The organism is Achromobacter sp. 1012554356 (assembly GCF_059760815.1).
This window is the reverse complement of sequence record NZ_JCBANC010000001.1, coordinates 169,450-227,120: the sequence shown is the minus strand read 5'-3', so window position 1 is coordinate 227,120 and position 57,671 is coordinate 169,450. Positions and strand designations below refer to the sequence as shown.

Annotated in this window: 41 protein-coding genes (2 of these 41 only partly in view); 21 read left to right on the top strand and 20 right to left on the bottom strand. The window is 67.3% G+C overall.

All coding sequences use genetic code 11. The features are described from left to right. From AC6LJW_RS00995 to AC6LJW_RS00945, 11 genes are all read left to right on the top strand, one after another. On the top strand, positions 1-645 hold the 3' portion of the coding sequence (locus AC6LJW_RS00995; protein ID WP_498086216.1) for a tetratricopeptide repeat protein. Its footprint begins 321 nt before the window's first position; the window shows 645 of its 966 coding nt (coding positions 322-966); its start codon lies off the left edge, out of view; the stop codon is at positions 643-645. Then, complete coding sequence (locus AC6LJW_RS00990) at positions 638-1,162, top strand: TadE/TadG family type IV pilus assembly protein (RefSeq protein WP_056565331.1); 525 nt, start codon at positions 638-640, stop codon at positions 1,160-1,162. The genes AC6LJW_RS00995 and AC6LJW_RS00990 overlap by 8 nt, the downstream gene beginning before the upstream one ends. Next, entirely contained in the window at positions 1,159-1,776 is a 618-nt protein-coding gene (locus tag AC6LJW_RS00985; RefSeq protein ID WP_498086215.1) for a hypothetical protein, read from the top strand. Before AC6LJW_RS00990 ends, AC6LJW_RS00985 begins: the two co-directional genes overlap by 4 nt. After that, the gene (locus tag AC6LJW_RS00980) at positions 1,773-3,323 is read left to right on the top strand and encodes a hypothetical protein (protein WP_427986651.1); all 1,551 of its coding nucleotides are present in this window, start codon (positions 1,773-1,775) and stop codon (positions 3,321-3,323) included. Before AC6LJW_RS00985 ends, AC6LJW_RS00980 begins: the two co-directional genes overlap by 4 nt. 38 nt (positions 3,324-3,361) lie before the next feature. Next, positions 3,362-13,492 carry a putative Ig domain-containing protein gene (locus AC6LJW_RS00975; RefSeq protein ID WP_498086214.1) on the top strand — a complete coding sequence of 3,377 codons (10,131 nt, stop codon included), beginning with the start codon at positions 3,362-3,364 and terminating at the stop codon, positions 13,490-13,492. An 8-nt stretch (positions 13,493-13,500) separates the two neighbouring features. Next, positions 13,501-15,228, top strand: coding sequence for a TolC family protein (locus AC6LJW_RS00970; protein ID WP_498086213.1), 1,728 nt, complete (start codon positions 13,501-13,503; stop codon positions 15,226-15,228). A gap of 1 nt (position 15,229) precedes the next feature. Beyond that, positions 15,230-16,036 carry an efflux RND transporter periplasmic adaptor subunit gene (locus tag AC6LJW_RS00965; RefSeq protein ID WP_056565344.1) on the top strand — a complete coding sequence of 269 codons (807 nt, stop codon included), beginning with the start codon at positions 15,230-15,232 and terminating at the stop codon, positions 16,034-16,036. After that, positions 16,033-17,391 (top strand): efflux RND transporter periplasmic adaptor subunit, encoded by a 1,359-nt coding sequence (locus AC6LJW_RS00960; protein ID WP_498086212.1) that lies wholly within the window; start codon positions 16,033-16,035, stop codon positions 17,389-17,391. The genes AC6LJW_RS00965 and AC6LJW_RS00960 overlap by 4 nt, the downstream gene beginning before the upstream one ends. Then, complete coding sequence (locus AC6LJW_RS00955) at positions 17,376-19,550, top strand: efflux RND transporter periplasmic adaptor subunit (RefSeq protein WP_498086211.1); 2,175 nt, start codon at positions 17,376-17,378, stop codon at positions 19,548-19,550. The genes AC6LJW_RS00960 and AC6LJW_RS00955 overlap by 16 nt, the downstream gene beginning before the upstream one ends. Before the next feature lie 114 nt (positions 19,551-19,664). Next, positions 19,665-20,258 carry a biliverdin-producing heme oxygenase gene (locus AC6LJW_RS00950; protein WP_056565353.1) on the top strand — a complete coding sequence of 198 codons (594 nt, stop codon included), beginning with the start codon at positions 19,665-19,667 and terminating at the stop codon, positions 20,256-20,258. After that, positions 20,255-20,704 (top strand): YbaN family protein, encoded by a 450-nt coding sequence (locus tag AC6LJW_RS00945; RefSeq protein WP_498086210.1) that lies wholly within the window; start codon positions 20,255-20,257, stop codon positions 20,702-20,704. The genes AC6LJW_RS00950 and AC6LJW_RS00945 overlap by 4 nt, the downstream gene beginning before the upstream one ends. Here AC6LJW_RS00945 and AC6LJW_RS00940 read toward each other — a convergent pair. From AC6LJW_RS00940 to AC6LJW_RS00910, 7 genes are read right to left on the bottom strand one after another with little or no spacing between them, the layout of a single operon-like run. Then, a complete protein-coding gene (locus AC6LJW_RS00940; RefSeq protein WP_498086209.1) occupies positions 20,629-22,191 on the bottom strand; it encodes a 3-hydroxyacyl-CoA dehydrogenase in 1,563 nt (520 codons plus the stop codon). The two genes, AC6LJW_RS00945 and AC6LJW_RS00940, sit on opposite strands and share 76 nt — an antisense overlap. Before the next feature lie 5 nt (positions 22,192-22,196). After that, the gene (locus AC6LJW_RS00935; protein ID WP_427986645.1) at positions 22,197-23,177 is read right to left on the bottom strand and encodes a Bug family tripartite tricarboxylate transporter substrate binding protein; all 981 of its coding nucleotides are present in this window, start codon (positions 23,175-23,177) and stop codon (positions 22,197-22,199) included. 39 nt (positions 23,178-23,216) lie between these two features. After that, the gene (locus AC6LJW_RS00930) at positions 23,217-23,888 is read right to left on the bottom strand and encodes a 3-oxoacid CoA-transferase subunit B (RefSeq protein ID WP_498086208.1); all 672 of its coding nucleotides are present in this window, start codon (positions 23,886-23,888) and stop codon (positions 23,217-23,219) included. Then, complete coding sequence (locus AC6LJW_RS00925; protein WP_175123831.1) at positions 23,878-24,555, bottom strand: 3-oxoacid CoA-transferase subunit A; 678 nt, start codon at positions 24,553-24,555, stop codon at positions 23,878-23,880. Before AC6LJW_RS00925 ends, AC6LJW_RS00930 begins: the two co-directional genes overlap by 11 nt. 55 nt (positions 24,556-24,610) lie before the next feature. Continuing rightward, positions 24,611-25,780 (bottom strand): thiolase family protein, encoded by a 1,170-nt coding sequence (locus AC6LJW_RS00920; RefSeq protein ID WP_427986643.1) that lies wholly within the window; start codon positions 25,778-25,780, stop codon positions 24,611-24,613. Further along, the gene (locus AC6LJW_RS00915) at positions 25,777-26,175 is read right to left on the bottom strand and encodes a Zn-ribbon domain-containing OB-fold protein (RefSeq protein WP_427986642.1); all 399 of its coding nucleotides are present in this window, start codon (positions 26,173-26,175) and stop codon (positions 25,777-25,779) included. Before AC6LJW_RS00915 ends, AC6LJW_RS00920 begins: the two co-directional genes overlap by 4 nt. After that, positions 26,172-27,569: a class-II fumarase/aspartase family protein gene (locus AC6LJW_RS00910; RefSeq protein WP_498086207.1), complete on the bottom strand. Its 1,398-nt coding sequence runs from the start codon at positions 27,567-27,569 to the stop codon at positions 26,172-26,174. The genes AC6LJW_RS00915 and AC6LJW_RS00910 overlap by 4 nt, the downstream gene beginning before the upstream one ends. Before the next feature lie 124 nt (positions 27,570-27,693). On the opposite strand from AC6LJW_RS00910, the gene AC6LJW_RS00905 reads away from it, so the two are divergent. Next, a complete protein-coding gene (locus AC6LJW_RS00905; RefSeq protein WP_498086206.1) occupies positions 27,694-28,425 on the top strand; it encodes a GntR family transcriptional regulator in 732 nt (243 codons plus the stop codon). 106 nt (positions 28,426-28,531) lie between these two features. On the opposite strand, the gene AC6LJW_RS00900 is transcribed toward AC6LJW_RS00905, so the two are convergent. Then, positions 28,532-28,987 (bottom strand): fasciclin domain-containing protein, encoded by a 456-nt coding sequence (locus tag AC6LJW_RS00900; RefSeq protein WP_056565359.1) that lies wholly within the window; start codon positions 28,985-28,987, stop codon positions 28,532-28,534. Between AC6LJW_RS00900 and AC6LJW_RS00895 the strand changes: the two genes are divergently transcribed. Both AC6LJW_RS00895 and AC6LJW_RS00890 read left to right on the top strand, forming a co-directional pair. After that, positions 28,986-29,111 (top strand): hypothetical protein, encoded by a 126-nt coding sequence (locus AC6LJW_RS00895; protein ID WP_498086205.1) that lies wholly within the window; start codon positions 28,986-28,988, stop codon positions 29,109-29,111. The two genes, AC6LJW_RS00900 and AC6LJW_RS00895, sit on opposite strands and share 2 nt — an antisense overlap. A 48-nt stretch (positions 29,112-29,159) precedes the next feature. After that, positions 29,160-30,140, top strand: a complete 981-nt coding sequence (locus AC6LJW_RS00890; RefSeq protein WP_498086204.1) for a MerR family transcriptional regulator — start codon at positions 29,160-29,162, stop codon at positions 30,138-30,140. A gap of 109 nt (positions 30,141-30,249) precedes the next feature. Here AC6LJW_RS00890 and AC6LJW_RS00885 read toward each other — a convergent pair whose 3' ends face one another. From AC6LJW_RS00885 to AC6LJW_RS00860, 6 genes are all read right to left on the bottom strand, one after another. Further along, positions 30,250-33,234: an autotransporter family protein gene (locus AC6LJW_RS00885; protein ID WP_498086203.1), complete on the bottom strand. Its 2,985-nt coding sequence runs from the start codon at positions 33,232-33,234 to the stop codon at positions 30,250-30,252. A 702-nt stretch (positions 33,235-33,936) separates the two neighbouring features. Then, positions 33,937-34,173 (bottom strand): hypothetical protein, encoded by a 237-nt coding sequence (locus AC6LJW_RS00880; RefSeq protein WP_056565367.1) that lies wholly within the window; start codon positions 34,171-34,173, stop codon positions 33,937-33,939. Positions 34,174-34,186: 13 nt separating this feature from the next. After that, entirely contained in the window at positions 34,187-35,545 is a 1,359-nt protein-coding gene (locus AC6LJW_RS00875; protein ID WP_162253559.1) for a sensor histidine kinase, read from the bottom strand. A 20-nt stretch (positions 35,546-35,565) separates the two neighbouring features. Further along, positions 35,566-36,231, bottom strand: coding sequence for a response regulator transcription factor (locus AC6LJW_RS00870; protein ID WP_498086202.1), 666 nt, complete (start codon positions 36,229-36,231; stop codon positions 35,566-35,568). Positions 36,232-36,321: 90 nt separating this feature from the next. Continuing rightward, positions 36,322-37,944, bottom strand: coding sequence for a methyl-accepting chemotaxis protein (locus tag AC6LJW_RS00865; protein ID WP_498086201.1), 1,623 nt, complete (start codon positions 37,942-37,944; stop codon positions 36,322-36,324). Positions 37,945-38,099: 155 nt separating this feature from the next. Next, entirely contained in the window at positions 38,100-39,209 is a 1,110-nt protein-coding gene (locus AC6LJW_RS00860; RefSeq protein ID WP_498086200.1) for a porin, read from the bottom strand. Positions 39,210-39,552: 343 nt separating this feature from the next. Between AC6LJW_RS00860 and AC6LJW_RS00855 the strand changes: the two genes are divergently transcribed. From AC6LJW_RS00855 to AC6LJW_RS00830, 6 genes are all read left to right on the top strand, one after another. Next, positions 39,553-41,442 carry an amidohydrolase gene (locus tag AC6LJW_RS00855; RefSeq protein ID WP_498086222.1) on the top strand — a complete coding sequence of 630 codons (1,890 nt, stop codon included), beginning with the start codon at positions 39,553-39,555 and terminating at the stop codon, positions 41,440-41,442. Positions 41,443-41,454: 12 nt separating this feature from the next. Then, on the top strand, positions 41,455-41,883 hold the full coding sequence (locus AC6LJW_RS00850; protein WP_056565380.1) for a DoxX family protein: 429 nt from the start codon (positions 41,455-41,457) through the stop codon (positions 41,881-41,883). 79 nt (positions 41,884-41,962) lie between these two features. Beyond that, positions 41,963-42,646: a YoaK family protein gene (locus AC6LJW_RS00845; RefSeq protein ID WP_498086199.1), complete on the top strand. Its 684-nt coding sequence runs from the start codon at positions 41,963-41,965 to the stop codon at positions 42,644-42,646. A 115-nt stretch (positions 42,647-42,761) separates the two neighbouring features. Beyond that, complete coding sequence (locus AC6LJW_RS00840; protein ID WP_056566956.1) at positions 42,762-43,460, top strand: hydrolase; 699 nt, start codon at positions 42,762-42,764, stop codon at positions 43,458-43,460. A 72-nt stretch (positions 43,461-43,532) separates the two neighbouring features. After that, complete coding sequence (locus AC6LJW_RS00835; protein ID WP_498086198.1) at positions 43,533-45,137, top strand: MFS transporter; 1,605 nt, start codon at positions 43,533-43,535, stop codon at positions 45,135-45,137. 126 nt (positions 45,138-45,263) lie between these two features. Further along, positions 45,264-50,723, top strand: coding sequence for an AAA family ATPase (locus AC6LJW_RS00830; RefSeq protein WP_498086197.1), 5,460 nt, complete (start codon positions 45,264-45,266; stop codon positions 50,721-50,723). A 1-nt stretch (position 50,724) separates the two neighbouring features. On the opposite strand, the gene AC6LJW_RS00825 is transcribed toward AC6LJW_RS00830, so the two are convergent. The 4 genes from AC6LJW_RS00825 to AC6LJW_RS00810 form a co-directional block, all read right to left on the bottom strand. Further along, the gene (locus AC6LJW_RS00825; protein WP_498086196.1) at positions 50,725-51,417 is read right to left on the bottom strand and encodes a response regulator transcription factor; all 693 of its coding nucleotides are present in this window, start codon (positions 51,415-51,417) and stop codon (positions 50,725-50,727) included. A gap of 113 nt (positions 51,418-51,530) precedes the next feature. Further along, the gene (locus tag AC6LJW_RS00820) at positions 51,531-53,171 is read right to left on the bottom strand and encodes a gamma-glutamyltransferase family protein (RefSeq protein ID WP_056565386.1); all 1,641 of its coding nucleotides are present in this window, start codon (positions 53,169-53,171) and stop codon (positions 51,531-51,533) included. Beyond that, positions 53,168-54,358 carry a serine hydrolase domain-containing protein gene (locus AC6LJW_RS00815; protein ID WP_056565389.1) on the bottom strand — a complete coding sequence of 397 codons (1,191 nt, stop codon included), beginning with the start codon at positions 54,356-54,358 and terminating at the stop codon, positions 53,168-53,170. Before AC6LJW_RS00815 ends, AC6LJW_RS00820 begins: the two co-directional genes overlap by 4 nt. Before the next feature lie 41 nt (positions 54,359-54,399). Further along, positions 54,400-55,416, bottom strand: a complete 1,017-nt coding sequence (locus tag AC6LJW_RS00810; RefSeq protein ID WP_498086195.1) for a Bug family tripartite tricarboxylate transporter substrate binding protein — start codon at positions 55,414-55,416, stop codon at positions 54,400-54,402. Between the two features lie 123 nt (positions 55,417-55,539). Between AC6LJW_RS00810 and AC6LJW_RS00805 the strand changes: the two genes are divergently transcribed. Beyond that, positions 55,540-56,463 (top strand): LysR family transcriptional regulator, encoded by a 924-nt coding sequence (locus AC6LJW_RS00805; RefSeq protein ID WP_056565391.1) that lies wholly within the window; start codon positions 55,540-55,542, stop codon positions 56,461-56,463. Here the strand turns inward: AC6LJW_RS00805 and AC6LJW_RS00800 are convergent, their stop codons facing one another. Continuing rightward, complete coding sequence (locus tag AC6LJW_RS00800; protein ID WP_498086194.1) at positions 56,464-56,721, bottom strand: hypothetical protein; 258 nt, start codon at positions 56,719-56,721, stop codon at positions 56,464-56,466. 92 nt (positions 56,722-56,813) lie between these two features. Further along, positions 56,814-57,671: the 3' portion of a LysR family transcriptional regulator gene (locus AC6LJW_RS00795; RefSeq protein WP_498086193.1), read on the bottom strand. The gene runs 63 nt beyond the window's last position; the window shows 858 of its 921 coding nt (coding positions 64-921); its start codon lies off the right edge, out of view — the gene reads right to left on this strand; the stop codon is at positions 56,814-56,816.

Sequence of the window (57,671 nt, the reverse complement as noted above, 5' to 3'; positions counted from 1 at the left end):
GAATACGCCAGCGTGGCCGCGCCCACCCAATCGCCGCGCGACAACCTGGCGTTGTTCGGCCGTGCGCGCCGCGCCCTGAACGAAGCCGGCACGACGCTCACCCCCGCCGCGACGGTCACCCTGTGCAACGGCCTGGGCCGCGCCCGCATGGCGCTGGGCCAGCGCGACGCCGCCCTGCAGGACTTCGACTGCACGCTGGCCGCGGACCCCAACAACGTCGCTGCGCTGAACGCCAAGGGCGTGCTGCTGGACGCCAGCGGCGACCACGCGCAGGCCCGCAAGCTGCTGGCGCACGCATGGGAACTGGATCCCTCGGACTTCCGTGTCCTGAACAACCTGGCGCTGTCGCACCTGGCCAGCGGCGACGCGCAGGAGGCGATCCGCCTGCTGACGCAGGCCGACGCGGTCCAGCTGCCGACGCTCAAGCTGAACCTTGCCTTCGCGCAGGTGCTGCAAGGCGACGAAGGCGCGGCCCGCAAGACGCTCGAAGGCATCATGGCGCCCGCGCTGGTGCCGCAGGCGCTTGCCGACTTCACGCAGCGCCGCCAGCGCATCCGCGACGGCGCGGCGGTGGGCAACGAACTGATGGCCGCCAGCCGCCACATGCTGCTGCTGCGCGAGAAGGAGGCAAACGGCAATGGTTGATCACGCTTCCGGCGCGCGCCGGTTCCTGCGCGGCCAACGCGGCTCGCTGTCGGTCGAGGCCGCCTACGTCCTGCCCGTCGTCATCGCCGCCGCGATGATGTTCATGGAGCTGGCCAACATTGGGCTGACCATCAACATGGGCGCCAGCGCGCTGGAACGCGCCGTGCAGCAGTTCCGCCAGGACGGCGCGGCGGGCATGCAGGACGGCGGCGCCATCGAGTCGCTGGTGCGCACGCGCATGGTGGCGGCTTCGCACAACTACCTGGACGACGAGAACATCGCCACCGTCGAGGTCGAACGCTTTGCCTCGCTGGACGCGATGGGCGGCGGCGCCGAGGACGAGACGCAGGCCGCGGCCCTGACCAACGTGCCCGCGTGGCGCATCGAGGTCGACGTGCGCAAGGACTTCATCACGCCCCTGCCGCGTCTGCTGGGCGTGGACAGCGGCGCCTTCCGCTACCGCTATCAGCAGGTGCTGGCCTACCTGCCGCAACGCAACCAGGAATCGCAGCCATGACCGCCGCCCCGCGTCCGCCTCGCCACGCAGCGGCGCCGCGCCGCCGCCAGCGTGGCGCGCTGGCCGTGGAAGCGGCGCTTGCCCTGCCCATCCTGCTGGGCGTCGGCATGATCGGCGCCGACATGCAGCGCATCCACAGCGAACGCATCCGTGTGGAGAACGCCGCGGGCGCCATGGCCCTGAACATCGCAGCGCAACCCGTCCTGACCGCCGCCGGCGTCGACGTGCTGGCGCAGCTTGCCATGCAGGGCCGCGAAGACATGCAGCAGCTCATCATCCTGAACGTGCTGGAGTCCGGCCGGATCGCCTGGGCGCTGCAACGCGGCGGCGCGAGCGGCCTGTGCGACGCGCCGGCCTCCGGCGGCCAATACACCGGCGTACTGCCGCAAGACCGTCCCGACACCGGCGAAAGCAACGTCGACAACAGCACCATGTCGATGATCGTGGTGAAGGCCTGCCGCGACACCGCCGACATTTCCATCTGGGCCGGCATGCCGCTGCCCGACCTGCTGCAGACGGCCGCCGTCTTCCGCGCCACTTCCCGAACCATCACGCTGGATGAAACGCTGCGCGCGGAGAGCGTCGCTTCCGGCCTGGCCTACGCGCAACCATGAAGCAACGTCCCGACCGCGTCCTCTCGCTGGCCCGCCAACGCGGCGCGTCCGCCGTATTCCTGCTGCTGTTGATCGGTGCGGTCGCCGCCCTGGCTGCCTATGCCTCGGACGGCACGCGCATGACTGCCGACGCCGCGCAGCTCAAGCGCGCCACCGATGCGGCGGCGCTCGCGTCCGCCGCGGCCTATGCCAAATCCCGCGACGCCGACATCCAGGAGATCGCCGAACGCTACGTGGCGGTCAACCTGGGCATGGACCGCTCGCAACTGGGCCGCGCGCTGTCGGTCCGGGCCGAGACCATCACCAAGAACGACATGCCCGGCACGCGCGTCACGGCGACATTCGAAGCCGCAAGCATGCTGTCGCAGACGCCGGACCAGGCCGTCACGGTCGCGTCGGCCGCCGTGTCGCGCCAGCGCTCGCTGGAAGTGGCGCTGGCGCTGCCCAACTCGCTGGGCGAAGACGCGAACAATCTGGCCGCGCTGCGCCGGCTGGGCAAGTCGTTTGCCGCGCGCCTGCTGGAAGACGCCGACAGCGCCTGGCTTGCACTGGTGCCCTATAGCCAGGCGGTCAGCGTCTACGATCCCGCGCAGTCCAACCGCATCCGCAACTGGAGCAAGCCGGGCGCGCTCAACCCCGTCGAACTCACGTCGTTGTTCCGCTCGGGTTACGCGGGCCTGGCCGACCGCCGCATTCCCGACCGGCGCGCCAACCTGCTGTGCATGTACCGCGGCCTGAACCGCGGCGACAACTACTTCTGGACCGAACCGCCCTCCGGGCAATTCGGCGTGTACTACCGCCACGACCTGCCCGAGAACGGCAGCCCGGGCGCCCCGCCCATCCGCTGGATCGGCCCCAATCCTTTCTTTGGCCAGGCCAACGGCGTGAACGACACGCGCTGGATGGTCGCCGACCGCGGCTGCCCCCACGCGGCGCTGCTGCCGCTGACCAACGACCAAGGCAAGATCGGCGAACGGCTCGACGAAATGAGCACGCGCTTCAACACCAACCATGCGATCGCGATGGGCTGGGCCGCCATGGCGCTCGCGCCGGCGTTTCGCGGCGGCGCCGGTTGGGGATTGGAGGACGATCTGCCCCGGGACTTCGACGACGGCACGGGCGATCGCGTCAAGGCCATCGTGTTCCTGGCCAATTCCACGGGCCAGCGCTGGTTCGACACGGACTCCTACAACGCCTACGTCGGCCAGAAGATCGATGGCGATTCGGACAACGGCGGCGGCGAGGACAACGTCGTGACCGAACGCTTTTCCCGGCTGTGCAGCAGCTTCCGCGCCCGCGGCCTGAAGTTCTACCTGATCGTCACTGGCAATGACGAAGAGACGGACGAAGACGGCCAGATCCGCAGCGCGTCGGACTTCCGGCGCATCGCAGGCCCCGGCCTGGCCGTCTGCGCCGAAAAGGGCTCGGACCAGATCTATCTGTCCGGCAAGGACTTCACGGTCTCCGAAGGCCGCATCCAGAGCCGGCTCGACGACATCGTCGACGAGCTGCGCCAGCTCGCAGCACTGACCACGCTCGTCGAATAAGCCTATCCACGCCTCCTCACATTCGTTCCAGGACTTCCATGACTTCCCGCCGAATCCCCACGCTCCGCCGCCAGGCACTGGCCCTGGAACCCCGCTTCCTGCTCGACGCAGCCGCCGTGACGACGGCCGTGGACGTGGCCGCGCAAGCCGTGCCGCCGACCGAGACGGCGCCTGGCGTCGAGGCGACGCCGACCGAAGCCATCGTCGTCGTCACGGACAGCAGCGACACCTTTGCGCCGGTCGACCTGTTCAGCGGCGTCGACGTTCACGCCCAGACGAACGGCGCGGACGAACTGACGCAACTGGTCGTCACGGTGGATCGCAGCGGCGCCAACCAGGCGCTGGTGATCGACGGCAAGACCATCGCCCTGGAAGGCGGCAGCGGCACGACCCGCGCCGACGGCGGCTACGTCTACACCGTCGCCGTAAACGGCAACACCACCACGATCACCCTGCAGCTCGACGCATTCGCGCCGGAGCCTGCCAGCGTCAAGGCGCTGATTGACGGCATGGCCTACAAGATCCTGGACAAGTCGGTCGAGGGCGGCAAGGTGTCCGTCTCGCTGAAGAGCCTGTCCGACGCCGGCGGCGAAACGACGGACCTGTCCGCCCTCACGGCGACGATCGACATCGACAGCCGCATCAACGTGGCGCCCGCGGTGAAGGGCGACCTGCTGCAGGAAGCGGATCACTTCGGCACGGGCAGCCTGGCCGGCGCCACCGAAGTCGCCTATTCGGCCGACGGCAAGTTCGTCTACGCGGCGGGCAGCAACAATACCCTGTCCATCTTTGCCGTGGATGCGGCTACGGGCTTACTCAGCAAGACGCAGGAACTGGCGCTGGCGGACCTCGGAACGGTCAATCACCTGGTGGTCAGCGGCGACGGTAAGTCGGTCTACACGATCTCCAGCAACGGCAACCTGATTCAGTTCAGTGTGGATGCGGCCGGCAAGTTGAGCCATGCGGCCACGCAGTCGGTGGGCGGCGGGTCCACCGGCGGATTGGCGATCTCGGAAGACGGCACGCAGGTCTACGTGGACGCGTCGAACAACTTTGGCCGCGAGGCGCGCGTCTACAGCCGCGACACCGAAACCGGCGCGCTCACGCAGATCCAGCGTCTGGACGCCGTGCGCAACGCCAGTCTTGCCACGGCCGGCGGCTACGTCACCCTCATTCACAGCGGCGCATTGAGCGGCGCCAACCACACGCTCAAGATCTATCATCGCGGCGCCGACGGCACGCTGATCCATGTCGATAGCATCCTGCTGGACAGGACCGGGCAGGATGCCGTCGACTACGCGATCAGCATGTCCGCCGACGGCAAGCTGCTATTCGTGGGCGAACCGGGCGCCAAGAACATCTCGGTCTTCCGGCTTGGCGCCGACAACCTGCTGACGCGGGTGGGCACGGTAGCGAGCGACAACATCGGCAGCCTGGCGCTGAACGCGGACGGCACGCTGCTGTATGCCGCCACCACCGGCGGCACCGTCAACGTCTACGCCGTGTCCAGCGACGGCGGCCTGACGCTCGCCGGCAGCGCGGCGGGCAAGACCAACGGTGCGGATATCTCGCTGTCCAAGGACGGCATGTCGCTGGTGGTGGCCGGCAACGGCCTTACCCGCTACACGACGCTCCAATCGCTGACGCTGGGCCAGGACACCGTTTTGGGTGACCGCGTCAGCCTGTCCGACCGCAACTACGATCTGCTCGATGGCGGCGCCGGCAACTACAGCGGCGCCAGCGTGACCATCAAAGCTTCCGTGGCGGGCGGCGTCTTCGGCTTCGAGGGCGGCAACGGGCTGTCCATGGCAAACGGCGTGATCTCGCGCGGCGGCGAGCCGATTGCCACCTACACCGTCAATGGCGACACCTTGACCCTGCGCTTCACCGGCGACGCCACGACCGTAATCGCGAACCAGGTGCTGCAACAGGTCAGCTACGGCAATTCGGCCGTGGCGGCGGGCACGTTCATCACGTTGACCGTGCAGGCCAATGACGGCGCGCTGAACAGCGATGTTCTGACGATCACGCTGCGCACCAACACGGGACCGCAGATCGACACCGGCGCCACCGGCTATACGCCGGAAACGATCACCACGGAGAAGGACTACCACCTCGTCCTCCCCGAGAATCTGTTCCGCGACGCGGACGGCGACCGGATGATCTGGCGCGTCACGGGGCTGCCCGCCGGAATCAGCTTCGATCCCGAAACCCGCACCCTGTCCGGCACCGCCCTCGCTGCCGGCACCTATCCCATCAGCATCACCGTCACCGATGCGTACGGCGCCAGCGTGACGCTGAATCTGAACCTGGAAGTGGCCCAGATCGACAACCGCGCGCCGGTGGTGAACGGCAGCGCGCCGGCGTCATTCGGGCAGGCCACCGTGGGAGAGGGTGGTTTCAGCGCTGCACTGCGCGCGGACATGTTCTCGGACATGGACAGCCGCTACGGCGACACCCTTGCCTGGAGCATCGTCGAGACGCTGCCGGCTGGCCTGGTGTTCGACGCGGCCACGCGCACGTTGAGCGGCACGCCCACCACGCCCGGCGACTACATCCTGACCGTGCGCGTCACCGACAAGGACGGCCTGACGGCGGACCACAAGATGACGCTGCGCGTCGTCTCGGCCGCCGAAGCCGCCAACAGCGCGCCCGCGTTCGACATCGACGGCAGCGACCTCACGTATACCTCGGACGGCCGGATCAACGGTTTCGACCAGTACGTCTATAGCGTCGAGGTGTCCGACGACGGCTACACCGTCATCGTGCTCGGCAACGGGACGAACAACCATACGGTCTCGCCAGCGGGCAACAGCACGCTCAGCGTCTTCACGCGCAATCCGAACACGGGTGAACTGACGCTCGTGCAGCGCTTCGTGCAGGGCGCCGTGAACGACGGCAACGACGCAAACGGCATCGAGATCCAGGGCCTGCTCAGCGCCGCCTCGGCCGTGTATTCCGCCGACGGCAAGCACGTCTATCTGGTGGGCCAGAAGGCCGCTGGCGGCAACTATTTCCTGACGGGCTTCAACGTCAACGCGGATGGCACGCTGACCGCCAGCAGCCAAAGCGTCGAGCTTGGCAGCGTGCAGATCAAGCAGCTCGTGACATCGCAGGACGGCCACCTGTACGGTATCGCCGGCAACACGCTGTACGCCTACGGCATCGGCGTCAACGGCGAACTGACGGTGTCGGGCGTGTACGACAACCAGCCCTTCAGCACCGCGTCCGCCATCGAGGTCGACGCGCTGGGCCGCGTGTTCGTCGCGGGCACCAACACCCTGACGATCTACGCCGCCAATCCGGACGGCAGCCTCACGCAACTGGTGACCCGGACGGGCGACGTCGGCAACTTCGCGCGCAGCATCGCGGTGTCGGGCGACTACATCTACGTGTCGGCGGGAAGCAATGGCATCCTGACGCTGCGTTTCGATCCGATCGCGAAGACGGTCACGAAGGTTTCTTCTGTGGGCTCGCAGATGTGGGGCTTGGAACTGTCGGCGGACGGCAAGACCCTCTACGCCGGCGGCCTGACCGGCGCCCTGAACGTCTACAGCATCGGCGCCGACGGCGCGCCCACGCTGGTCAAGACCATCGCCCACGAAGGGGCCTCGGGCAACTATCGCGCCTTCCGCTTCGGCATTTCCCCGGACGGATCTTCCATGTATGTCGGCGGCTTCTACAATGCCGCCGGCCTGGGGCACATCAATATCGAAAAGGCGCTTACGGGCGCCTACACCGAAGGCCAGACGGTAAAGCCAGCTGCAGGGCTGACGTTCGGAGACGCCGACTACGACGCGCTGGAGAACGGCGCGGGCGACTACAACGGCGCCACCATCACGATCGTGCGCGACGACGGCGCCAATGCCAATGACCGCTTCGGCTTCGACAACGCCAACGGCCTCACGCTGGTCGGCACCGAAATCCGCCTGAACGACGTCAAGATCGCCGACTTCACCAGCGCGGGTGGCGTACTCACCATCGCCTTCACCGGCCAGGTCAGCACCGCCACCGCCAACGCGGTGCTGCGGCAGGTCACCTACACGAACGACAGCAAGGATCCCGGCGCCGCGATTCGCCTGGAGGTGCAGGTGCGCGACCAGTTCGCCAGCGGCGTCGATAGTGTCCTGCTGGCGCTGACGGTCGCGCAGGTCAATGACGCCCCGGTCGTCGTATCCACGCCCGCCGACACGAAGTACAGCCCTGGCAGCGCGGCCGTCGGCCTGTTCGACGGCACCACGATCTCGACGGTCGAGAGCGGCCAGACGATCGCCGGTCTGACCTTCACCGTGTCGCCCGCGGCCGATGGCCCCAACGAGACACTGACCGTGGACGGCACCGCCATCGCGCTGGTCGCCGGCAACGGCACGACCGCCTCCGGCCACGCCTACACCGTCACCATCGCGAACGGCGTGGCCACGGTCACGATCACGCCCGCTGCCGGCATGACGGGCGACCAGGCCGCCGCGCTGATCGACGGCGTGGCCTATGCCAACCAGGCCGCTGCCCCGACGACGGGCGAGCGCAGCATCACGCTGACCGCCGTGCGCGACAGCGGCGGCACCGACAACGGCGGCAAGGACACCGCCGAACCGGACGTCGTCGCCAAAGTGACCGTGCAGTTCGAAGCGCCGGTTCTGACCACGCCCGCCGATTCGGTGGGTTTGAATGAACTGATCAGCCAGCTTGCCGACGGCGCGCCGTCCACGGCACTGGAAGGCGTGCTTGATGTCTTCGAGGTGGACGGCAAGTTCTACCTGCTGCGCACCACCACGGAATGGAACATCGACGCGATGGCCGACCTGGAGGTCAACACGCTGTACGTGCTTGAGCGCGGCGCGGACGGCACGCTGCACATCGTGCAGGCGATCGGCAACAGCGATCTTGGCGCGCTGGCCGGCGCCGCGGACCTGCGTGTCTCGGCCGACGGCAAATCGCTTTACGTGATTGCCAACCAGGGCGTCGTGCTGTTCACCCGCGATACGGCGACGGGAACGCTCACCGCGCACGGCGCCTTTGGCGCCGACGTCCTGACCGAGTACGGCATGATCCGCGACATACTCGCCACCGGCGGCCTCGTGTACGCGACGGCCGGCGACAATCTGCTGGTCTTCCAGCAGGACGGCGACACGCTGACGCTGATCCATACCTATACCGACAACGACAACACCGGCCTGCAGCTTGACGGCGCCAACGCGCTGACGCTGTCCGCCGACGGCCGCTTCCTGTTCGTGGGCACGTCGGGCGGCGGCACCCTGGCCAGCGTCTTCTCGCTGGACCCCAGCGGCGTCCCGACATTCGTCATGGCCGCGCAGGGCAAGGACCCGGCCGCGACGGACCAGTTCTACTACACGCAGACGCTGACGGTTTCGCCGGACGGCAAGACGCTCTACGTGGTCGACTTCGACAACAACCAGCATCGCCTGCACACCCTTGCCATCGGCAGTGACGGCCGGCTCACCGCGCTGGCCACGACCCTGCCCGCCGGCGAGGTCAAGCAGATCGTCGTGTCGCCGGACGGCTCCGCCGTGTTCGTGATCGGCGCCGACCGGATCGGCGTGTACAGCCGCGGCGCGGACGGCGTGCCCGTGCGCGTCGGCGAGATCTCGGGCTACGGCGACCCGTTCGTGGACGGCCTGAGCTTTGGCGAGATCCGCAGCGCCACGCTCAGCGAAGACGGCACGAAACTCTATCTGACCGGCCAGTTCTCGTTCGACGACGGCGTGCTGGTGCTGGACCTGAAGCCCGCCGCCGCGCACTACACGGAAGGGTCGACCCCCGTGGCCATCCTGCCGTCGGCCACGCTGTCCGATCCGCAGCTCGATGCGCTGAACAACGGGCAGGGCGATTACAAGGGCGCCAGCATTGCGGTGGAACGCGCCGGTGGCGCGCACGCCGATGACCAATTCGGCTTCATCGGCGACGCCAATCTGCGCCTGGACACCGCCAGCGGCCAGATCCTGTTGAACAACGTCGCCATCGCGACCTTTTCACAGGCGAACGGCGTGCTGACGCTGACGTTCATCGGCCCCGTCAGCCAGGCCGATGCGCAGAACGTGCTGCGCCGCATCGCGTACAGCAACGCCAGCAACGATCCCACCCGCGACGGCGCGACCATCACCCTGCGCACCACGCTGCACGATGGCGACGGCCATCAGGACGAACTGCTGACCGAGATCGAACTGGAAGGCGTCAACAATGCGCCGATCATCGACACCACGCCGCGCAATCCCACGTTCCCGGCTGAAGGCGAACCGGTCAAGCTGTTCGAAGGCACCACGGTCGACACGGTGGAATCCGGCCAGAACGTGGCCCGCGTCATCGTCACCATCAGCCCTGCCAACGCGCAGGACATCCTGGGCGTGGACGGCGGCAAGATCCGGCTGGACAAGGACTCCAACGGCCCGCAGACCACGGCCTCCGGCTTGCAGTACATGGTGACCATCGCCGACGGCGTCGCCACCGTGACCCTTTACCTGAACTCGTCGGGCGAACGCGCCGCGCAGGTCATCGACAGCCTGACCTACGCCAACACCGGCAGCCCGCTGACCGGCACGCGCACGATCAGTCTGACCGTGCAGGAGTGGGACACCGTCAATGGCTCGACGGATGCGGATGACGCGGCAACGGTCACTTTGGCCGGCCCGGCCAGCCCCAACACGCCGCCCACCGTCACCGGCGGCGACGACGTTTCCTACACCGAACGCGCCGATGCCGTCCCGATCGCATCCGATGGCGTGATTGCCGATGCGCAGATGGACGCCTTCAACGGCGGCGCGGGCAACTACGACGGCGCCGTCCTGACGATCACGCTGGGTGCGGGCAAGAGCGCCGCCGACGCGCTGGGCTTTGAGCCGGGTCACGGCCTGACGCTGGAGAACGGCGTCCTGAAAAAGGACGGCGTAGCCATCGGGACCGTCTCGCAGGCCGACGGCGTGCTGACGATCCGGTTCAGCGACGCGGCCGGGTCCACGCCGACGCAGGCCGACGTGCAGAATACGCTGCGCCAGATCACCTACGCGAACAGCAGCCACGCGCCCGCGGACAGCGTGGCCATCAGCGTGACGCTGACCGACCAGCGCGGCCTCGCCTCGGCCGCAATGGACTTTTCCATCGACATTACGGCCATCAACGATGCGCCGGTCGTCGATGCCGATCCGGTGCTGTCGCTGGGCGACCTGACGCACGTGCAGGATCTGACCACGATTCCCGGCTTGGACAAGCCCACCGCCAGCGCCGTGTCGCCCGACGGCACGCGTGTCTACGTAGCCGACGGCAAGGGCGCCATTGCGGTGTTCAGCCGCGACGGCGACACCGGCTCGCTGACCTATGTGCGCACGTTCGCAGCCGCCGGCAATCTTGCGGGCATCAAGGAGTTGGTGACCTCTGCCGACGGCAAGAGCCTGTACGCCCTGCGCGCCGACGGCAACGCCATTGGCGTGTTCGGTGTTGCCGCCGACGGCACGCTGATCCACCAGGCCACCATCACCAGCAACTACGAGCTGGATGGCGGCAGCCTGAACGACATGAAGGGCATTGCGCTGTCCGAAGACGGCAAGAACCTGTACCTGATCAACAGCTACGGGATCGCCTACTTCAACCGCGACGCGCAGTCCGGCGCGCTCACGTATGTCAGCGCCATCAGCGGCGATATGAACGCGGAGCCGTTCCTGTGGCAGCCCACTGACATCGCGGTACGCGGCGATCTGCTCTTCGTGGTGACCAACGCAAGCTCGGGTTCGACGCTGATCGTCTACCGCCGCGACGGCAGCGGCGCCTTGTCGGTCCTGACGCACATCCAGGGCGGCGGCACGGACGCGGCCGGGCAGACCGTCTCGTTCTCCAACCTGCAGCACATCGCGGTCAGCGCCGACGGCAGCACGATCTTCGTGTCCAACAGCCGCACGTCCTCGTTCAACGGCTGGACCGGCGAATATGAAGTCCAGGAGAACCCCCAGGCCATCGACGCCTTCCGCCTGAACGCGGCGACCGGCGCACTGACGCATCTGGGCACGCTAGCCGGCAGCCAGACGGTGGAGAGCATCGCGTTGTCCGCGGATGGCAAGGCGCTGTTCGTGACCCTGGCCGACGGCACGCTCAACTATTACGCCACCGCCAGCCTCAGCCTGATCGCCTCGCAGGGCGGGCTGGACGGCGCCGGCCAGATTGCGGTGTCGGCCGACGGCGGCGTGATCGTGGTGGGCAACGGGCTGGACGTCCTGAATGCCCCGTCCGCCGCGCAGCCGGTCTACGTCACCGAGGGCGATCCGGTCCCATTGGCGCCCACGCTTGCGCTCAGCGACGCCGAACTGGATGCGGCGGACAGCTACCGTGACGCCAGCGTGACGTTCAGCGGTCAAACCGGCGATGTTTTTGGCTTTTTGGCAGGCGACGGCTACACGATTGCCGGCGACGTCATCTCGTTCAACGGCCAGCCCATCGCCACGCTGACGCAGACCGGCGCCGCCGCCACGTTGCGCTTCACCGGCGCCGTCGACCGCGCCCAGGCCAATGCGCTGCTGCACCGCGTGACCTACGCCAGCACGGACGCCACGCCTGGCACGCGCAGCGTCACGATCACGCTCAATGACGGCGACATCGCCAGCGCGGGCTATGACGTGGACGTGACCGTTCGCCTGGCCAACCAGGCGCCCGTCGCGGGCACCGATCCGTACATGCCCGACACGGTGCTGGCCGGACGCAATTACTCCGTGACCCTGCCGGAAACGCTGTTCAGCGATCCGGAGGGCGGCAGGCTGACATGGAGCGTCAGCGGCCTGCCCGCGGGGCTGACCTTCGATCCCGCCACCCGCACGATCTCCGGTGTGCTTGCCGCGCCGGGACAATTCACGGTGGTTATTACCGTGACGGACCCGGAAGGCGCCTCGGTGTCGCGCGAGGTCGTCTTTGAGGCCATCGAGCCGCCGAACACCGCGCCGGTCGACAGCGGCATGGCGGTGTCGCCGGGCGTCGTCCGTGTGGGCGAGCCCTACGCGTACACGTTCCCCGCCGGTCTTTTCACGGACGCTGACGGCGATGCGCTCACGTGGCAGATCACGGGTCTGCCGGAAGGTCTGACCTTCGATCCGGCGACGCTGACGATACGCGGGACGGCGACGGCCGCGGGCAGCCTTGCCGTGGTCGTGAGCGCCACCGATGCGTCGGGCGCCAGCGTCTCGCGCATCATCACGCTGACGGTCGCCACCGCGCAGACGGAGCCGAATCCGGGCACGGGTCCTGGCACGAGTCCTGGCACGCCCCCGGGCACCAATCCGGGAACGCAGCCCGATCCCAACGCCAACCCGAACCCCGGCACGCCTGCCGACGTGCCGCCGCCGGATCTGAGCGCGTGGCAGCGCGAGCCAGTGTTTGTATCCAGCACGGATGCCGGGGCCTCGGACGACACCCCAGACGACGCGTTCCGATCGCTGCGCCAGGCGCTCGGCGGCATTCCCGCCGCATCGGGCGACGCGTTCAGCGTCCCCTTCCGCGACGGATTGACCCCGCCGCCGCAGTGGACGTCGACGGCGCTGCTCGATGCCCTGCTGGCCGATTCGCTCGAACGCCGCGACGCCGACGCCGTGCGCCCGTTCACGATGGACGCGGCAAACGGCGTCCGCTCGCCGCTCGTGGTCCTGGCCAGCCCCGACGCACCTGGACTCTCGTTCTCCAGCGCCGCGCTCACGGGCCTCTGGCGCGCCGACGTGGCAGGCAACCGGCAGACCTACGCCTTGCCGGCCGGCCTGATCCGCAGCAGCGGTGCCATCGTCTCGCTGGCGTTGCGCATGGCGGACGGCTCCGAGCTGCCGCCGGGTGTGCGGCTGGACGCCGCGCGCGGCCTCATCGTGGCGCCCGGCCTGGCCGACGCCCAGACGCTCTCGCTGCAACTGGTGGTCCGCACGGTCAGCGGTGAAGCCCGCGCCATCCCGATCACCGTGTCCGCGCAACGCGTGGGCGCCTGGCACGGCGCCGATGCCATCGCCGCACGCGACGACGTCCCCGCCGCCGACAAGCCCGCACTGACCCGGCAACTGCGCCACAGCGCAGCGCACGACGTGCTGGATGCGGCACGGCAGTTTCTCGCTTCCCTGGACGACAGCGCCGCGGGCGGCGCCTCCGACACGGCCGCCGGCGCCCGGCAGGCCATCACCATCAATGCAGCAAGCTGATTCCAGATATGACTCTTACCTTTGATTCCGCCAAGCCCATGCAACATCGTGCCCGCCGCTTCGCCCTGACCGTGCTCGCCACGGCCGTTCTGGCCGGTTGCGCCGTCGCGCCGCCCGAGAAGCTGAGCACGCAGGACCTGCTGCAGCTCGATCAGGCCGACCGCGGCGCCATGTTCGCGCAGCAAGAGCCGGTGACGGGTCCGATCACGCTGGACGAGGCCATCGCCCGCGCCGTCAAGTACAACCTGCAGCAGCGCCTGGCCCTCATGGAGCGCGCGCTGGAAGACGACCTGACCGACGTGCAGAAGCAGGGCATGCTGCCCAAGCTGACCGCCCGCGCCGGCATGCGCGCCCGCAACAACGATTACGGGTCGTCCAGCGAATCGCTGTCCACCGGCACCCAATCGCTCGTGCCGTCCACCAGCCAGGAGCGCGACACGCACACGGCCGACCTGCAACTGACGTGGAACGTGCTGGACTTCGGCCTGAGCTACTTCGGCGCCAAGGCCCAGGGCAACAAGGCGCTGGCCGCCGAGGAGCGCCGCCGCCGCGTCGTGGCCGACATCATCCGGCAGACGCGCACGGCGTACTGGAACGCCGTGACCGCAGAACGCCTGAAGGACCGCGTGTCCTCGACGCTGGCCGAAGCGCGCCAGACGCTGGAATACGCGCGCCAGACCGAGCAGAAGCGCCTGGTCGCGCCCATCCTGGCGCTGCGCTATCAGCGCGATCTGCTGAACATGGTGCGCCAGACCGAGGCGCTGGACAACGAACTGGCGCAGGCCAAGGCGCGGCTCGCGACGCTGATGAACCTGCCGCCCAGCGCGGACTTCCAACTTGCCGCGCCGGACGCCGCCACCATGGCGCCGCCCGTGCTCGCCTACGAACTGCAGGACCTTGAAGCCCTGGCGATGGTGCGCCGCCCCGAACTGCGCGAAGAAAGCTACCTGGCGCGCAACGCCGTGCTGGAAACGCGCATGTCGCTGCTGCGCCTCTTGCCCAACGCGTCGCTCTTTGGCGGGCTGAACTACGACAGCAACAAGTACCTGGTCAACAACAGCTGGGCGGACGCCGGCATGCAGGTGAGCTGGAATCTCCTGAGCGTGCTGTCGTGGTCCTCGATCACCCGCGCCGGCGAGTCGCGCGAACAGGTCGCCGAACTGCGCCGCCAGGCCTTGCGCATGACGGTGCTGAGCCAGGTCCATATCGCCTGGCTGGAACGCCAGCGCGCCGAGACCGCTTTCCGCCGCGCCAACGAACTGAGCCGCCTGCAGGACGCGATTCAGGTGCAGACCGAGAACGCCGCGCGCAGCAGCGCCGAAACGCATCTGGAAGTGGTCCGCGCGAAGGTCGAGACCCTGCTCGCCACGCGCGCCCGCGACCTGAGCTACGCCGAACTCGTCAACGCCCAGAACACGATCTACCAGGCCGCCGGGATCGATCCCCTGCCCGAACGCATCTCCGATGAAAGCCTGGCTGGTTTGGCGCACGACATCGCCGAGACCAACCGGCAGATCGAGCGCGGCCACGTCGACATTCCGCGCCTGGCCGTGGCCCCGCAAGCCATCGACACGAACGGACAGGCCATCGCCACGCCGGTGATCGACCCCGTTGCGTCCGTGACCGAACCCGCCGCGCCGCCCGCGCTGCGCACCGTGACCGGCAATCTGTGGAGCAGCGTCGGTTCCGTCGCCAGCGCCGGCAGCGCGGACAACCAATCGGTGAAAGCGCGCTGACATGCCGATTCTGCAAGCCTCCGTATCGCGGCGCGGCGCGCGTCTGCTGCTGGCCGCGGGTCTGGCCGTGTCGGCCGGCGCCGCCGCGCAAACCCCGCCGCCCGCACCCATGACGGCCCCGGCGGCCGATACCGCCCGCGCCCAGCTGGTGGCCGCGCGGCGCGCGGTGATTTCCAGCAGCCTGTCCGGCAAGATCGAAACCCTGCCGTTCCGGGAAGGCGACCGGTTCAAGAAGGGCGACGTGCTCGTCGCCTACGACTGCGCCCTGAACCGCGCCCGGCTGGAACGCGCCGTGCTGGCCGAATCGGCCGCGCGCAAGAAGCAGGCGGTCGCCGAACAACTGGAGGCGCTGCGCTCCATCAGCCGTTCCGACGTCGAGCAGGCACGCGCGGCCGTCGCCGTGGCCCGCGCCGAGAGCAGCGCCGAAAGGGTGCTCGTGGACCGCTGCGCCATTGCCGCGCCGTTCGCCGGCCGGGTCGGCGAAACCTATGCGCGCGCCGCGGAAAGCGTGGCCGAAGGCGAGAAGCTCGTCAGCATCTACGACGACTCCGCCTTCGAACTGGAAGCCATCGTGCCGTCGCGCTGGCTGGCCTGGCTCAAGCCCGGTTCGCCGCTGCGCGTGACCGTCGATGAAACGGGCCGCACGTACGAAGCCTCGGTCTCGCACATCGCGGGCGCTGTGGACCCGGTCAGCCAGTCGGTCAAGATCATCGGCCGCCTCGCTGACGCGCAGAACACCGCCGCCGAACTGCTGCCCGGCATGAGCGGCAGCGTCCGCGTCGACCTTCCCGCCTCGGGAACACCGTGACGGACACCGCTACACGAGAGAACCTGCTGGCCGCGCTGCTCCAGCTGGAAAAGCACGCGCGCGCCTGCGCGGACACGCAGGCGCTGGCGTTCCTGATGGTCAACGACACGCATGCGCTGGCGCCATACCGGCAGGCGGCGCTGTGGCTGCCGGGCGCCGGTGGCGACGGGGTCATTTCCGCGCTGTCGGGCCTGGCGGTGCCGGACCCCAACGCACCCTATACCGTGTGGCTGGCCGGCCTGCTGGCCAGCCGCGCGCGCGAGGGCGCAAGCGGTCCCTTTGCCCCGACGCCCGACGAGCACCCGATGTGGGCGGAGCATCTGCCAGGCCACGGCCTGTTGCTGCGCCTGCCCCAGGGCGACGCAAAGCGAGGCGACGGCCTGCTTGCCTTATGGCGCGATACGCCGTGGACGGGTGCGCAGATCGCCGTGCTGGGTCTGCTGGCGGACGCCTACGCCCACGCCTGGCGCGCGCTGGCGCCCACGCAGCGCACGGGCCGCGCGGCCACCTGGTGGGGCCGCCTGCGCCATGGCGACCGCCGCACGCGCTGGTGGCTGGCGCTGGGCGCGGCGGTCATCGGGCTGATGTTCATGCCGGTTCGCCAATCGGTGCTAGCCCCGGCCGAAGTCGTGGCGCGAGCGCCCATGGCCGTGCGCGCGCCGCTGCAGGGCGTGGTCGACCAGATCGCCGTCACACCCAACCAGCCTGTCGAGAAAGGACAACTGCTGGCCGCGCTGGACGTGCGCGATCTGGAAGGGCGTCTGGAGAGCGCACGCCAGGCGCTGGCAGTCGCGGACGCCGAACTGCGGCAGAACCAGCAGCAGGCGCTGGTCGATGACCGCAGCAAGGCCACGCTGGCGCTCGCACAAGGCAAGCGCGCACAGGCCGCGAGCGACCTGGACTTCTATGCCAAGGCGGTGGCGCGCACACAGCTACGCGCCGAGCGTGACGGCATCGTGCTGTTCGATGACCCGGCCGACTGGATCGGCAAGCCCGTGGCGCTGGGCGAACGCATCATGATGGTGGCCGACCCCGCGGACGTCGAACTGGAAATCCACCTGCCCGTGGGCGACGCGATTGCGCTGCCGGCCGAGGCGCCGATCCGGCTCTTTCTGAACACCGCGCCGGCCGATCCCTTGTCCGCCACGCTGTTGCGGGTGGGCTACCGCGCCGCGCCCACCGCCGAAGGCGCCATGGCTTATCGCGTGCGCGCCCGCCTGGACGACGAGGCACTCGCCACGCAGCCGCGCGTCGGCCTGAAAGGCACCGCCAAGCTGTACGGCGAATCCACGCCGCTCTACGGCTACCTGCTGCGCAAACCCCTGGCGACGCTGCGCGTATGGCTGGGACTGTAAGCGGCGCGCTGCCCGCGCTGCGCGAAGAGCTGCTGCTGCATCGCGCGCCGCCCAACCACGACGGCTCGCCGGCGTGGACGCTGGAGGACCCGGGCCGTGGCTTGTTCTTCCAGATCGGCTGGGCGGAAGCCGAGATGCTGGCGCGCTGGCGCCTGGGCAGCGCCGACGCAATCGCAAATGCGGCGGCCGGCGAAACCACGCTGGACCTTAGCGCGGACGACGTCGAGGACTTTGCCAAGTTCCTGCAGGCCAACAGCCTCGTGCAACTGCGCGGCCCGGACGCCATCGCCCGCTACGCCAAGGAGGCCAACGCGCGCCGCAGCAGCCACTGGCTCAAAAGCCTGATGCACCAGTACCTGTTCTTTCGCATTCCGCTGGTGCGGCCCGACGCGTTCCTGACGCGCACGCTGCCCGCCGTGCGGCGCCTGTTTCTGTCGCGCGCCTTCCTGCGGCTGACGGTGGCTGCGGGCGTGCTTGGACTTTTTCTCGCGGCGCGCCAGTGGGACCAGTTTCTCCACACGTTCCTGCATTTCTTCACGCTGGAAGGCGCGCTGGCCGCCGCCGTCACGCTGGGCGCGGCCAAGGTGCTGCATGAACTTGGCCACGCGTACGCGGCCAAGCATCACGGCTGCCGGGTCGCCACCATGGGCGTGGCGTTCATGGTGATGTGGCCGGTGCTGTACACCGACAGTTCGGGCGCGTGGCGGCTGTCCAGCCGCCGCAAACGCATGTCCATCGGCGCCGCGGGCATGCTGGCCGAAACCGCGCTGGCCGCGTGGGCCACGCTGGCCTGGAGCTTCCTGCCCGATGGCGTGCTGCGCAGCGCGGCGTTCACGCTGGCCACGACCACCTGGCTGCTGACGCTGGCCGTCAACCTCAATCCGCTGATGCGCTTTGACGGGTACTTTCTCCTGACCGACGCCCTGAACGTGCCCAACCTGCAGAACCGATCCTTCGCGCTGGCGCGATGGAAATTGCGCGAGTGGCTGTTCGGGCTGGGCGATGCGCGGCCCGAAGTCTTCGCGCCGTGGCGCGAGCGCACGCTTATCACCTACGCCTTCTGTGTCTGGATCTACCGCTTCTTTCTGTTCCTGGGCATCGCCCTGCTGGTGTATCACATGGCTTTCAAAATATTGGGCATCGTGCTGTTCGCCATCGAGATCGTGGCGTTCGTGCTGAAGCCCATCTACACCGAACTTCGCGCCTGGCGCGAGCGCCTGACAAGCCGACCTGGCGGCGGCTGGAACCGGCGCAGCCGCATCACCGCGGGCATAGCGCTCATCGGCGTGCTGGCCGCCGTCGTGCCGTGGCGCACGCGCATCGAGGCCCCCGCCCTGATGCACGCCGCGCAGCAGGCCCGCATCGTCGCACCCGCCGGCGCCCGCATTCAGCGCATCGACGTACACGCTGGACAGGCGGTCAGCGCCGGCGCGACGCTGTTCGTGCTGGACGCGCCCGACATGACCCACGAGATCGCTTCGCTGACGCGCCGCATCCAGGTGCTGCAATGGCAGCAGTCATTCCAGGCCATGACCCGCGACACCGCCGCCGCCGTGCCCGTTGCCGCCGGTGAACTGCTGGCGGCACGCGAACGCCTCGAAGTGCTGTCGCGCCAACGCCAGCAGCTCACGATCCGCGCGCCGTTCGACGGCATCGTCGCGGAACTGGCCGAGCCTCTCGCGGCAGGAGAATGGATCGCCGAAGGCGAATGGCTGGCGTCGCTGGCCGACCCGTCAGAGGCGGTCGTGCAAGCCTATGCGTCCGAAGAGGATCTGCACCGGCTGCGGACCGGCGGGCACGCGCGCTTTCTGTCCGAAGATCCCGGCGAGGCCGCCGTCGCGCTGGTCGTGTCCGACATCGCCGCCACCGCCACGCGGCGTCTGGCCGCCGCGCCCGAACTCAGCTCCACGCATGGCGGCGCCGTGCCCGCCATGCAGGCGCCGCGCGGCGAGGCCCGGCCCGACCCCGAGTCGCAGGGCCTCGTGCCGGAACGCGCGGTGTATCGCGTGATCCTGCGGCCTGCGGATGCGTCCAACGCCGCCATGCCGCGCCTGCAAGCCATGCGCGGCACGGCCGTCATTGAAGGCGATGCCGAAAGCCTGCTGCTGCGCGCATGGCGGCGCGGCGCGGCGTTGCTGGTGCGCGAAACCGGCTTTTGAAGCGGCACATTTCTTAAGCATCTTTAACGTGTCATTCGGCAAGCCCCGGGGAATAATAAGACTCATCATCATCCATCACCGATGGATCGCCTTCACCCATCACCCACACCGACGATGACCACCGAAACCCTCGAACGTCCCTCGCTGTCGCAGCGCCTGAAGCACGAAACCGCGGCGCAGCACGAACGCATGCACCGGCTCATGGAGCGCGGCGCACCGTTCGCCAGCCGCGACGCCTATGCCCGCTTCGTCGCCGCGCAATACCTCTTCCAGCGCGACGTCGAATTCCTGTTCCAGGACGACGCCGTCAAGCAGGCGGTGCCTGACCTGGAAGCACGCGGCCGCGAAGACGCCTCGCTCGCCGACCTGCGCGACCTGGGCGCAGCCGCCCCCGAAGACGGCATCGCCAGCATTGGCGTGACCATGCCCGAAGCACTGGGCTGGCTGTACGTGTCCGAAGGCTCGACCCTGGGCGCCGCCTTCCTGTTCAAGCAGGCGCAATCCGACCTGGGTCTGTCGGCCGACTTCGGCGCGCGCAACCTTGCCGCCTACCCCGATGGCCGCGCCACCGTGTGGCGCCGCTTTGTGGCCTCGCTGGACAGCGACACGCTCGACCCCGCGACGCACGACGCCGTCATCGCAGGCGCCAACGCGGCCTATGACCGTTTCGGCGCATTGCTCGAACGGCACTTCGAACTCGGCGCATGACGCCTCGCAAACCGTGGGTGCGGGCGCTGTATCTGGCGCTCGCCGTCATCAGCATCGCGCTTGCCGTCGCCGGCGTCTTCATCCCCGGCCTGCCCAGCACCGAGTTCGTCCTGCTGGCCTCCTGGGCCGCCGCACGCAGCTCGCCGCGTTTGCATCGCTGGCTGCATGAGCACCGCTGGTTCGGCCCGATGCTGCACAACTGGCACAACGGCCGCATGGTCACGCGCCGCGCCAAGGTCATGGCCACGGTGTCGATGACGGTCTGTATGGTCGTGATGACACGCACCATTCCCCATCCGTGGGTCGTCTGGCCGTTGTGCCTGACGATGGTGGCGGTGCTGGTGTGGATATGGCAACGGCCCGAGCCGACTCAGCGCGCGCTCGCCACCAAGCCCAACGGCAACCCAAGCGCCGCCCGGCGCGACAACCACGCGCTGGGGCGATAGCGCGGTTCCTGATAGCGCGCGTTCAGCCGATCGAGGATCCGCAGAATGGTGCCCGCCCCCAGCGCGTCACCTAACGCGAATGGCCCTTGCGGATAGCCCAGCGCCAACGTCACCGTCTGGTCGATGTCCTGCGGCGTGGCAATCCCTTGCTGCGCCATGGCGCAGGCATTGTTGACGATGGTCGCCGCAATGCGCTGCGCGATGAAACCCGGGCTGTCCTGAATGCATGTCACCGCCGCGCCGTCCTCTTGCAGGATCGCGCGCGCCTGGTCCCGCATGGTGGCGGACGTCACGGGCGTCAGCATGATCGTGCAGCGCGTGCGGGTGAACAGCGGGTCGACGGCAACCACGCGGCGCGCGTCCAGGTCCAGGCGCACGCACGCTGCGGTGGCGTCATCGCCCACGGGCAGAACCAGACAAAGCGCCGCGTCGGACGGCATTCCCGCGGTCTCCAGCGTGGCGCCGCCCGCTACCACACGCGCCGCCAGCGTGGCGCGGAAAGGAAGCTCGGACGGCGCGATCCACACGGGAATGCGCCGGTCCACCGCCACGGCCGCGCCGCCGCCGTCCTCCGGCTCCACGCGTTTTCCGTCTTCGTCGTACCGGTAAAACCCCTGACCCGTCTTGCGTCCCAGCACGCCGCCCGCCAGGCGCTGCCGCGTGATGATCGACGGCTGATGCCGCGCCTCGTCGAACCACTGGCGATAGATCGATTCACCGGCCGGATGCGACACATCCAGTCCGGTCAGGTCGAACAGTTCAAACGGCCCCATGCGAAAGCCGCACGCATCGCGCAGGATCGCGTCGATGCCGGCGAAATCGCAGATCTGCTCGCCCGCAATGCGCAAGGCCTCGGGCTGATAGCCACGGCTGGCATGGTTGGCAATGAAGCCCGGCGTATCGCGCGCCACCACCGGCGTGTGGCCGAGGCGGCGCGTGAACGCCGTCAGCGCATCCGCCAGACCGGGTGCGCTGCGCAAGCCCGGTATGACCTCGGCCAGTTTCATGCGCGGCACGGGGCTGAAAAAGTGCAGGCCGCCCACCCGCTCGGGCACCGCGCATCCGCTGGCCACCTCGGTGACCAGCAGCGACGACGTATTGGTGGCCAGCACGCACTGCGGCCCGACGACCGCTTCCAGCTCGCGGAACAGCGCCTGCTTGGCAGGCAGCGACTCGACAATGGCCTCGATCACCAGCTCGCAGTCGCGCAGATCCTGCAGCGCATCCGCGGCGATCAGACGCGCATCGGCGCCTTCCGCCTGCTCCCGGGGAATCTTGCCGCGCGCGGCCAGCGTCGCCAGCGACGCCAGGATGTCCTGCCGCGCCTGACTGGCGGCGCCGGCGCGCGTGTCGTGCAGGCGCACCACGTATCCCGCCTGCGCCGCCACTTGCGCAATGCCGCGGCCCATCAGGCCCGCGCCCACCACACCGACCATCACGCCTGGCCGGTCCAGGTCGGGAAGACCCGTCGTCGATTCGCTACCCATATGCCTCAGTCCAGTTTGATGTTTGCGTCTTGAATGACCTTCTTCCAGCGTGCCGTCTCGTCGGCCACGAAGGTGCCGAATTCGGCCGGCGTGGAGGGAGTGACGATGTAGCCCAGCGGTTCAACCGTCTTGGGAAAATCGGCGCCCTTGAGCACGTCGTTCAGCGCGCTGTTCAGCTTGTCGATCACGGGCTGGGGCGTGCCGGCTGGCGCCACCAGGCCGTACCAGCCGGACACCTGGAAGCCGGGCAGGCCAGCCTCGGAGATGGTCGGCACCTCCGGCGCCAGCGACAGGCGGTCCTTGCTGGCAAAGCCCAGCACGCGCACGCGGCCGCTCTGCACCATGTTGAGCGAATGCGGGCCATCGAAGAGCCCGGAGACTTCACCGCCCAGCGCGGCGGTCTGGGCCGGGCCGCCCCCCTTGTAGGGCACGTGCAGCAGGTCGATGCCGGCGCTGGTCGCAAAGAGCTCGATGGCCAGATGCGTGGTGTTGCCGTTGCCCGAGGAAGCCAGGGTCACCTTGCCCGGATTGGCCTTCGCGTAGGCAATCAGCTCGCCCACCGTCTTGGCCGGAAACTGCGAATTGACGTAGAGCGCCATCGGCAGGTCGGCGATCTTGCCGACCGGCGCGAAATCCTTCGCGGTGTTGTACGGCAGGCTCTTGTACAGGCTGGGATTGATGGCATGCGCCGCCAGCACCAGCCCGACGGTGTAGCCGTCCGGATTGGCGCGCGCCACGGCCTGCGTGCCGATGCTGGAACCGGCGCCGGGGCGGTTCTCCACCACGACCGGCACGCCCAGCTTCTTGCCCAGCATGACGGAAAGCGGACGCGCGACGACGTCTGCCGACCCGCCGGGCGGATAGCCCACGATGAGCTGGATGGGACGCTCGGGGTACTCGGCGTGCGCCGTGGCCGATACGGCGGCCAAACCCAACGTCATCGCGGCAAGAACGCCGCCCGTCTTGAACTTGTGCAACAGGGTCATGATGTCTCCTTCACTCGTTTTTATTGCGCGCGATGCGCGTCAGGGTTCGATAAACGTCACTTCGTCGGCGTAGGCCAGCGGCGCGCCGGTGGCCGCCTGCAGCGCTTCGCGCGTCAAGCCGCGCAACATGCGGCGCACGACGAAGCCGCGCGCCGGATCGATGTCGATGACCGCCAGGTCCGTGTAGATCACATCGGCCACGCCGGGGCCTGTCAGCGGCAGCGTGCACGCGCTGACCAGCTTGGAATTGCCGTCGCGGTCGCAGTGCTGCATGGCGACCGCGACGCGGCGCGCGCCGGCCACCAGATCCATCGCGCCGCCGATGCCGGGCACGTCGCCGGGCAGCCCAAGCGACCAGCTCGCCAGATCGCCGTTGGGCGCCACCTGAAAGCCGCCGAGAATAGTGAGGTCCAGATGTCCCCCGCGCATCATGGCGAACGACGTGGCCTGGTCGCAGATCGAGGAGCCCGGCAGCAGTTGCACGGATACCTTGCTGGCGTTGATCAGGTCCGGGTCGGGCGTCTCGCCTTCGCGCAGGCCGCGCAGGCCGAGGATGCCGTTCTCGCTGTGCAGAATGATCTCTTTATCCGGCGCGATGCAGCCCGCCACCAGCGTCGGGATGCCGATGCCGACATTGACATAGCTGCCGTCGGGAATGTCGTCCGCGACAATTTGCGCCACGCGCTGGCGGGAGAGGGGTTTAACCGTCATGGCGTGCCTCCAGGCGTACGACGCTTTGAACGAAGATGCCGGGCGTATGCACGGCGTCGGCGGCGAGTGCGCCCAGCGGCACGATCTCGTTGACCTCGGCAATGGTGTGACGCGCGGCCATCGCCATGACCGGCCCGAAACCGCGCGCGGCCAGGCGATAGGTCAGGTTGCCCCAGCGGTCCGCCTGATCGCCCTTGAGCAGCGCGAAGTCGGCGGGCAACGGGTTCTCCAGCACGTATCCCACGCCTTCGTAGATGCGCTGCTCCTTGCCGTCGGCCACGGGAGTGCCGTAGGACGTGGGCGTGAAGAACGGACCCAGCCCGGCGCCCGCCGCCCGCATGCGTTCCAGCAGCGTGCCCTGCGGCACGACTTCCAGTTCGATCTTGCCCGCGCGGTACAGCGCGGTGAACACGTCCGATCCCGACGACTTCGGATACGAGCAGATCACCTTGCGCACGAGGCCCGCGGACAGCAGCGCCGCCAGCCCGTAGTCGCCCGTGCCGGCGTTGTTACTCACGATGGTCAGGTTGCGCGGCCCCGCGTCCTTCAACGCGTGCAGCAGCGCGCAAGGCAGACCCGAGTCGCCGAAGCCGGCCACCATCACGGTGGCCCCGTCGCCGATCACACTGACCGCCTCTTGCAGCGAGGGAGATATCTTGTCGATCATGAACTCAGCCCGCGGCGCGCGACACGCCGCAGGACTCCAGGTTGGATGAATGGAATCAGAGCGCGGCCGCGGTGCCCAGCACGGCGGTGGACTGGCTGGACAAGGTGGCGCCGTTGCCGTGGACCAGCGCGATGTCGGCGGACCGCTGACGCGCCCCGGCCTGGCCGCGCAACTGCGCCACCGCCTCCAGCACCAGGAACACTCCGTACATGCCAGGATGGCCGAACGACAGCCCGCCCCCGTTGGTGTTGACCGGCAGCGAGCCGCCCGGACCGATGCGGCCGCCTTCGACGAACCGGCCGCCTTCGCCCTTGGGGCAGAACCCCAGGTCTTCCAGGAACAGCAGGACATTGATGGTGAACGCGTCGTACAGGCAGACGAGATCGACGTCCGGCACCTGCACGCCGGCCTGCGCCAGCGCCCGCGGTCCCGAGCGCGAGGCCGCCGTGACGGTCAGGTCCTGCATCGAGGAGATCTGGCGGTGCCAGACTTCGGTGGCGTTGCCCAATACGTAGACGGGCGGCTGCGCCAGATCGCGCGCGCGGTCCGACCGCACCAGCACGAACGCCCCCGCGCCATCGGTCAGCAGGCAGCAGTCGCGCACCGTCAGCGGATCGCACACCGGCCTTGCGGCCAGCACCTGATCCAGACTGAGCGGGTCGCGCGACCAGGCATCGGGATTGAGCTGCGCCCACTCGCGCGCCGACACGGCCACCTGCGCCAGCTGTTCGCGCGTCGTGCCGTATTCGTGCATGTGGCGCGCGGCGGCCAGCGCGTAGGCGGTGATGGGCTGCAGCGGCTCATAGGGCGCCTCGAAAGGCTGCGGATCGAGTGCCGCGCGCATCTTGCCAACGGCAGCGCGATTCATCGAGCCCGAACGCTGCGTGCTGCCATAGCAGACCAGCACCGCGTTGCACTCGCCGGAAATCAGCGCGTGGACCGCGGGCGCCAGATGCGCGATGAAGCTCGAGCCGCCCAGCATGGTGCTGTCGATGAACGTGGGCTTGATGCCCAGATACTCGGCCACCGGCATCGCCCACATCGTCGCCGACGCGCTGCACGTGCAGAGGCCGTCGATATCGCTCATGCGCAGCCCGGCGTCCGCCACGGCGCGCGCGCTCGCCTGCGCCAGGATTTCCATCTCGGTGTAGCCGGCGGCATTGCCCAGGCCCGCGTGGCCGATGCCGGCGATCGCGGCCGCGCCGCGAAATGCGTTGTCTTTCATGCTTGCTCGTCCAGGCTGAACACGACGCGGTTGGCGTCGCCATGGGCGCGCACCACGGCGCGCACGGCGTCGCCGATGCGGGGCCGGGTGGCAGGTGCGTCTTCGACGCGGCTCATCATGCGAAAGCCTTCTTCCAGATCGACGAGGCACACGTTGTAGTCGCCGCCCGCCTCGGGCGAACGCCGGACCGTGGTGGTCGAGTAAATGACACCCCGGCCGCTCGGCTCGAACCAGTCGAAGTCCGCGCCGCCGCACTGCGGGCAGATCTGGCGCGGATAGAAAACCGCCCCGCCGCAACCGCCACAGCGCGGCACGCGCCACACGCCCTGCGCCAGCGAATTGAAGTACGTCTGCTCCACGCCGCCCGGCGCGTCCGTCTTGTCCACGGTGCTCATGCGCGGGCCTCCTGATGGGGATAGCCCAGCGCGCGCGAGCGGGCGCATGCCTGGTCGGCCAGCGCGGGCGCCTGGCCCAGATAGTTGGCGGGGTCGGTGATGCGCGCCAGCGCCTCGCGGTCGAAATGCTTGCAGACCTCGGGCGAATCCAGCAACGCTTCGGCCAAGCTGCATCCGCGTCCCAGCGCCGCGCGGCAGGCGTCGTAGACGATGTGATGCGCGTTATGCCGGCCCAGCGCGGGCGCCAGTTCCATCATGACGGCCTCGGCCACGATCAGGCCGTGCGTCAGGCCCAGGTTGGCGCCCATGCGTTCCACGTCCACGCTCAGCCCGCCCAGCGCGAATCTGGCCTGGTGCAGCGCGCCAGCCGTCAGGATGAAACTTTGCGGGATGGCAATCCATTCCGCATGCCACGGCCCCGTCGCGCGCTCGAAGTCCTGCACCGCGGCATCCAGCATCAGGCCGGCGTGCTGACGCACGGCCTTGGCGGCGGCGAGCATGAGTTCGCTGGAGATGGGATTGCACTTCTGCGGCATCGTGCTGCTGGCGCCGCGGCCCTTCACGAAGGGTTCGCGCAGCTCGCCGAATTCCGTGGACGCCATGATCATCACGTCGGTGGCCACCTTGCCCAACGAACTGGCGATCAGCGCCAGCAGGTTCACCACCTCGGCCAGCGCGTCGCGCGCAACGTGCCAGGTCGTGGCCGGAACGCCCAGGCCCAGTTCCTTGGCCAGCTCACGCTGCACCGCCAGGCCATGTTCGCCCATGGAAGCCAGGGTGCCCGCCGCCCCTGCAAGCTGCACGCACAGCACGCGCTCGCGCAGTTGCGACAAGCGTTCCTGATGCCGGTCGAACATCGACAGCCAGACGCCCGCCTTGTAGCCGAACGTGATGGGCAGGGCATGCTGCAGGTGCGTGCGCCCGGCCATCGGCGTGGCGCGGTGACGCTCGGCCAGCCCCGCCAGCACTTCGCGCACCTCGGACAGGTCACGTTCGATCACGTCCAGGCCGGCGCGCACCTGCAGCACGATGCCGGTATCCATGATGTCTTGCGTGGTCGCGCCCCAGTGCAGATATCCGCCCGCCTCGCCGCATTGCGTGGCAAGCTGCTCGACCAGCGGGAGGATGGGGTAGCCGACGATGTCGGTCTGCTGACCGAGTGAAAGCAGGTCCAGGTCAGCCGGCTTGACGCGGGCGGCGATCTGTTCGGCCGCCTCGGCGGGAATCAGCCCGAGCCGGGCCTGGGCGCGAGCCAAGGCGACCTCGACCTCGACATAGCGCGCAAGCGTCGCCTGATCGGAGAAAATCTCGCGGGCTTCGGCGGTGCCGAACGCGTCGCGAAAGAGAACGGAGTCCAAAACGGTGGTGGCCCCGCCCAGCAAAGAAACTGGCATGCTAACCTCGCTGAAACCACGAACATATCAATATGTTCGAACATATTGGAAGTCTAGGGATGCTTGGCGGACCGGGATATCGGGGTATACCCGCAGGTGCTTTGGAAAAGATTAGGAGCAATCCATGACACGGATGACAGCGGCGCGCCTGACGGCGGCGCTCAGCGAGGCGATCGTCGCGGGCCATCACAAGGTCGGCGACCTGCTGCCCACTGAGCTGGAATTGGCGGCGCAGTACGACACCAGCCGGCACACCGTGCGGCTGGCGCTGCAGGAACTGCAGCAACTGGGTTTGGTATCGCGCCGCAAGAACGTCGGCACGCGCGTCGAGTCGGCTCGTCCCGCGGCCAACTACAAGCAGGCGCTGACCTCAATAGAAGGCGTGGTGCAGTTCGGCAAGGCGCACATGCGCGAGGTCATCGACGTCGCCGACGAGGTGGCCGACCTGACGCTGGCGCAGACGCTGGGCTGTGCGGGCGGCACGCGCTGGCTGCGCATCTCCAGCCTGCGCCGCAACCGCGACGATGTGGCAAATCCGATTGGCTGGACGGATGCGTACCTGGACCCGGCCTATCGCGAGATTGTTCCGCGCGTGCGTGACAACCCGCAGGAACTGATCAGCAGCCTGATCGAGGCGAACTACGGCGTGAACATTGTGCAGATCCGCCAGGACATCGAGGCAGTGGCACTGCCGGCGCGCGTGGCCGGCCCCTTGAACGCCGAGGCGGGCTCGCCCGCGCTACGCATCCTGCGCAGCTACATCGACACGACGCGGCAAACCATCGAGATCAGCGTGACGTATCACCCCGCCAGCCGTTTCCGGCTGACGATGTCGCTGGACCGGCATACGGACTGAAGCAAAAAAGGTAGGCCACGCACCGTCACGGTGGCCTACCAAGGCCGACATCGTTGCAGCCTGCTCATTGCAGGCCACTCATTGCAGCCCTCTCGTTGCAGCCTGCTTACTTCGGCATCAGCACGGTGTCGATGACGTGGATGACGCCGTTGTCCGCCACCACGTCGGTCTTCACGACCTTCGCGTTATCCACCATGACCGTCCCGCCGTTGACCGTCACCGTCAGCGGGCTGCCTTGAACGGTTTTGACCTGGCCCGCCTTCACGTCCTTGGCCATCACCTTGCCCGGCACGACGTGATAGGTCAGGACCTTGGTCAGCGCCGCCTTGTCCTTCAGCAACGCATCGAGCTTGTCCTTCGGCACCTTGGCAAAGGCCTCATCGGTCGGCGCAAAGACGGTGAACGGACCGGGGCCCTTCAGCGTATCCACCAAGCCGGCGGCCTGCACGGCGGTCACCAGGGTGTTGAACGACCCCGCGGATTTGGCGGTGTCGACGATGTCGGCGGCCTGCGCGGTGCCCAGCGCCAGGGTGAGCGAAATTCCTGCCAGAAGACGTTTCATGATTGACTCCTTGTCCCGTGAATATCCGCAAGAAGCGGGGTTTGCACAAAGCGGCGTTGACACGGAAAGTGAACCGCTTGAGGTGAAAATTTACGCATCAGATGGCTTCTCGTCCACGTTTTGAACCGCTATTATCAAAACATATCGGTTCAATCTCGGGTCATTGAAAACCATGGAATCCAAGCAATCGGACGACGGCCGCGTCACCTACCGCAGCGGCGTCGCAGCGCGTCTGGCGGGGCTCTCGCCCGAGACCCTGCGCGTCTGGGAACGCCGCTACGACCTGTCGGGCGCCGAACGCTCCGCGCGCGGCCAGCGGTTGTATTCCGCCGAACAGGTCCGCCGGCTCAGCCTGCTCAAGCAACTGGTCGATCAGGGCCACGCCATCGGCGTGCTCGCGCCCATGTCCGTGGATCAGCTGCAGGAACTGGCCGGCGCCGCCGCGCGCCAGCCCAAGGCGCAGGGGCCGCTAAGACTGGGCGTGGTCGGCGCCAACCTGGCGCGGCGCATCGCCGGCAGCGGGCGCGATGGACTGGACGTGATCGTCCAGCACAGCTGGCCCCACCTCGAACAGGTCGCACTCGCACCGCAGGATGCCCGCGTCGAGGTGCTGGTAATCGAACAGTCCGAGCTGCACGAGAGCGCCTTGCCGCTGATCGTGGCCGCCGCGCAGGCATGCGGCGAAGCCGCCGTCGTGGTGCTTTACCGGTTCTGCGCCAGCGCGACGATCCGCGCGTTGCGTGCGCACGGCTGCCTGGCGGCACGCGTTCCGGCGGACACCGGCGAGCTGCTGCAGTTGTGCCGTTCGGCGCTGGCGGGCGAGCGGCTGCCCACCGCGCCGCAGCCGCCGACGCTGGAGCTGCGCTTTGACGAGCCGGCGCTCTTGACCATCATGGCGTCCGGCAGCGGCCTAGCCTGCGAATGCCCGAAGCACCTGGCCGACCTGTTGCTGATGGTGGGAAGCTTTGAACGCTACAGCGTCCAGTGCGCGTCCCGCAACGAAGACGACGCGCAACTGCACAGCGACCTGGGCCGCGCCGCGGGACAGGCGCGCGCCATTCTGGAAGTCGCGATGGAACGGCTGGCCAGAGCGGAAGGGCTGCCGTTGCCGGCCGGTATGCCGAAGACGGAAGCCCAAAAGAAAACGCGCTGAGGGCGGCCGCAAGACCCTGCCCTCAGCGCGTGGCGTATTCAAAGGACAAGCCGGATTCATGCCCGTTGCCGTTCTGGCATCGGCATGAACCGGCCCCGCACCATGCGGCTTAGAAGCGCGTCATCAGTTTGAACATGCCCGACTGCTGACGGTTGCCGCCGCCAAACTGCGCGTCGTACGCCACACCAGCCGTCGTGTTGCGCGTGATCGCCACTTCGGCGCCCAAGCCCAGCACGGCCGCATTCTGCGCGATCGGCACGCCCGACACCGTGAACGTGCTGCCGCCCTCGAAAGCCAGCTTTTGCGTGGGTTTGACATCGCCCATCGCATGGCGCCAGCCCACCGTGGCCGTCAGGCGGCCCGGCGCGCTGTCGGTGCCGATCAGCATGGCGCCGCGCAGGCCCAGCGTGGTGCTCGTCACGTCGTCGTTGCTGCCTTCGCCACGCAGGGCCGCACTGCCGCCCGTCTCCTGGAAGTCGCGCGTGCGGACCTGGTTCCATGCCACGCCGGCAAAGGGTTCGATGGCGTAGGCGTCGCCCAGCGGCAGCTTGTAGCCCAGTTCCGTGAACACCTGCGTCGAGGACGCGTTATAGGACGACTCGAGGCGCTGGTTCAGGCTGCCCGCCGCCACGTTGCGCTTGGAATCGATCTCGTGCCAGGTGTAGGCCGCGCCCACCATGAAGCGCACATGTCCCGGACCGGCTTCGAAGTTCTTGCCGCCGAAGACCGTTGCCGTGTAGCTGTCCACGCTCATGCGCGACGACACGTCGGAGATCGAGTTGTGGCTGCCGGTGTAACCGACCGCGCCGCCCAGGCGCCAACCGCCGCCCACGTCGCCGTCACCGCCGACAAAGAGACCGCCCGCGGACTGATGCACGGTGGACGCATTGCCGTCGCCGCCGAAGGTGCTCCAGTTGCCGAAGGCCTGCGCCCAGATCGGCGACGCGCCGCTTTGCGGCAGCGCGTCGGACGACGAAGCGCCCAATTGCGCGGTCGGCCGGCCAGCGCGCATCGGCGCATCCAGATTGCCGCGCAGATGCGACAGCGGCAACGAGGTCACCGCGTCACCCTGGCCTTGCAACACGCTGCCGGTGCTGGCGTACGCTTCGCCGGACAGTTGCTTCAAGGCCGCGCGCGCCTGCTCGGGCGACATGGCCAGCACAGCCGCCGTCACCTGGCTCGCGCCCGTCGTCTTGCCTGCGCCGTTGCCGCTGGCGATCAGCGACGAGTCGGCGCCGGGCGCGGCGGGTTGCGTGACGACCGGCGCGGATTCGCTGCCGGTGCCGGCCGTTGCCGAACCATTGCCCGTCGTTGCGGAACCGTTGTCCGTCGATGCCGAGCCTTCGCCCGCCGGTGCGGAACCATTGCCGGCAGATGCCGAACCATTACCCGCCGAGGCGGAGCCATTGCCTGCGGAAGCCGAACCGTTGCCCGTGGAGCCCGATCCATTGCCCGCGGGCGCCGAACCATTACCGCTCGCAGGCGGCGCTTCCTGATCCAGCGCACCGCCCACGTTCGTTTCGTTCTCCGAACCGCCCACGCTGCCGATCGGCACGTCATTGCGCGAGAGCGTCATGAACGCGTTCTTCGCGTCATAGCTGAGCGACGGGGTCAGGAACGCGTAGTTGCTCGACACGCCCGTGAAACGACCTTGAATGCCGCCGTCCGCCGTCAGGATGTTGTACGTCGTGCGCGGCGCGTAGTTGCCATTGGGACCCACGTGCGCGACCGTGCCGTCCAGCGTTGCCACGCCGGTCACGTGGATGCGGTCGCTCAGCGTGCTGGTCGGATCGGCGTGCACGCGATAGATCGTGTCCTGGCCGAAGTTGAGGTTGCCGTTCACCGTCAGCGTGCCCATCGGCGTGCCGTCGTTACCCGGCGAAATCACCGCCGTGGGGTACAGGGTCGTGCTGCCCACCTGGCCGATACCTGCCAGCACCACCTCGCGGCCGATATCCATCGGGCCGTTCAGCTTGCCGTTGATCTCCAGTGCGCCATCGGCGATGAAGATGGGACCGGTCAGGTTGCTGCTGTCGCCGTTCAGGATGATGGAGCCGACGCCGGTCTTCACAAAACCTTCCGTGCCTTGCAGCGGGTTGTCGATGATGTCGACGAACCTGCCGGCCGCATACGTGCCGTCGCCCACGACGATCACGGGCGGGTTGCCGCCGGTGCCCGCCAGCGTGATCGGCGCGCCTTGCAGGCGATACCGGTCCGTGGCGAACTGCAGGCCCGACACGCGCACCGGACCGGCGCTGCCGTCCACGGTGACCGTACCCGCCGCGCCCGTGAAGATCGCGTAGCCGCCGCTGGGCAGGGCGCCGGTGGCGTTGGTCGGGCTGCTCCAGTTGCCGCTCGCCGCGGTCCACGTGCCGCTGCCGCCACCCGCGTTGGCCGCCGAGGCCACGCCGTTGCCGTTCCACAGGTTGGTCGTGCTGGGGCCCAGGACCAGGTTGATGTGCTTGTCGCCGGTCAGCGTCTGGATCGTCGCGGCCGGCACCGAGTCGCCGGAGACCGTGCCCAGTGTCAGGCCGCTGCCGCTCAACGTGCCGCCGTACGACATGATGCGGTAAAAGCCCGCGTTGACCCCGTGCGTGCTGACCTTCACGTTCAACGTCGCGTTGTTCAGGGCAACGTTGCCGCCCACGGTGATGTTGTCGCCCGTGCCGGGTTGCGTGATGGGCAGTCCGGCATAGCCGGTTTCAAAATCAAAGACGCCGTTGTTGATCGACAGGTTGCCATTCACCACGAGATTGCCGTTGGAAACGCCGGTGGGCGTGTCCACCCAATAACCCGGCGCAACGCGAGAATTTCCCGTCACGTTCAAATCGCCACCGATCGACCCGAAACCCGCCACCGTGCCGTTCGACATGGCATTGACGTTGCCGCCGATCGCCACGCCCGCACCGCCGCCATTACCGCCGATAACCGCCGTGCCGCCGTTGACATCAATGCCGCCGGGAAAGTTGGCCGACCCGTCAAACACCTGCGTATTGCCCGACCCGATGGTCAAGTCCGCAGCGGTGACGTTCCCCACATAGGTCGCGCTCAAGGCGAGCGTCGCCGTCAGCCACTTTTTTGTGCCGTATGCCAAAACTTCAATCCTCCGGATTAATCGAGCTTCCTTTCACACATTACCGATATGTTTAAAAAGTATCGGCAAGTAATAATGCAGCCGGCGTGAATTTAGGGTCAGCTCTCGAAAAAAGGAGGCACTGTATAACGGTTCTTTTTACGTCCCCGTTAATAAACGGGGTTATATCCCGTTAATTATCAAAATAGGTCTACGGCATACGACCGATATTCGTAGGCGAGTGTGCACACGGGTTATCCGAAGTATTTATTTTTTGATTGCGGATACCATCTCAAAGCCCTATCAGGGGGCTTTTGGATACCATCCCTCGCCCGGCAAACGTGGTTTGGCGGCGCGCAATTTGCACGGAAACGGGTCACAAAATGACACGACTGATGCAGCAGCCATCAACTTCGTGATTAATTGAACGGACGGCGCGCGCCCTCAGGCCAGCAGGCGTTTCACCCGGCTGATTAACACCGCGAATGCGGAAGCCTCATGGATCTTCAACGCTTTCGCACCGCAACGCGGACACTGCGTGGCAATGTCGCGCCCCGCTATCAGCACGTCACTGACCGGCGCGGACGTCTTGGACCAATTGCATTGAGGACAGGCCTGAGTAAACGGCTTGGTGCGGACGGGCATATGCGGTATTCAAAAATTTGATGGAGCAGGCATTTCGAAAAAGTCGGCTTAGCGTTAACGGCAGGACTGCGACATCTCTTAAGACGTTGCGCCGCGTGAATCCCGCAGCACAAGCTTCCACCACGTCTGATCCGGCACTTTGCCCGCCGCGCCTCGCGCCGTCGCCAGCCGCTCCACCGACCGCTTCAATCCGCCATTGCGCTGTGCAAGCTGGCGTATCCGCTGCAACTCGTCCCGGCTTTGGGCCGCCAGCAGGTAGGCGCGCAACGCGTCAAACGGTGGCTTGGTTTTCCCGCCGGAATCTGGCGTGTCCATGCTCTTTCCCCCCTCAGGCGGGCGAGGCGCCGGCCATCGCCCCAGGCAGCGGAAACGTCACGTTCAGGCACACGCCACGTCCGTCGGCGCCATCCGCCACGGTGACGCGCGCATGGTGCGAGCGGGCGATTCTTGCCACCAGGGCCAACCCGAGCCCGCTGCCGTGGCTTGGCGCGCCCGGACCGCGGTAGAACGGGTCAAAGATCCGCTCGCGCAGCAGCGGAGTGATTCCGGGGCCGTTGTCCGATACCACCAACGTAACGCTGTCCGCCGCCCACTGCAACGCCACCCTGATCTCGCTGCCGTCGCCGCTGTACCGGCCGGCGTTGTCCAGCAGATTGCGCACCAGGATGCCCAGCGCATCGACCTGACCCAGGATCTGGCCCGGAACGGCATCCACGGTGAGCTGCTGGCCGCGATGGACGAACGAGCCCTGCATGTCCCGCAGGACGAAGCCCACCACCGCAGCAAGGTTCACCGGCTCAAGCAGGATGTCGTTCCTGTCGGTGCGCGCCAGGTCCAGCAACTGCTCAACGATCCGCGCGCTGCGGCGCGTCGTCTCGGCGATCTTCTGCATCAGCATCTTCGCCTTCACGGGATCGTTGACGCGATACGCCGTGTCCGCGTAGACGGCCAGCACCGCCAGCGGCGTGCGCAGCTCGTGGGCAGCGTCGCCGATGAATCGCCGCTCGTTCTCGATAAGCGTCACCACCCGCCGCTGGCGCTCGTTGATGGCCCGTATCAAGGGCCCCACTTCGGCGGGCACGGTCAGCTCGTCAACGGTCACGCCGTCGGTCACGCTGGCCTGCGCAATGTCCTTGCCCGCACGGCCCAGCTTGCGCGTCGAGCGGCAGACCACGAACATCGTGACGCTGCCGATCCCAGCAAACATCAGCAGCGTGATGATCGAGCCCAACTCAAACCGGTCGGCCAGCCCCGCATAGAACGCGCGTGTCGGCGTCGCGGCAACGATCTCGAAGCGGGCCGTCTCGTCCAGTCCCGCATAGACGCGCCAGGTGTCGCCGCCAAAGTCGACGCACGAGAACCCGATGGAATTGGCCTGCGCCATCCGCGTCCGGGGCGCGTCCGTCGACGCCAGCACCAGCCGATTCGTCACGCGGTCCCACACCTGGATCTCGGTCTTGCCGATGGACTGGCGCAACAGGAAGGCGGGCACCGGCAGGTCCCGGCGGATGTCCTGCGTCACCGGCACCATCGCCAGAAAGAACGCGACGCTGTCGACCACCGCGTTCAGCTCGTGATCGCGCGCCCCGGACTCGGTCCGCGTCAGGCTGTTCCAATACAGGCCAAACTGCACCAGCCACGACACCAGCAGCGCGCTGAAGATGCCCAGCAGAATCTGCGCGCGCATCGAATTCGTGACCCGCCGCATCAGCCGCCATCCCGGGCCAGGCGATAGCCTTGGCCGTGCACGTTTTCGATGGCGTCCTTGCCCAGCTTTCGCCGCAGGGCGTGGATGAACACGGCGATCGTATTGCTCTCGCCGGGGCGGCCGGCGCCGTAAAGATGCGCGCGCAGCTCTTCCGTGGACACGAGCCGGTCTGGGTGCCTCACCAGCATCTCCAGCGTGCGGAACTCCTGCTCCGACAGTCGGGTCGGCACATCGTCGACGAAGGCCTCGCGGCGCCCCGGGTCCAGCTTCACGTGACGCCAGGCCAGCACCTTGTCGCCCGACGCGCCGCTGCGCCGGAGCAACGCGCGCATGCGTGCAAAGAGTTCCGTGGGCTCAAACGGCTTGATGACGTAATCGTCAGCGCCCAGATCCAGTCCCTTGATACGGTCGCTCAAGGCATCCCGCGCGGTGATCAGGATCACCGGCACCGCGTCACCGCGCCGGCGCACAAAGCGCAGCACGTCCAGGCCCGACCCGCGATGCAGGCCGATATCGAGCAGCACGATCGTGAAGGCATGTTCCAGGAGCAGCACCTTGGCGGCGTCGGCTTCCGGCACCAGCGTCACCGCAAAGTCCAGTTCCTCCAGGGCCAGCGTCAATGCGTCCGCGAACATCGCGTCGTCCTCAACCAACAGCACCCGCATATCCGTGATCCCCTCTGTGGGCCTTGGCAGCCTCTGCGCGGCGCGGCGTGCTTGCCGCGCGTGCCGCATCATAAAAGGTCAGCCGCCGGCTCAAGCGTGGGCAGGCGCGGCCAGCGCCAGCGGCTCGTAGCGCGCACCCGGATGCGCCGCCACGGAGCGCCGCTCCGTCTTGAAGCGCGCCACCGCCTGCAGCAGCTCCTTCGCCTGCGTGGCCATCGCCCCAGCCGCCGCCGCCGATTCCTCGACCAGCGCCGCGTTCTGCTGCGTCATCGTGTCCATCTGCGACACCGCCACGTTCACCTGTTCGATGCCGCTGGTCTGCTCCGCCGAGGCCGAGGCGATTTCCACCGTCACCTCTTTCAGCCTGGCCACCGCGTCCAGCACCTTCTGCATCTGCTCGCCCGCCGTGGCCGCCAGCGCCTCGCCGCCTTGCACGGCGCGCTTGGAGTTCTCGATCAAGCCCTTGATCTCCTTGGCCGCCGTCGCGCTGCGTTGCGCCAGCGCGCGCACTTCAGTGGCCACCACCGCGAAGCCGCGGCCCTGTTCGCCGGCCCGCGCGGCCTCCACCGCCGCATTCAGCGCAAGAATGTTCGTCTGGAACGCGATGCTGTCGATCACCGACACGATCTCGCCGACGCGCTCCGCATCGGTCGAGATCGCGCCGATCGCGTCCACCACCTGGCCCACCACGCGCCCCGCCTCAACCGTGAGCTGGCTGCAATCCACGGCGAGACTGCTGCCGCTGGCTGCGTTGTCCTGGTTCATCCGCACGGTCGAGGTCATTTCCTCGATGCTGGCGGCCGTTTCCTCCAGCGACGCGGCCTGTTCCTCGGTGCGTTGGGACAGGTCCGCATTGCCCTCGGCAATCTGGGCGGACGCCGTCGAGATGGACTCCGCCGCGCTGACGATGGTGCCCACTGTCGTCGCCAACTGCATGCGCATCGTCTCCAGCGAATACATCAGGCTCGACCGATCGCTTCCGTCCAGCGTGAGCGCCGTCGTGAGGTCGCCGCTGGCAATGGCGCCGGCCAGCTTCTGCGCATCGGCGGGCTCGCCGCCAAGCTGACGGAGGATGCTGCGCGTGACCAGCCACGCCGACAGCACACCGGCCAGCACGGCGATCGCCATGATCACGATGATCGCGTTGCGCAGACGTGCCGATGTCTGCGCGGCCTGCCCGGCCGATTCGTCGCTGAGTTTGGATTCCAGGTTGGCAAGCGCCATCAGTTGATCGAGCCAGGCGTCCTGCTTGGGGCGCAACTCTTCACGCAGGATCCTGGCGGCTTCCTGCGTATTGTTCTGCCGCCCCGCTTCGAGGGCGCGCATATAGATGGGCGAGGCTTCCTGCTGCGCACGCTGCGCGGCGGCCAGCAGGTCGGTTTCGGCGGGCAGCGTGCCTTGATCTTCGGCAAACATCTTTGCAAGCTGTTCGCTGGCTTGGCGATAGTGCGCCGCCATGTCTTCCGATCGGGTGATCTCATTCGCCACGGCTTGCGGGTCCGCGTACAGCACGATGTTGCGCACCACGATGGCCCGGCCCTGCACCAGCTCGCGCATCTGCAACGCCAGCTTCAACTGCTGGTTGTTCACGTTCACGATGTCGGACATCGACTTGTCCAGCGTCCGCACGGCGTACAGGGACAGGCCCCCAAGCACCACCAACGCCAGGACAAGGAAGAGAAAACCGATAGCGAGGCGGGACCTCACTTTCATGGCTGCAAGATTCATCATTCGCCTTTGTTGTGATGACAACCGGCTCATGACTATTCGCGCTGTTGCAGCGCCAGACCCGTTGAAAGGGCCCGCGCCGGCTGACGAGCGCGACTATAGCGAGGCAAGAATTAATGAATCGTTAAGCCCCGTCAGCGTCAGAAGTTATGCCGCAGCCCGAGCGCAATCGTCTGCGGGCTGGCGCCCGCAGTCACGCCAAGTTCATTGATCGCGAAGTCGTAGGCCGCATTCGAGCGGTTCTTGATCTTCGAGTAATACGCATACACGGACGTGCGCTTGGACAAGGGCTGCTCATAGCCGATCGTGTACTGGACCGCGCCGGTGTTCTCGCCGCTACGGACATAACCCACCCGTTGCGTGGACGGCCCGGTGCCATTGGCGGCGTACCCGACGGATGCATTCAGGCTGCCTGCGCCCAGCTTCTGCACGAGCGACACGTAATATCCCTTGCGGCGCAGATCGCCGGAGGCCGTCTGGTAGCGCAGCTGCTCGACGACGAGGTTGATCGTGGTGGACGGGAACGAATACGAAGCACCCAGCTTGATGGCATCATCGTGCGAGTCGGCCATCTGATAGTTCCTGTGCAGCTCATAGGCCGCCACCAGCGCCAGCGGACCTTCCTTGTACGCCGCGGACCAGGAGAAAAGCTGGGGATTGCGCGGCGTCGTCATGCGCTCCTGCGGCAAGCCCCAAGTGAAACCCGCGCTCAGGCCATGCCAATCGGCCGACCGGAAATGCAGCGAGTTCTTCTGGCGCCGGTCAAACGAACTGGTGTTCTCGACGTTGCCCGAGCTGGAGGCCGAGCCGTTGCCCATCAGCGCCATGTATCCCGCCGTCATCGGATAGTAGGGATCCATCTTCATGGTCGACTCGGTGTAGGCCGTGTGCCAATTGCCCAGAAAGAACGTGCCATAGGGCGACGCCAGCCCCAGGCGCGTGTTTCGGCTGGCGATCTCGCCCTGCCCGGTGTTCAGCGCAATGCCGCTTTCAATCTGGAAGATCGCGGACAGGCCGTTGCCCAGGTCCTCTTCGCCGCGCAGGCCGAACACCGACCGATTGTTCGTCATGCGCGCGCCGGAGCCGGCATTGTCGCCGCCGCTGATCCAGGCGTATTCCAGCGCCGTGTTGAGCCGGCCGTATAGCGTGACGGACGACTGCGCCGACGCGCTGCCCACTACCCCACACAGCGCGGCCACCGCGCATCCACCAACCAGAACCCGTTTGCGCGCTTCGCGGCGAACCTTCATCTCATGCTCCTGTGCTTTCCGTGGGAATCCTGCGCGATGAACCCATGGGCACGGGATACGAGCGACCCCGGAACTGCAAGGCAGCACGCAAACGGCAAAACAATACGCGCGCATTGCGCGGCAGCGCCATTCGTCGATGGTATAGGGTCACAACCCTAATGTCGGATTGCGCCCCACTGGCCGCCATGGAAACCTACCCGCCACGAAATTAATCGAGGAGAGTGGCATGGCTTCGCGTCGACAAGTCCTGGGAGCGGCGTCTTCGCTGGCTTCCGCGTTTGCACTCAATAGCATGTGGGCCGGCCGGGCGAATGCCGGGTCGCAGAGCCAACCCGGCACGCCGCTGGCGGATGGCCCCCCGGAAGTGATCTTCTACAACGGCCGCTTCACCACGCTGGACCGCGCCAATCCGGAAGCGGGCGCCGTCGCCGTGAAGGCCGGCAAGTTCGTCGCGGTGGGTAGCGACCGGGAAGTTCTGCGCCTGGCGGGATCGAACACCCGGCTGGTGGACCTGAAAAAGAAAGGCGTCCTGCCCGGGCTCTACGACAACCACACGCACGTCGTGCGCGGCGGCTTGAACTACAACATGGAGCTGCGGTGGGACGGCGTGAGGTCTTTGGCGGATGCCATGGAAATGTTGCGCCGGCAGGTCGCCAACACGCCCGCGCCCCAATGGGTGCGCGTGGTGGGCGGATTCACCGAGCACCAGTTCATTGAAAAACGCCTGCCGACCATCGAGGAAATCAATGCAGTCGCGCCGGACACGCCCGTGTTCCTGCTGCATCTGTACGATCGCGCGCTGTTGAACGCCGCCGCGCTGCGCGTGGTGGGCTACACCCGGGACACGCCCGACCCCGAAGGCGGCCAGATCATCCGCGACGCGAATGGCAATCCGACGGGCCTGCTGCTGGCCAAGCCCAATGCCACGATCCTGTATTCCACGCTGGCCAAGGGTCCGAAGCTGCCGTTCGACTATCAGCTGAACTCCACGCGCCACTTCATGCGCGAGCTGAACCGGTTGGGCGTCACGGGCGTCATCGACGCCGGCGGCGGCTATCAGAACTACCCGGACGACTACGCCGTTATCCAGAAGCTGGCCGACGACAACCAGTTGACCGTTCGCCTCGCCTACAACCTCTTCACGCAGAAGCCCAAGCACGAAAAGGAAGACTTCCTGAACTGGACGTCTTCGGTGAAGTACAAGCAGGGCGACGACTATTTCCGCCACAACGGCGCTGGCGAGATGCTGGTGTTCTCGGCCGCCGACTTCGAGGACTTCCGCGTCGAACGGCCGGACATGCCGCCGGAGATGGAAGGAGAACTGGAAGAGGTCGTGCGCGTCCTGGTCCAGAACAAATGGCCCTGGCGCCTGCACGCCACCTACGACGAAACCATCACGCGGGCGCTCGACGTCTTCGAGAAGGTGCATCGCGACACGCCGCTCACCGGCATCAACTGGTTCTTCGATCACGCCGAGACGATCTCGGACAAGTCGATCGACCGGATCGCCGCGCTGGGCGGCGGCATTGCCGTGCAGCACCGCATGGCGTACCAGGGCGAGTACTTTGTCGAGCGCTACGGCGCGAAGGCCGCGCAGGCCACGCCCCCGGTCAAGCGCATCCTTGAAAAGGGCGTGAAGACGTCCGCCGGCACGGACGCCACCCGCGTCGCGTCCTACAACCCGTGGATCTCCCTGTCGTGGATGACCACGGGCAAGACCGTGGGCGGCATGCCGCTGTACCCGCACGAGAACCTGCTGGACCGCGAGACGGCGCTGCGCATGTGGACCGAAAACGTCGCGTGGTTCTCCAATGACGAAGGCAAGCGCGGCCGCATCCAGGTGGGCCAGTTTGCCGACCTGATGGTCCCGTCCCAGGATTACTTCACGGTGGCGGATGAAGAGATTTCGTTCCTGACGTCCGACCTCACCGTGGTGGGCGGCCGCGTGGTCTACGGCGCGGGCGACTTCGCGCCGCTGGACGAGAACGCGCCGCCGCCCGCCATGCCCGACTGGTCTCCCACGCGCCTGTTCGGCGGCTATGCCGCCTGGGGCGACCCGGAAGGCGCGGGACGCAATTCGCTGGACTACAAGCGTTTTGCCGCCGCCTGCGGTTGCGCCACCGCTTGCGGCATGCATGGACACAGCCACGCCAACGCGTGGGCCTCCAGCGTGCCGGCCTCGGACCAGAAGTCGTTCTTCGGCGCGCTGGGTTGCTCGTGCTGGGCCGTGTAAAGGACTGAATCCATGTCGAGCATTTCAACCTCGCTGACCGGCCTTGCGCGCCCCATTCTCGGGGGCCGCGTGGCCCGCTTTGTCGCCTACCTGGGCTTGTGCGCGGCGTATCTGCAGGGCGGATTGGTCAAGCTGACCGATTTTCCCGGCGCCATTGCCGAAATGACCCATTTCGGGCTCACGCCCGCGCCGTTCTTCGCCGTGGTCGTGATCGCGCTGGAGATCATTGCCTCGCTCATGATCCTGATCGGATGGCACCGCTGGATCGGCGCATTGGGGCTGGCGATCTTCACCCTCATCGCCACGTTCGTCGCCCTGCAGTTCTGGGAAATGCCGCCCGGCCAGGCGCGCTTTTTCGCTGCCAACTCGTTCTTCGAACACCTTGGGCTGGTGGGCGGATTCCTGCTCGTGATCTGGCAGGACCTGAACGAACGGCGGTAACAGCCTTCGCAGTGCCCGTCGCGCCGGCCGCACCGCCGTTCCAACGGGCACTGCGTCTTCAACGCTCACCTTGCACATCATGGAACAGACACCCGTATCTCCCCGATTCACCGGCCTCTTGGGCTTTAACGCGGGATACGTCGATACGGCGGGGTTCCTGGCGTTGAATGGCCTGTTCACGGCGCACGTGACCGGCAACTTCGTCACGCTGGGCGCCGCCTTCGTCCACGGCACGACCGGCGCCTTCGCCAAGCTTCTGGCCTTGCCGCTCTTCTGTGCCGTCGTCGTCCTGACGCGCCTGTTTGCGTCCAGCCTCGCGGCCGCGGACACGGCGATGTCCAAGCTCATGTGCGCGAAGGTGCTGCTGCTGGCCGCCGCCGCCGCCGTCCTCGTCGCCTACGGACCGTTTCCCGACAGCGACGCGCCCTTCGCCGTGACGGGCGGCATGCTGCTGGTCGCCGCCATGGGCATCCAGAATGCGATCCAGCGCATGCACTTGGGCAGCGCGCCGCCGTCCACCCTCATGACCGGGACCACCACGCAGGTGATGATCGACCTTGCCGACCTCTGCAAGGGCGTCTCCGGCGAAGCCCGCACGGCCGCCGTCGGCCGCCTGCGAAAGATGTTGCCCGCCCTGGCCGCCTTTGCGACCGGCTGCGCCATTGCCGCGCTGCTGTACTGGGCGTCCCTCATGTGGTGTTTCGTCCTGCCGCCCATCGTCGCCGCGCTGGCCACCCTGGGCATCAAGCGCGCCCCCAACTGACCCTACTTGAGGGGGGACGCGCCATACCTTCGAACAATGTCGAAATGCGAACGTTTCACATATTCTGACGTTCTCGTCAAAGCCCCCCTCTGTTTCAACCCTCCAGGTGATTTTCATGTCCCAAGCAAAGCTCGAAGTCCTGACCCCGCAGAACAGCCAGATCATCTTCATCGATCACCAGCCGCAAATGGCCTTCGGTGTGCAGTCGATCGACCGCCAGACGCTCAAGAACAACGTTGTGGGTCTGGCCAAGGCCGCCAAGGTCTTCGGCGTCCCGACCACCATCACCACCGTCGAAACCGAGTCGTTCTCGGGCTACACGTACCCCGAACTGCTGGACGTGTTCCCGAACCAGAAGGTCCTGGAACGCACCTCGATGAACTCGTGGGACGACCAGAAGGTGCGTGACGCGCTGGCCGCCAACGGCCGCAAGAAGGTGGTCGTTGCCGGCCTGTGGACCGAAGTCTGCAACACCACCTTCGCGCTGTGCGCCATGCTGGAAGGCGAGTACGAGATCTATATGGTTTCCGACGCGTCGGGCGGCACGTCCAAGGAAGCGCACGACATGGCCATGCAACGCATGATCCAGGCCGGCGTCGTGCCTGTCACGTGGCAGCAAGTGCTGCTGGAATGGCAGCGCGACTGGGCCCACCGTGACTCCTACGACGCCGTGATGGAAATCGTCAAGGAACACTCGGGCGCCTACGGCATGGGCGTGGACTACGCCTACACGATGGTGCACAAGGCCGGCCAGCGCACGCAGACCGCCCACGACGCCATCGCGCCCGTCGCTGCGCCCGTCATCGCCCGCTGATGCCCCCCGGGCCCGCAGCCGCTCTCGCAGCGGCCGCGGGCCTTTTTGCTTTCTCCCGCAGCCTGCCCCGCCATGACGCCCGCCGACACCCGCCCCGCCGACGCCCAGCCGTCCTCGCCTTTCGCCTACTCCGCCTTCACGGTGATCTGGATCGCCACCGTGCTGTCGAACATCGGTACCTGGATGCATGACGTAGGCGCCGGATGGCTCATGACGTCGTTGTCGCCCTCGCCCATGTTCGTGGCGCTGGTGCAGACGGCGGGCGCCTTGCCCGTGTTCCTGCTGTCGCTCCTGGCCGGCGCGCTGGCCGACACGATGGACCGCCGCAAGCTGCTGCTGATGGTGCAGATCGCCATGGGCTTCATCGCGCTGGCGCTGGGCCTGGTGGTCTGGTTTGGCCTCACGACGCCGTGGGTGCTGCTGGGCTTTACGTTGCTGATGGGCATTGGCACCGCGCTGTCGGCGCCCGCGTGGCAGGCCATCGTCCCCAGCCTGGTGCCGCGTCCGTCGCTGCAGCAGGCCATCGCGACGAACAGCGTGGGCATCAACGTGAGCCGTGCGATCGGCCCGGCGCTGGCCGGCGTGCTGATCACCAGCCTGGGCGTGGCGATTCCGTTCTTCGTCAATGCGGTCAGCTTCATCGTGGTCGTCGCGGCGCTGATCTGGTGGAAGCCGCCCGCGGCCGCTGAGAAGCGCCTGCCGCGCGAGCAGCTCATCCACGCCATGCGCGCCGGGCTGCGCTTCGCGCTACACAGCAAGCCGCTCAAATCGACGCTGGTCCGTGCCGTCGCGTTCTTTCTGTTTGCCAGCGCCTACTGGGCCTTGCTGCCGGTGATCGTGCGTCAGGTGCTTCAGGGCGGCGCCTTGCTCTACGGCATCATCCTGGGCTGCGTCGGCGCGGGTGCCGTGATCGGCGCCATCGTGCTGCCGCCGCTGCGCAAGAAGCTGGGTCCGGACCGCAGCGTCATGGCCGGCACGCTGGGCACGGCGCTCACGCTGGTGGTGTTTGCGGTGGTGCCGCATCCCGTCGTCGCCGGCGCGTTCAGCTTTCTGGCGGGTGCGTCGTGGATCATGGTGCTGACCTCGCTCAACGTGTCCGCCCAGGTAGCGCTGCCCGACTGGGTGCGCGCACGCGGCCTGGCGATCTTCGTCACGGTGTTCTTCGGCTCGATGACCGCCGGCAGCATGATCTGGGGACAGACCGCCGTGCGCGCCGGCGTCCCGACGGCGCTGCTGATCGCGGCCGCGGGCTCCGTCATTGCAATGGTGCTGACCCGCAAGGCTCAACTGCAACTGGGCGCGGAGCTGGACCTTGCGCCGTCGATGCACTGGCCCGAACCCCTGATCGACCAGCACGTGTCGCATGATCGCGGTCCGGTGATGATCACGGTGGAATACCTGATCGACCCGGCGCGCGGCGCGGAATTCGTGCGGGCCATGCAGCATGCCGGCGCCGAGCGCCGCCGCGACGGCGCATACGCCTGGGGCATTTTTGAAGATGCCGCTCAGCCCGGCCGCTACCTGGAATACTTCCTGGTGACGTCGTGGCTCGAACATCTGCGCCAGCACGAGCGCGTCACGCATGCCGACGAAGACCAGCAGGCGGAAGTCCGCGCGTTCCATATCGGCGACACGCCGCCGCGGGTGTCGCACTTCGTGGCGCCCATCCCGCAATAGGCCGCCAACGCAGATGACCCGGCGTTGCCCGCACACACCGTTACAAGAGAAGAATGATTCCTGACTAGAATTGCGCCGACAGGGATTTTGATGCCGCGCGCCGAGAGGCCGCAGCTTAGGTGTGACATGGATAGCGCTCCTCGCTTCGAGGCAGTCAGCGGAGCCCGTTTCGAGGTTCTGTGGGTGGATGGCGACCGGGTCTTCGGACGCGGCGCCTCGAAGCTTGCCGTCTGGCTCCGGCCGAACGACAGCTCGGAATGCGCGCGGCACCTGCTGGAGCAGGAATACGGCCTGCGCGACTACCTGCATCCGGACTGGGCCGCGGTCCCGACCGAGCTGGCGCGCGTGGGCGGCTCCACCGTCCTGTACCTGCAGGATCCCGGCGGACAGCCGCTGGCCACGCACCCCACGCGCGCGATGCCCGCCCCGATGTTTCTCCGTTTCGCCATCGAGGTGGCGATGTCGCTCGGGAAGATGCACAACGCCGGGCTGATCCACCGGAATCTCAAGCCGGCGCATATTCTGTTCAATGAACAGAATGGGGCCGCTCACCTGACCGGATTTTCGTTCTCCACGGCGCTCGGCGCCTATCAAGCAGCGCCCGCCTCGCCGCCAGGCGATATCGTCGGCACCCCCGCCTACATGGCCCCCGAGCAGTCCGGCCGCTCCGGCCACCGCGCCGACGCGCGCTCCGATCTGTATTCGCTGGGGGTCGTCTTCTACGAAGCCTTGACCGGCGAGCTTCCCTTTCAGGGCGAATCAGCGCTGACGTGGCTGCACAGCCATACGGCGCGCGTGCCCGTGGCGCCGGCCGAGCGCGACGGCGGCATCTGCGCCGAGCTGTCGGCCATCGTCATGAAGCTGCTTGAAAAGTCGGCGGACGACCGGTATCAGACGGCGGAGGGGCTTGCCGCGGATCTTCAGTACTGCCTGTCCCGGCTGACGGCAGGCCTCGGCGCCGCGCCCGACTTCGTGCCGGGCCGCTACGACCACCCGGGGCGCGTGCGCGTGCCGGCGACCCTGTACGGCCGGGGCACCGAGCTGGACATCCTGCTCGGCGCCATGGGCCGGGTGGCGGGTTCGGGCCGCGCCGAGGTGGTGCTGATCTCCGGCGAACCGGGCGTCGGCAAATCCATCCTCATCGAAGAGCTGCATCGCGTCGTCGGCAGCCAATACACCCTGCTCGCAAAGGGCAAGGGCGATCCCCACAGCCACGCCGGGCCGTACGCCGCGCTGGTCGAGGCGGCACGAGGCCTGCTTCAGTCCGTGCTTGCCAAGAACGAAAGCGACCTGGGCGAATGGCGGGAAAAGCTGCGCGTGGTGGTATCCGCGGGCGGCGACAGCCTGCTCGCGTTGATCCCCGAACTGGCGCTGATCGTGCCGGACGCGTCGGGCCTGCTTGCCGAAGGCGACGCCAAGGCGCGGTTGCGCCTGGCCTTCCAGCATCTGTTCTGCGCGTTCTCGTCGCCCGGCCATCCGTTGATCCTGTTCCTGGACGACCTGCAGTCGACCGACGCCGCCACGCTGCGCGTCATCGAACAGCTTGCGCAGACGGATCTTCAGAACATCCTGGTCGTGGGCGTGTATCGCGCCGAAGCGATGACCGCGCGCCACGCGCTTGCCGCCTTCATTGCCAGCCTGCGCGCCAACACGATTCCCCTGACCGAGATCGCGCTCGACAACCTGCCGGAGCACGATTCCGCCCGCCTGATCGCCGATGCGCTGCAAAGCAGGTCGCCGTGGATCGATCCGCTCGTCAGCCTGGTGCAGGCCAAGACGGCCGGCAATCCGTGCTTCATGCTTCGCTTTCTGGCCACGCTCTCGGCCGAGGGGCTGCTGCACTACGACCCGCGCCGCCAACGCTGGATCTGGGATGCGGACGCCATCCGCGAGCAGGCCTTTACCGACAATGTGGTCGGCATCATCATCCAGCAGGTCGAGCGTTTGCCGCCGGACAGCCGCGACGCGCTTCAACACATGGCGTGCCTCGGACACGATGCGTCGCTCGGCAAGCTTGCCATCGCGCTGGACTGGCCGCGCCTCGACGTTGCCACCGCGATGCGCGAATGCGAGCGGCAGAGCCTCGTGTTCCGGGCCGGCGACGTGTACCGCTTTCCGCACGACCGGGTGCAGGCCGCCAGCTATGCGCTGATTCCCGAACGGCAGCGCGCCGCCACGCACCTGGCGATCGGCCGGCGGCTCGTGCTGGACCTGCAACCGGAACAATTGAAGGCGCACGCATTTGAACTGGTCGATCAGTTCAACCGGGCATGGCAACTGGTCCACAGCCCGGAAGAACGCGTCCGGCTTGCCCACCTGAACGCCCTGGCCGGCGCGCTGGCCAAGGACACCGCGGACTATTCCGCGGCCATCCGGTATCTGGAGGCCGCCTCAGCGTTCCTGTCCGAGGACGGCAGGCAGCATCAACCGGCGTTGGCCTTCACCATCGAGATCACGCGCGCCGAATGCGAATTCCGCAATGGCGCGGTGGCAAGCGCCAAGCATCGGCTGGCCCGCCTGGGACAGCGCGACGGATCGTTGCCGGAACTGGCCCGCGTGACGCAACTGCGCGTGGAAGTGTTCATGGCGCTGGGCGAACGGCACGAAGCCATACAAGCCGGACTGGATTATCTGCGCCGCGCCGGCATCGACTGGACGGACAGTCCGTCCGATGAGGCCGTATCCCGCGAATACGCCGAGTTCAATGCGTGGCGGGCCGGGCGGCCCGCGGCCGCGCTGCTCAGTTTGCCCTCGATGGAGGACGCCGAGGCGGAAGGCACGATGGGCGTCCTGACCGCGTTGCTTCCCCCCGCCTGGACGCTCTTTGCGAATCTGCGCGAGCGCGTCATTCTGCGGATGGCAAACCTGAGCCTGCGGCATGGCAATACGGATGCGTCCAGCCTCGGCTACGCGTGGCTGGGCATGATCCTGGCCGCACGCACGGGCGACTACGCAGACGGCTACGCCTTCGGCAAGCTGGGCGTCGACCTGATCCAGCAGCGCGCGCAGGTCCGCTTCAGCGCGCGGGTCTATCAGGTCTTCGGCGGCCAGATCGTCCCGTGGTCGCAGCCGATCAGCGAGGCGCGCGACCTGCTGCAAACCGCCTTCGAGCTGGCGAGCCAGCAGGGTGACTGGACCTATGCGTCCTTCGCGCTGAACAGCCTGGTCACACACACGCTTGCCACCGGCGGCCCGCTGAACACCATCCGCGCCGACGCCGGGCGAGGCCTGGCGTTCGCGCGCAAGGCCGGTCTTGAAGTGCTGGACCGCTATACCTCGCAGCTTCAGCTGGCCAAGATGCTGCAGGGCCTCACGCCACAATTCGGCGTGCTGGACGACGCGGGTTTCAGCGAGGCCGAATTCGAACGGCGGATCCAGGCCGAGCCCGGCCGCAATGTCACGGCGTGCTGGCACTACCTGCGCAAGCTTCAGGCCCGGGTATTCGCCGGGGATTTCACCAGCGCCGTGCGCGCCAGCCAGGACGCCTCGGCGTTCGTCTGGACGTCGCTCGCGTTCGTCGAGGAGATGGAATTCCACTTCTACTCCGCGTTGGCGCGCGCCTGGTGTCCCGTGCCAAAGTGTCCGTCGGAACGCGCCGCGGCGCTGGCCGCCGTAGAGGCCCATCTGGAGAAGCTGCGTCCGTGGGCCGCGTCCAGCCCGTCCAACTTCCAGAGCCAGCAGATGCTGATCGACGCCGAAGTCGCGCGGCTGCACGGCGATGTCCTGGAAGCGATGCAACGCTACGACGACGCCATCCATTGCGCCAGCGATCACGGCCTCGTGCATGTCGAGGGCCTGGCCAATGAGTGCGCCGCGCGCTTTTATGAGGGCCGCGGCCAGCAACGCATTGCGCACACCTATCTGCAGCATGCGCGCGCGTGCTATCAGCACTGGGGCGCGTCTGGCAAGGTGCGGCAGATCGACGCCTTGTACCCCACGCTGTTCGTGGACCGCCGCGGCGCCACGCAAGGCTCCACCATCGAAACCCCCGTGGAAAGCCTGGATCTGGCCACCGTCATCGACATCTCCCGCGCGCTGGCCAGTGCGCTGGATCTGCAGACGCTGCTCGACATGCTGATGAAGATCGCGCTGGAACAAGCGGGCGCCACGCGCGGCGTGCTGGTCCTGCAAAGCGGCGGCGATCTGTATGTCCGCGCCATCGCAACCACCTCCGGCGATTCCGTCGCGATCAGCCAGCGCCCGCAATCGCTGGACGAAGCGGGGCTGCCGCAGCAGATCGTGAACTACGGCTGGCGGACCGGCGAAACCATCGTGCTCGACGACGCGTGGGTGACGGGCGCCTTCACCGGCGACCCTTATGTGCGCGCCGCGCGGCTGCCGTCGGTGTTGTGCCTGTCGTTGACGACGCAGTCCAAATCCATCGGCGTGCTGTACCTGGAAAACACCTTGGCGCGCGGCGTGTTTGCGCCGCACCGCACCGCCGTGCTGCGCCTGCTGGCGTCGCAGGCCGCCATTGCGATCGAACGCGCGCGTCTGTACCGCGATCTGGCGCAGCGTGAGGCCCGGATACAGCGTCTGGTCGAAGCGAACATCATCGGCATCTGGTTCTGGCGCACCGACGGACAAGTGCTGGAGGCCAATGACCTGTTCCTGTCCATGACCGGTTACGGCCGCGAGGACGTCAGCGCCGGCCGGTTGCGGTGGACAGCGCTGGTGTCACGCAGCGGCGCGGTGACGCTGGATGAACTGTTGCTGCGCGAGACCGCCGAGCCGGTCGAGACCGAACTGATCCGCAAGGACGGCCGTCGCGTGCCCGTGCTGCTGGGCTCCGCGCGGTTCGCGGCGGACGACAACGAGGGCGTGTCGTTTGTCCTGGACCTGTCCGAACGCAAGGCGGCGGACGCCAAGATGCAGCAGATTCAATCGGATCTCGCCCACGTCACCCGCATGACCACCGTCAGTTCGATGACGGCGTCCATCGCGCACGATGTCAGCCAGCCGGTGTCGGCGGTTTTGACCGAAGCGCAGGCCGCACTGAACTGGATTGCGCGCACGCCGCCCAACACCGAAGAAGTCGCCGAGTCGCTGCGCCGCATCGTGCGCAGCGGCCAACGCGCCGGTTCGATCATTTCGGGGGTGCGGGCGCTGATCAAGAAGGCGCCGGCGGCCTTTGCTCCGATCGAAATGAACGGGCTCGTGAAGGAAACACTGGCGCTGCTGCGCAGCGAGCTCAATGTCAGCGAAATCGAAGTCATCCTGGATCTGGCCGATGCGCCCCTGCACACCCAAGGAGACCGCGTCCAGCTCCAGCAGGTCCTGCTCAACCTGTATGTCAACGCGGCCGACGCCATGAAGCACGAGCCGTCCGCGCGGCAGCTGACCGTCGTTACCCGGCATGCGTCAGACGGCGACGTGCTTGTCGAGGTGCTGGATACGGGCAGCGGCATCGACGCCGCATCAGTGAAGAAACTCTTCGATCCTTTCTTCACCACCAAGACCAAGGGCCTGGGAATGGGTCTTGCCATCTGCCGCGAGATCATCCAGTTGCATCACGGCCAGATGTGGGCGCGGCCCAATAGCCCGGCGGGCGCGGTGTTCTACTTTTCGCTGCCCGCGCAGGCGTGAGTCATTCGCCGTCGCCCGCCTCGTCATCGCCGCGCGATGGCGGCGATTGCAACGCTTGCGCGGCGACGCGCGGATTGACCTTCATGATCATCTGCACCAGCTGGGCAAAGCTGCGCGCCTGCATCTTCCGGTAGGCGCTTGCCCGGTGCGCCTTGACGGTCACTTCGCTGATGCCCAGTTGCTCGGCGACTTCCTTGTTCAAGCAGCCGGACGCGATCATCTCGATCACCTGCTGCTCGCGCGCGGTCAGCGAGCGATAACGCTCCAGAAGCGTCTCGAACTCCTGCTCCTTGGCGCGGCGCGCGACGTCCGACTCCAGCGCGCGGTGCACGGAATCAAGAAGACGCTGCTCGGAAATGGGCTTTTCCAGAAAATCGATGGCGCCGGCCTTCATCGCCTTGACCGTCTGGCGAATGTCGCCAAATCCTGTGACCACCACGATGGGAATGTGATCCCCCAGTTCGCGCATGCGCGCCTGCAACGCCAGGCCATCGCCATCCGCCAACTGAAGGTCCAGGATCAGGCAGGAGGGCACCTGCGGACGCGCCGCCGCCTGAAACGCGCTGATCGAATCGAAGGTTTCGGCGTAGATCCCGATGGACGACAGCAAGCGAAACAGCGAGTCGCTGACCTCGGCGTGATCGTCCACGATGTACACAATCGCAGAGGGCGCGCCGGATTTTTGAATGTTCAACGCTATGACTCCTGGCGGGGCGGACTCGCTTCGGTTTTGTCTTGCCTCGCGACCCGCGAAGGGCAGCCACCAAGTACGAAAGCGGAGATTTTAAGCGTTGAGAATTGTCCCCCTTATTTGCCGGCCGGCGCGGTCACCCCCAACGCCACCCCATCGCGCTGCGGATCCGCGCCCCCCTGCAATACGCCGGTCATGCGCGACACCACGTGCGGCGCCGCGAAGGCATAGCTTTGATAAGCGCGGCTGATCGCGTGTCCTTCCTGCGCAAGCACGCCGGTCACGTAGCGCGGAATGCGGTTGGAAACGTCGATCGCGTTGCCGGTCACCGAGATGCGTGGCGCGGCCACTGCCTCGAACGCGCTCATGCCGAAATCCACCAGATTCACCACGGTCTGCGTCAGCGCCGAGGCAATGGCCGTGCCGCCGGGCGCGCCCAGCGCGGCCTGCACCTCGCCGTCGCGAAACAGCAGCAGCGGGCATTGCGAACTGGTGCGGCGCTTGCCTGGCCCGATCGAGGCCGCCCGGCCCGGCCGCGGGTCAAAGCCGCTAAGCAGGCCGTTGTACAGCACGCCCAGGCCATCGGTGATGATGCCCGAGCTCGTGCCCAGGCTGTGCGTCAGCGTGGCGGCGTTGCCGTCGGCGTCGATCACGCAGACCTGCGTGGTGTCGCGCGGCTCCGCAGCGATGCCGGGCGCCAGCCGGGTGAGTTCGGCAGGCAGGCGCGCCCGGATGCGCTCGGCAATCTCCCCCGCGTGCTCGCGCGACAGCAGCCGCGCCACCGGCACCTCCACGAACTCCGGGTCACCGATCAAGGTGTCCTTGTCGATCGTCACCCACTTGAGCGTCTGGGCCAGCAATTCCAGATACGCCGCGCTGTTGTGGCCCAGCGCAGCCACATCGAACTGCGCCAGCACGTGCAGCGCCTGAATCAGCGTCAGGCCGCCCGCCGGCGGTGGAAACCCCGCCACCTGCCAGCCGCGATAGTCGCCCCAGATCGGCGCCGCCTCGGACACGGCGTACGCATTCAGATCGGCCAGCGTCAGCAGGCCATCATGCTTGCGCATGTCGTCGGCGATGCGGCCGGCGATCTCGCCGCGATAAAAGTCCGCCGCGCCTGCACGCGTCAGATGTTCCAGCGTCGCCGTCAGATCGGGATTGTGCAGGCGCTCGCCGGGGCGCTTGAAATTGCCGTCGGCATCCAGGTACACCGCGCGCCCGGTGGCCGACAGCGCAAGCCGCTCGCGCGTCTCCAGCATGCCGCCGCGGGCACGGTCGAGCGCGCCGTATTGGTACATGTGCGGGCGCACCACCACGCCGTCGCGCGCGTGCTGCAGGGCCGGCGCCAGCGCGTCGGCAAAAGACCAGGTGCCGTAGCGCGTCAACGCATGATCCAGGCCGGCCAGCGTGCCCGGCGTGCCGATCGATTGATAGCCCGCTTCGTTGACGTTGCCCTGGACCACGAAGGCGTAGCCGTCGGGCGTTTCGTTCAGCGGCAGATGGGCCCAGATATCCGGCCGCGCCGCAGCCGGCGCGCGGGCGCAGAAATCGACGCAGGTATGCACGCCGCGCCCGGGCAGCGCAACCTGCAGCGTGCCGTACCCCGCAATGCCCGCCATCATCGGATCCACCACGCATTGGGTGAAGGCCGCCGCCACCGCGGCGTCCACCGCGTTGCCCCCATCCATCAGCACGCGCGCCCCGGCCTCTGCGGCCTCGGGCTGCGCGGCGCAGATCATGGCGCGGCGCGGGCTCATGCGACAGCCCCGGAGGCCTCGCGCAGCGCCACGATGAAGGCGTTCAGACCCGCATCGCGGTCGGGCTCGTTGGCGCTCAGGTAGCGCGGCTCGGGGTAGGCGGCAAGCTGCACCACCGCCAGTTGCGCGCGGGTGTCGATGAAGATGCGTTGGCCGGAATGGCCCATCGCCATCATCGCGCCGTCCTCGCGCAGCCACCAGCTGTAGCCGTAGGCCGTGAGCCCCAGCGCCTGGCGCTGTGCGGTGTGCAGGTCGGCCGGAATCTGGAAGGCGGGGGTACCGGATTGCGCCACCCAGCCCTCGGGCAGGATGCGCTCGCCATTGACCACGCCATCGTCGAGCACGAACTGCGCAAAGCGGCCGATGTCGCGCAGCGTCATGCCGGCGCGGCTGCCGCCGATCTCCTGGCCGTCTTCGGATTCCAGCGTGTAGAAGCCGTCGAACTCCATCCCGCAAGGCTGCCAGATGCGGCGCGACATGTAATCGGCCAGCGTGCCGCCTGTCGCCGCGCTCAGTACGGCGCCCAAGAGGTAGGTGTCGCCGGTGTTGTAGTGCCAGAAGCGTCCGGCGTCGTGAGCGCGATGGCACCCGCGCAGCAGCGACAGCACGCCGCCCGGCACCTTGTCGGCCAGCGACTTGCTGTATCGGTTCACGTCGGACGCCTTGTCCGTGTAGTTCTCTTCCCACGCGATGCCCGACGACATGGTCAGCAGATGCCGAACCGTGACGGCGTCGTAGGCGCAGCCGGCCAGCGCCGGCACATAGGCGGTGACGGGATCGTCCAGGCTCTTGATGGCGCCGTCGTGCAGCGCCGCGCCGGTCAGCATCGCCGTCATGGATTTCACGGTCGACATGGTGGACCAGCGTTCCTGCGGCTGAAAGCCCAGCCCATAGCGTTCCAGCACGATGTGGCCGCGGTGGATCGCGATCAGGCCGGCCACGTTGTTGCGGTCCATCAGGTCGCCCACGCCGAGGGTCTCGCCGTCCTGCGTATAGCGCACGTCGATCTCGGGCGCGCGCGGCAAGGGCCGGGGCGTCGCGCCGCGATGGATGGTGCGGGTGGCGAACAGGCGGTCGACGATGCGGTAGCCATACGACTGCAGGCAGGGCGGCCACAGCAGGAAGTCTTCCCCGCGCGGCAGGTGTTCAACGGCCTCGGCCAGCGGCGGGGTGGGGATAGCGTTCATGAATGCCTCAAGAAAAAACCGGGCGCGAGGCCCGGCACGGATCAGTCGTTGCGGATGCCGAGGCGCTTGACGATGGGGCCCCAGACCTCGGCCTCCGTCTTCATCGATTGCGCCACCGATGCCGCGCCAAGTTCCTTGGGCGGCGTCATGTAGATCTCGTCCATCTGCTTGCGAACCGCCGGGTCCGCCCAGAACTTGCGCGTGGCCTCGGTAAGCCGCGTCACCACTTCCGGCGGCGTGCCCTTGGGCGCCATCAGGCCGTACCAGGCGTCGCCCGGAAAGCCTTGCACGCCAACTTCCGCGATGGTGGGCACGTCGGGCAACTGCGCGACGCGGTCTGCGCCGAAGATCACCAGCGGCACCGCCTTGCCGGTCTTGACTTGCGGCACCGCGCCGGTCAGCGCGTCCGCCGTCAGGTCGATCTGGCCGCCGATCAGGTCCATCATGGCCGGCGCCGCGCCCTTGTAGGGCACGTGCGACATCTCGATCTTGAAGTGCTCAGCCAGAAACGCGACGTTCAGGTGCGTGGAGTTGCCGATGCCCGCCGAGCCGTAATTCAGGTGGCCCGGGCTGGCCTTGGCCTTCTTCACCAAGTCGTCCACCGACCGGATGCCGGTGGCGGGATTGGCCACCAGCACCTGCGAGGTGCCGGCGATCTTCGTGATCGGATCGAAATCGCGCGTCGGGTTGTAGGCCAACTGCGAGTACGTGAACGGATTCACCGACATGTTGGACGTGCTGCCAAACAGCAGCGCATAGCCGTCCGCCGGCTGCTTGGCCACGAACGCGGCGGCGATGCTGCCGTTGGCGCCGGGCTTGTTCTCCACCACCACGGTGCCGCCGATTTCCTTGCTGGCATAGGCGGCCCAGGCGCGCGCCAGCGCATCGGCCGCGCCGCCGGCCGCCACCGGCACCACCACCGACACCGGCCGCGCCGGCCAGTCCGCGGCCGAGGCCGGTGCGGCAAAAGCGAGGACCAGCGAGCCGGCCGCAGCCAGGCCCATCAGCCGTTGAACGACGCGGGAATTCGACTGCGGAAAGGGCAAATCGCGGGCCATGGCCAGTGCTCCAGATGAAATCGGACGTTGAAGACCCGCATTCTGGTAGCGCTTTTTCATTACGTCCAATGCATAATTCATCATCAAACCATAATCGGCGCGTAATAAAACCAGGGGACGCGGATGAATCTTCAACAGCTCGAACACTTCCTCGTCCTGGTCGAAACCCGCTCTTTCAGCCGCGCGGCGGCCAAATTGCACCTGACGCAGCCCGCGCTCAGCCGCAGCATCCAGGCGCTTGAAGACACGCTGGGCGGACGCCTGCTGGAACGCGACAAAGGGAAAACACTGACGGCGCTGGGTGAGCTGGCCATCGTGCGGGCACGCAGAATCCGCGTCGAGCTGGCCGAATTGCGCCGCAGCGCCAGCCTGCTGGCCGACTACGCGGGCGGCACGCTGCGGCTGGGACTGGGCCCCACCCCCACCGCAATCCTGTCCCTGCCGCTCTTGCGCGACATGAAGGAACGCTACCCCGCGATCAAGCTGCTGCTGAGCGGCGGCACGCCCGAGATGCAGGTCCAGGAACTGCGCGAAGGCGCGGTGGATGCCCTGGTGGTGCATCGCAATCACATCCCCGCCGACCCCGACCTGCACCTGCGCTTCTTTCCGCGCACCCCGCTGGGCTTCGTGGTGCGCGCCGGCCATCCGCTGGCGGGCAAGAACGGCCTGGATTTCGACGCGCTGCGCCGTTACGCGGTGGCAGCCAGCGGCCGCGCCATGAGCGACGAGGTCATGCACCGGCTCAATGCGTATTTCGGTCCGCCGGTGCACTTCATCGACGCGATCCAATACCAGTCGAACGACATCCAGGCGCTGGTCGACCTGGTCCGCACCACCGACACCGTCTTCTTTGGCGTGCTGCGCGTGGCGCAGCCGGCCATCGCGCGCGGTGAACTCGTGCATGTCGACGTGCGTCCGGCGCTGGAGCTGTCGTCGCAGTTCGTCTTCGTGACGCTCGAGGGCAAGACCTTGCCCCCGGCGTTGCTGCGGCTCAGCGAGCTGTGCATGCGGTACATGTCAGGCGCCGAGGATCCGCAGCCTGACTGATCACTTCTTCTTGTTGCAGTCGATCACGTTGGCGTGCTCGATGATGTCGTTCTTGTCGGTGAACAGCGTGATGTTGCAGAAGTAATCGATCACCGTGCGATTTTCCGTGTAGCCCACCTTGCGATAGACCGGTTCACTGCTGACCGGCATCTGGCCGCTGACGCCCTGACCGCCGATGGTGACCGAGGTGGTCCTCTGCCCGACGTATTCAACACCGGTCTGCACGAACACCTTCTCGTCCGTGGTGTGGGTCTGCACGCGGTTCCAGGCAACCGTGCTTGAGTGACGGCATCGGGACAGACTCCTTGGGGAGATGAAGGGATGCCAAGCATAGCGCTTATGCGTCCCCGTTAGATGTCCCGCTTCGTAGCGTTCGCCGCAGTCGCAGCCGCTGGCTGACGCGCCATCTCGATGAACGCACGCTGGTAATCAAGGGCGTCATCGGCCTCACGCGACCCCAGAAAAATCTGCTTGGCAATTCCGCGCGGGCCAAGCCGCACCGGCACCAGATCCATCTTGACCGCGTACTCCTCGACCAGCCAACGCGGCAGCGCGGCCACGCCGCGGCCGCTGGCCACCATCTGCAGCATGATGTCGGTGGTCTCGATCGCCTTGTGCCGCTTGGGCGTGACGCCGGCCTTCAAGAGGAACTGGTTGTAGATGTCCAACCGCTCGATATCGACGGGATAGCTGATGAGCACTTCCTGCGTCAGCTGCTCTGGCTTCACATACGCGACTGACGCCAGCGGATGCCCCTTGGCCACGACCAGCACCTGCTCGTAGTCGAACACCGGTTCGAACTTCAAGCCCGGCTTGAACAGCGGGTCGGGCGTGACCAGCATGTCGATCTCGTAGCCGAAGAGCGCGCCGATGCCGCCGAACTGGAACTTCTGTTTGACGTCCACATCCACGTCCGGCCACGCAGCCAGATACGGCGCCACCACCTTCAGCAGCCACTGATAACACGGGTGGCATTCCATGCCGATGCGCAGCGCGCCGCGTTCGCCCTGGGCAAACTGCCCCAGCCGCTCTTCGGCCAGGTCCAGTTGCGGCAGCACCCGATTCGCCACCGCCAGCAGATATTGGCCGGCCTGCGTCAGGCGCAAACGTCTTCCTTCGCGCAGCCAGATATCGGTGCCAAGCTGCACCTCCAGCTTCTTCATGCTGTGGCTCAAGGCCGACTGGGTCAGGTTCAGCACGCCCGCCGC

Excerpts from the sequence above, each read along its gene's own strand:
- AC6LJW_RS00990 (WP_056565331.1), top strand. The coding sequence starts at position 638 with ATGGTTGATCACGCTTCCGGCGCGCGCCGGTTCCTGCGCGGCCAACGC.
- AC6LJW_RS00985 (WP_498086215.1), top strand. The coding sequence starts at position 1,159 with ATGACCGCCGCCCCGCGTCCGCCTCGCCACGCAGCGGCGCCGCGCCGC.
- AC6LJW_RS00980 (WP_427986651.1), top strand. The coding sequence starts at position 1,773 with ATGAAGCAACGTCCCGACCGCGTCCTCTCGCTGGCCCGCCAACGCGGC.
- AC6LJW_RS00975 (WP_498086214.1), top strand. The coding sequence starts at position 3,362 with ATGACTTCCCGCCGAATCCCCACGCTCCGCCGCCAGGCACTGGCCCTG.
- AC6LJW_RS00970 (WP_498086213.1), top strand. The coding sequence starts at position 13,501 with ATGACTCTTACCTTTGATTCCGCCAAGCCCATGCAACATCGTGCCCGC.
- AC6LJW_RS00965 (WP_056565344.1), top strand. The coding sequence starts at position 15,230 with ATGCCGATTCTGCAAGCCTCCGTATCGCGGCGCGGCGCGCGTCTGCTG.
- AC6LJW_RS00955 (WP_498086211.1), top strand. The coding sequence starts at position 17,376 with ATGGCTGGGACTGTAAGCGGCGCGCTGCCCGCGCTGCGCGAAGAGCTG.
- AC6LJW_RS00950 (WP_056565353.1), top strand. The coding sequence starts at position 19,665 with ATGACCACCGAAACCCTCGAACGTCCCTCGCTGTCGCAGCGCCTGAAG.
- AC6LJW_RS00945 (WP_498086210.1), top strand. The coding sequence starts at position 20,255 with ATGACGCCTCGCAAACCGTGGGTGCGGGCGCTGTATCTGGCGCTCGCC.
- AC6LJW_RS00940 (WP_498086209.1), bottom strand. The coding sequence starts at position 22,191 with ATGGGTAGCGAATCGACGACGGGTCTTCCCGACCTGGACCGGCCAGGC.
- AC6LJW_RS00935 (WP_427986645.1), bottom strand. The coding sequence starts at position 23,177 with ATGACCCTGTTGCACAAGTTCAAGACGGGCGGCGTTCTTGCCGCGATG.
- AC6LJW_RS00930 (WP_498086208.1), bottom strand. The coding sequence starts at position 23,888 with ATGACGGTTAAACCCCTCTCCCGCCAGCGCGTGGCGCAAATTGTCGCG.
- AC6LJW_RS00925 (WP_175123831.1), bottom strand. The coding sequence starts at position 24,555 with ATGATCGACAAGATATCTCCCTCGCTGCAAGAGGCGGTCAGTGTGATC.
- AC6LJW_RS00920 (WP_427986643.1), bottom strand. The coding sequence starts at position 25,780 with ATGAAAGACAACGCATTTCGCGGCGCGGCCGCGATCGCCGGCATCGGC.
- AC6LJW_RS00915 (WP_427986642.1), bottom strand. The coding sequence starts at position 26,175 with ATGAGCACCGTGGACAAGACGGACGCGCCGGGCGGCGTGGAGCAGACG.
- AC6LJW_RS00910 (WP_498086207.1), bottom strand. The coding sequence starts at position 27,569 with ATGCCAGTTTCTTTGCTGGGCGGGGCCACCACCGTTTTGGACTCCGTT.
- AC6LJW_RS00905 (WP_498086206.1), top strand. The coding sequence starts at position 27,694 with ATGACACGGATGACAGCGGCGCGCCTGACGGCGGCGCTCAGCGAGGCG.
- AC6LJW_RS00895 (WP_498086205.1), top strand. The coding sequence starts at position 28,986 with ATGATTGACTCCTTGTCCCGTGAATATCCGCAAGAAGCGGGGTTTGCA.
- AC6LJW_RS00900 (WP_056565359.1), bottom strand. The coding sequence starts at position 28,987 with ATGAAACGTCTTCTGGCAGGAATTTCGCTCACCCTGGCGCTGGGCACC.
- AC6LJW_RS00890 (WP_498086204.1), top strand. The coding sequence starts at position 29,160 with ATGGAATCCAAGCAATCGGACGACGGCCGCGTCACCTACCGCAGCGGC.
- AC6LJW_RS00880 (WP_056565367.1), bottom strand. The coding sequence starts at position 34,173 with ATGGACACGCCAGATTCCGGCGGGAAAACCAAGCCACCGTTTGACGCG.
- AC6LJW_RS00875 (WP_162253559.1), bottom strand. The coding sequence starts at position 35,545 with ATGCGCGCGCAGATTCTGCTGGGCATCTTCAGCGCGCTGCTGGTGTCG.
- AC6LJW_RS00870 (WP_498086202.1), bottom strand. The coding sequence starts at position 36,231 with ATGCGGGTGCTGTTGGTTGAGGACGACGCGATGTTCGCGGACGCATTG.
- AC6LJW_RS00865 (WP_498086201.1), bottom strand. The coding sequence starts at position 37,944 with ATGAAAGTGAGGTCCCGCCTCGCTATCGGTTTTCTCTTCCTTGTCCTG.
- AC6LJW_RS00860 (WP_498086200.1), bottom strand. The coding sequence starts at position 39,209 with ATGAAGGTTCGCCGCGAAGCGCGCAAACGGGTTCTGGTTGGTGGATGC.
- AC6LJW_RS00850 (WP_056565380.1), top strand. The coding sequence starts at position 41,455 with ATGTCGAGCATTTCAACCTCGCTGACCGGCCTTGCGCGCCCCATTCTC.
- AC6LJW_RS00845 (WP_498086199.1), top strand. The coding sequence starts at position 41,963 with ATGGAACAGACACCCGTATCTCCCCGATTCACCGGCCTCTTGGGCTTT.
- AC6LJW_RS00840 (WP_056566956.1), top strand. The coding sequence starts at position 42,762 with ATGTCCCAAGCAAAGCTCGAAGTCCTGACCCCGCAGAACAGCCAGATC.
- AC6LJW_RS00835 (WP_498086198.1), top strand. The coding sequence starts at position 43,533 with ATGACGCCCGCCGACACCCGCCCCGCCGACGCCCAGCCGTCCTCGCCT.
- AC6LJW_RS00830 (WP_498086197.1), top strand. The coding sequence starts at position 45,264 with ATGGATAGCGCTCCTCGCTTCGAGGCAGTCAGCGGAGCCCGTTTCGAG.
- AC6LJW_RS00820 (WP_056565386.1), bottom strand. The coding sequence starts at position 53,171 with ATGAGCCCGCGCCGCGCCATGATCTGCGCCGCGCAGCCCGAGGCCGCA.
- AC6LJW_RS00815 (WP_056565389.1), bottom strand. The coding sequence starts at position 54,358 with ATGAACGCTATCCCCACCCCGCCGCTGGCCGAGGCCGTTGAACACCTG.
- AC6LJW_RS00810 (WP_498086195.1), bottom strand. The coding sequence starts at position 55,416 with ATGGCCCGCGATTTGCCCTTTCCGCAGTCGAATTCCCGCGTCGTTCAA.
- AC6LJW_RS00805 (WP_056565391.1), top strand. The coding sequence starts at position 55,540 with ATGAATCTTCAACAGCTCGAACACTTCCTCGTCCTGGTCGAAACCCGC.